Below are 55,917 nucleotides of genomic sequence, written 5' to 3' on the forward strand. Positions count from 1 at the left end.
TGTGAGCCATGTGTAAGCGGGTGTAACCAATCGTAATATCGTCAACGCGCAGACTCTTCGCTGGCCGCTACCGGCGGAATCAGCGTCACCAGCAATTGGTCGATGCGGTAATTGTCGATGTCCACCACCTCGAACTTGTAGCCTTCGAACTCCACGCTGTCGGTGCGCTTGGGAATGCGGCGCAGCATATACATCATGAAGCCGGCCACCGTTTCATAGTTCTCGTCGTCGGGGAAGGCGTCGATATCCAGCGCCCGCAGCACGTCCTCCACCGGCGTCGCGCCGTCCACCAGCCAGGAGTGGTCGTCGCGGCGGACGATCTGCTCTTCCTGAAACTGGCTGACCAAGTCGCCCATCACGGTGCTCATCAGGTCATTGAGCGTGATCACGCCCACCACCAGCGCGTATTCGTTCATCACCACCGCGAAATCCTCGCGCGAGGCCTTGAAGCGCTCCAGCAGCTCGGACAGCGTCAGCGAGTCCGGCACGATCAGCACATTGCGTATCGTCAGCTCATGCTTGATCGACAGGCTTTGCTGATTCACCAATCGCATCAGGATGTCCTTGGAATCGACATAGCCGACCACCGCGTCCACCACGCCGTCGCAGACCAGAAACTTGGTATGCGGATGGCCGGCGATCTTCTGCTTGATGCTGGTCTCGTCTTCCTGCAGCGTGAAATAGATGATGCTGTCGCGGCCGGTCATCGACGACGGCACGGTGCGGCTTTCCAGCTCGAACACGTTCTCGATCAGATGGTGCTCTCTCTGCTGCAGCACGCCGGCCTCGGCGCCGGCGTCCATCATTGCCAGCAGATCGGCCGGGGTCAGGTCTTCCGGCCGTGCGGTGGGCACGCCGAACATGCGGAAAAACACATTGGCGAGGCCGTTGAACAGCCACACCAGCGGGCGGAACAAGGCCACGCAGAACATCATCGGCCGCACCACCAGCAAGGCGACGCGCTCCGGCGCCACCATGCCCAGCCGCTTGGGCATCAGGTCGGCGAACAATACGAACAAGGCCGTGACGCTGGCGAAGGACAGGATGAAGCTCAAATGCTCCACCCAGTCACCCGGCGTGATCAGATGCAGCAGCGTGGCGAAGTAAGGCGTGAACGCCGCCTCGCCCAGAATGCCGGCGAGGATGGCGACGGCGTTGAGGCCGATCTGCACCACGGTGAAGAAATGGCCGGGCTGCTCTTGCAGCTCCAGCACCCGCTCGGCGTTGGTATTGCCTTCCTCCACCAGCTGCCGGAGCTTGATCTTGCGCGCGGCGGCCAGCGAAATTTCGGATACCGAGAAGAAGGCGCTGGTGGCGATCAAGATGGCGATGACGAGGAGACTGTTGACGAAACTCACGATGTTTCCCGAGCGGATTATGTTTTCGGAATGCGCGCCGGCATGCCCGCATGCAGCCGGCGGCTTTTGTCAGTATAACAGACGCGCCGCGCGGCCCCCGGAGCGGCTACCGGCGTAGAATCGGCAGATAGTATCGAGAAGGCGACAAACATGACTTGCGAATTGTGTCAGAGCCCCAAGGGCGACACGCTGTACCAGGATGACAAGCTTCAAGTGCTGCTGGTGGACGAGGCCGGCTATCCCGGCTTTTGCCGCGTGATCTGGAAAACGCACGTGGCCGAAATGACCGACCTCGCGCCCGCCGACCGCGCCCACTTGATGGACTGGGTCTACCGCACCGAAAGCGCCCTGCGCGCCGTGATGCGGCCGGCCAAGATCAATCTGGCCAGCCTCGGCAATATGGTGCCGCACCTGCATTGGCACGTGATTCCGCGCTTCGCCGACGACGCGCACTTCCCCAGCCCGATCTGGGCCGCGCCGCGCCGCGAAGGCGCCGATCACGGCCGGGCGGATCTGGCCGCGCAATTGCGCGCCGCACTAGCCGTCTGAATCAAGCGGTGCGGAAGCGGCTGATGGCCTGATCCAGCCCATGCGCCAGCTGCGACAGCTGCTGCGCCATGCCGGACGAGGCCTCCACCGATTGGCCGTTTTCCACGCCCATGCTGGCGATGCGCTCCACGCTGCGCGCCGCCTCGTTGCTGGCCGTGCCCTGCTCGCGCATGGCCGAGGCGATCTCGCTGGTCTTGTCCAGCAAGCTGGCCGACAAGGTCTGGATCTGCTCCAGCCGGGCGGTGACCTGGCTGCTGAGCTTCACGCCGCTGTCCACCCTTTCCGCCGCCTCGCGCATGCTGGCCACCGCCGTTGCGGTATCGCCCTGCACGGCTTGGATCTTGCCGGAAATCTCGCCGGTGGCCTGTGCCGTGCGTTCGGCCAGTTTTCTGACCTCGTCCGCCACCACGGCAAAACCGCGACCCATTTCGCCGGCGCGCGCCGCCTCGATGGCCGCGTTCAAGGCCAATAAATTGGTCTGCTCGGCGATGTCGTGAATCACTTCGACGATATTGCCGATTTCATCAGAGCGTTGGTTCAGGCTGTCGATGATGGTTTCCGACTCACCTATCACCCGCGCGATTTCGCTCATCTCGCGCGCCGCCTCGCCGGCCACCTGGCTGCCGCCGACCGCTTCCTGCATGCTGCTCTTGGCTTCGCTGGCCATTTCCGCGGCGTGCTCGGCCACCAGATTGATGCTGACCGTCATCTCTTCCACCGCCGCGGCTGTGGAGGACGAGGCGTCGGTCTGCTGGCGCGAAGCTTCGGCGATGCGCTGCGACACGCCGGACAAGGACGCCGCCGTATCATTGACCTGCGCGGAGTCCTGGCGGGTGCGTTCGATGAAGCCGCGCAGATTGCCCAGCAATTGCGCCAGCGCGCGGCCGGTTTCGCTGACTTCGTCGCGGCCGTTCTGCTCTATCGTCACCGTCAGGTCGTTGTTCTCCGCCGCATGGCGCATCCGCTCCTGCATGGAGTCCAGCGGCTTGGTGATGGAACGGGAGATCACCCAGGCGAGCCCCGCGCCGACGCCCAGCGACAACACCAATACCGTCGCCAAGAGCTGGATCGTCCGCTGCATCGACGCCATCATGGTGTCCTCGGCGTCTTTCGCCGTATTGTCGGCCAGCTCGGTCATTTTTTTCAGCGCGTCTCTGGCCGCGTACAGCTTGGGTTTGAACGGAATGATGCCGGCGTCGCCGACATTGGCCGCGGTGATCTGGCCTTTCTCGATCTTGCCGTATAGATCGGCCATGCCCTGAGCGTAGCCGTCCAGACCGGTCAGCACGCCGTCGAACTCGGCCTGATGATCCGCCGCCATCGCCATCCCTTTGGCCTGGGTAGTCTGCTGGCGCAGCTTGGCGATGCTCTGATCCAGCGCCTGTTTGTTGGTCTGGATGCTTTGATCGGTATTGGCCGGATTGCCGATGCTGATGAAGATGTTCTTCTCATCCTGGCGGATCTGCATCATCGTCCGCTGCATGCTGTCCAGCTGGTGGCGGAAAGCGATCTTGTCGGCGAACAAGGTTTTCAGCTCATGCTGAACGCCATCCATGACCCACCAGGCGCCGCCGCCCACCAAGAACAAAGCCAACAGCAGGCTTCCCGCCAGCAATAAGATCCGCTGGCTGATATTAAACGCATTTAACATAAACTTCCCCGATTCACAGTCTGTTTTAGATTTATTCATCCATGCTTCACAGCATGGATACTGGACAGCATACTCTTATATAGTCTCTATTCGAATGATCAATGTTAACGTTCTAGCATACTTGCCAGACGACACGCGCAGCCGTTAGGCTGGGGCTTTGCCTCGCCCGGATTCACACATCATGTACAACACGCTGATTTCCGCCGCGCAGCTCGCCGCACTGGGCCGCGCCGATTGCATCGTGCTGGATTGCCGTTTCCAGCTGGACAACGCCGACTACGGCCACGCCGCCCATGCCGCCGGACACATTCCCGGCGCGCACTACCTGCATCTGGATTACCACTTGTCGTCGAGCAAGAATGGCCGCAACGGCCGCCACCCGCTGCCGGATGGCCAACGGTTGGCCGTGGATCTGGGCGCGCTGGGCGTGGATGAAAACACGCAAGTCGTCGCTTACGACGACGGCGCCGGCCAATACGCCGCGCGCGCCTGGTGGCTGCTGCGCTGGCTGGGGCACGACAAGGTGGCGGTCTTGGACGGCGGTCTGAAGGCCTGGCAGGAAGCCGGTTTGCCTATCGACGCGGAAACGCCGACGCGACGTTCGCGCCGCTTTCCCATTCGCGCCTCATTGGCCGGCTCGGTAGACGCCGACGCGGTGCTGGCCAATCTGGACGCCAAGGCGTTCACGGTGGTGGACGCGCGCAGCAATGAGCGCTTTCACGGCATAGGCGAAACCATAGATCCGGTCGGCGGCCACATTCCCGGCGCGGTCAACCGCTTCTTCATGAACAATCTGGACGCCGGCCAGCGCTACAAGCCGGCCGAGCAGCTGCGCGCGGAGTGGCTGGCCTTGCTGGGCGAAGATTTCGATCCCGCCGCCATCGTCCATCAATGCGGCTCCGGCGTCACCGCCTGCCAGAACCTGCTGGCGATGGAAATCGCGGGATTCCCAGGCAGCCGGCTGTATCCCGGCTCCTGGAGCGAATGGTGCAGCGACCCGGCGCGGCCGCTAGAGCGCTGAAGGCATTGCAAGCCCTTCGCCTATTGCGGGAGAGGGGTGGTTTGTCAACAATCTGAGGCGGAACGCCCACGAGCGGGCTTAGGTCCTACCGGGCCGTTTCCGCGGCGCGACCGCCGCCGCGGACCCGCTGTCGGTCAGCGACCCGCCATTGTGCTCAAATCGCTCGTAGGGCGGATGCCCCGCCTGCGGGGCCATCCTCCATCATGTGCTATCCCGCTCCGTGCCCAGCCATGGCGGAACGCCCGGTAAAACCGGGCTTCCGCCCTACCCTAGAATCAATCGCTGCAGCAGGCTTTGTCCCGTCGGCCAACTGCCCAGTCCCGCCAGGCTGCCCATATGGCCGCAGCGGCCGGCGTCGCAAAACTGCGCGCCCCAGGCTTCGGCCATCCGTTTCGCCTCGGCCAAGCCGCAATAGGGATCGTCCTGGCTGGCGGCGACGATGGCAGGCACTGGCAGCGTATGCGGATAAGCCGCCTCGAAACCGGCGAAATCCGGCAAGGGCGCGCCCTCGGGCAGCTCGCCGCCGGCGCGGGCGGTTTCCGGCAAGATAGGCAAAGCCGGCGGCGCGACCAGCAACACGCCCTTCACCCGGCGCTGCTCCGCCAGAGACGCCTGCAGCAGCCAGGCCACCGTCGCATGGCAGCCCAGGCTGTGCGCGGCGATGACCAGCCGGCCGGGAATATCGGCTATAGCGGCGGACAAGCCCGCCACCCACGCCTCTCGCGCCGGATACAGCCAATCCTGCTGCACAACCCGACGCGCCAAAGGGTAGGTCAGCTCCCAGCGGCTCTGCCAATGCGCGTCGCCGGAATTGCCCCAGCCCGGCGCCGTCAGCAATACGACATCATCGTCGTCCCACATCACAGGGGCCGGCGGTAATCGACGATCAGCGGCGCGTGGTCGGAGAACTTTTCATCCTTGTAGACGCTGGACGATTCGGCCAACTCCATCAACGACGGCGTGACGATGTGGTAATCGATGCGCCAGCCCACATCCTTGGCGTATGCTTGGCCGCGGTTGCTCCACCAGGTGTAGCCGGGCGCCTCCGGGTACAGATTGCGCCAGACGTCGCGCCAGCCGACGCGGCCCAGCAAGTCGGTCATCCAGGCGCGCTCTTCCGGCAGGAAGCCGGAATTCTTCAGATTGCCCTTCCAGTTTTTCAGGTCGATCTCGTTGTGAGCGATGTTCCAGTCGCCGCAGATAACGATGTCGCGGCCTTCCGCTTTCAGCTTTTCCAGGTGCGGCATGAACACGTCCAGAAAGTCGAACTTCACCTGCTGGCGCTCGTCGCTGCTGGAGCCGGACGGCAGATACAGCGAGATCACCGACAGCTTGCCGAAATCCAGCTGCAGGAAACGGCCCTCGGCGTCGATCCAGTCCACGCCCAGCCCTTCCACCACCGCATCCGGCTGATGGCGGGTATAGACGCCGACGCCGCTATAGCCTTTTTTCTCCGCATAATGGAAATAGCCGGCCAGGCCGTCCGGATTGCGCATCCGGTCCGACAGGTCGCCGGCCTGCGCTTTCAGCTCCTGCACGCAGACAAAATCGGCCTGGATGGTGGCCAGCCAATCGAAGAAACCCTTTTTATCGGCCGAGCGGATGCCGTTCAGGTTGGCGGAAACGATACGAAGCATGGTGTCTCCCGTGCTATGCTTGCGGCGATTTTTTCAGCCGTTCAAACAGTTAACGATTCAAGAAGGAGGAATGATGAGCGATTTCCGTCAGGATTTCATTCGTTTTGCGCTGGACATGCAAGTTTTGAAGTTTGGCGAGTTCATCACCAAGGCCGGCCGCAAGTCGCCGTACTTCTTCAATGCCGGTCTGTTCAACGACGGCCTGTCCACGCTGAAGCTGTCGCGCTTCTACGCCCAATCCATCCAGGCGAGCGGCGTCGAGTTCGACATGCTGTTCGGCCCCGCCTATAAAGGCATCATCCTGGCCGCCGCCGCCGGCATGGCGCTGGCCGAACAAGGCCGCAACGTGCCCTTCGCCTACAACCGCAAAGAAGCCAAGGACCACGGCGAAGGCGGCACCCTGGTCGGCGCGCCGCTGAAGGGCAAGGTGCTGATCATAGACGATGTGATCTCCGCCGGCACCTCGGTGCGCGAATCGGTGCAGCTGATCCGCGCCGCCGGCGCCGAACCGGCCGGCGTGGCCATCGCGCTGGACCGCATGGAGCGCGGCCAGGGCGAACTGTCCGCCGTGCAGGAAGTGGCGCAGCAACATGGCCTGCCGGTGGTAGCCATCGCCACGCTGAAAGACCTGCTGGGCTTCCTGGAGCACAGCCCGGAACTGGCCGCCCACCTGGACGCGGTGCGCGCCTATCGCGCCGAATACGGCGTCAACGACTGACCAGCTGGATGGCCGGACAAGTCCCGCCGCCACGGCGCGAGGACGACACCGGCCTGTCCGTTCCGGCGTGGCGGAAACCCTCCGCCGCCGCTGGGCCGCCCCTGGACTACTGGCCGCTGTCCTTGCGCTGCCACGCCTGATTCAGGCTGTCCGTCGCCTGCTTCAGCGTTTGCTGGGCCGCATCGCGCGCCGCGTTGGCTGCGGCAAGATCGGCAGTAGCCTTGTCCAGCGCGGCCTGCGCGCCCGCCAGGCGCTGCTCCGCCAATTGCTTGGCGCTCTCCGCCTCCTTGACCTTGGCCTCAGTCGACCGATCCTGACCTTGCGCCTGCTGGAATGCCATTTGCGCGGACAGCAATTGCTCATCCGCGGTTTGCGCCCACGCCGAAGCGCCCGCCAGCGCCGCCAACAGCGCGGCCCCTCTCAATGCGATCTTCATCGCGAGTCCCCTTTGCTATGCAAGATAGCGCGATTATGCGGCATCCCGCCTATTGATGACATTCTTACATCGCCTCGCCACATTCTTAGCGGACTTTGATATCGGCTTGCCTACAGTGAGGGCCGAAAAGGGGAAGGCCTAGCCCCTCCCCGCCCAAACTTCCGTGAATGCGAGAGAAGACATGCTGATACACGCACTTTGGCAATATCTGCCCTTCCTGCTGGTATTGCTGGCGCTGATCAAACCGGCCGGCATCTATATGCAGCGGGCGATGGAGGGCCAACCGCCGCTGTTGGGCCGTCCCGGCCGTTGGCTGGAGCGGCGCTTATACCGTTTGGCGGCGGTGGACCCGGGAGAGGAGATGGACTGGAAACGCTATGCCATCCATCTGCTATTGTTCCAACTCATCGGCGCGCTCTTCCTCTATTTTCTGCAACGCTGGCAAGCCTGGCTGCCTTTCAATCCCCAAGCCTTCGGCGCCGTCGGCCCCGACACCGCCTTCAACACCACCGTCAGCTTCGTCAGCAACACCAGCTGGCAGGGTTATGCCGGCGAAACCACCCTCAGCCATCTGTCGCAGATGATGGGCATCAATGTGCAAAGCTTCCTGTCCGCAGCCAGCGGCATCGCCGTGATGATGGCGCTGGTGCGCGGCCTCACCCGCCAGAGCGGCAAAACGCTGGGCAATGTCTGGGTGGACCTGACCCGCGCCACGCTTTACATTTTGCTGCCGCTGTCTTTCGCGCTGGCGATGATCTTCGTCCAGCAAGGCATGCCGCAAACCTTGAGCGCGGGCATTAACGCCCACACGCTGGATACTACCCATTACAGCGTGCCGCTATTGGACAAGGCCGGCAATCCGGTGAAGGATGCACATGGCCAGCCGCAGATGCAGCAACTGAGCAGCAAGCAGCAGTTCCTCGCCTTGGGACCGGTCGCCTCGCAAGAGCCGATCAAGATCATGAGCGGCGACGGCGGCGGCTTCTTCAACGCCAACTCCGCCCACCCTTATGAAAACCCGACGCCGCTGAGCAATTTCCTGGAAATGCTGACGCTGCTGATCCTGCCCGCTGGCCTGTGCTACACCTTCGGCCGCATGGTCGGCGACACGCGCCAGGGCTGGACCATCGTCGCAGCGATGAGCTTGATGATGACGCTGGGCGTGGCGGTGTGCATGAACCAGGAACAGATGGGCAATCCGCTGCTGCCTGCCCACATGGTGGATCAGGCCTTCGGCCCGCATCAGACCGGCGGCAATATGGAAGGCAAGGAGGTCCGTTTCGGCGCCGCCGGCTCTGGCCTGTTCGCGGCGGTGACCACCAGTTCCGGCGACGGCGCGGTCAACGCCATGCACGATTCCTTCATGCCGATAGGCGGCATGGTGCCGATGGTGTTGATGCAGACCGGCGAAGTGGTGTTCGGCGGCCCCGGCGCCGGCATCTACAGCATCGTGATCCACGCCATTCTGGTGGTGTTCATCGTCGGCCTGATGATAGGCCGCGCGCCGGAGTATCTGGGCAAGAAGATAGAGGCGTTCGAAACCAAGATGATGGCCATCGTGCTGCTCTTGGTGCCGATTCTGATTCTGGTGCAGTCGGCGATCAGCGTCAGCACCGCCGCCGGCTTGGCCGGACTCGGCAATCCCGGCGCCCATGGCCTGAGCGAAGTGCTGTATGCCTACACCTCCGGTGCCAACAATAATGGCAGCGGCTTCGGCGGATTGTCGGCCAACACGCCGTTCTACAACATCATGCTGGCCATCGCCATGTGGTTTGGCCGTTACGGCGTGATCGTGCCGGTGCTGGCGCTGGCCGGCTCGCTGGCCGGCAAACCGCGCCGCGCCCCCGGCGCCGGCACCCTGCCCAGCCACGGCCCGATGTTTGTGCTGCTGCTGATCGCCACCATCGTGCTGGTGACGGCGCTGACCTATCTGCCGGCGCTGGCGCTGGGGCCGATCGCCGAACACATGACGCTGGTCGTCCGCTAAGGCTAGGCCGGCCGCGAAGGCCGGCTCAGCAAATACACCAGCACAGACAGCTCGATCGCGGCCACCAGCCACGGCACCCAGTGCGGCGGCCGGGACAGCAGCAAGGCGACAAAGCCTATCCCCATGCCGAAAGCGGCGAAGCACTTGGCCTTGACCGGCACCACGCGCTGCTCGCGCCAGCGCCTGAGGCCCGGACCGTACTTGGGATGCGCCAGCAGCTTGGCTTCCAGCCGCGGCGACGACTTGCTGAAACAAGCCAGCGCCAGAATCAGGAAGATGGTGGTGGGCATCACCGGCAACACGGCGCCGATCACGCCCAAGGCCACCATCAGGCAGCCGCCCGCCAGATACAGCCAGCGCACGGCGGGATGACGGGCTTCGTTCAAGCGTACACCTGATCCAGATGCGCGTTCATGCAGGCGAAGGCGGATACGGCCCCGGCAGTGACGCGGGCTTCCGATTCCTCGTCCAGCATCAGGCCATCCAGCGCCGAAGTGAAGGCGCGCCAATGGCGGGCGCGGCCATCCGGATGGCCGGCCAAGTGGCGGGCGCCGAACTTCTCATCCAGACCCAGCTTGTTGGCCAGCTTGTACAGGATGGCTGCGCCGAGCTTGGAGCCCTCCACCACGTAGAGCCAGCCCATGGCGGTGGCCACGTCCAGCTGGCTGCTGATCGGCGCCTCGGCCAGTTGCGGCAGCGCGCGGCCCAGATCGCCCATGTCGGCGGCGATGCTGACATAGCGGCGGCGCTCGGCCAGGTCCGGGAACAGCTTGGCCAGTTCCGGGTTGTCGTACAGCGCGTCGGCATCGCGCAGAAAGCGGTATTGCGCATCCAGGAAGCGCGCGTAGTTATCGCGGCTGGCGAAGGGCTGGTTGGCCATGATGCGCTGATCCAGCTGGTCGTGGGTGGCGTGGGTGCGGGCTTTCAGATCCTGGGTGCGGGTAGTTTCGGCAACAGCGCTCATATTCTTTTCCTGTCTTGCAAGCATCGCGCAGCGATGCAAATGATTATGATAACGATTTCTATTTGCAATGAACAGGTCAAATGGCCAATGAAAACGGTCGCGGAGGCCATTTCATGCCAAAAGGAAGCGCGTTTCGGAGAGGGAAAAGCAAAAGGCCCGGCGTAAAGCCAGGCCTGATGCAAAATTCTGGTGGGTCGTGCGGGACTCGAACCTGCGACCAACGGATTAAAAGTCCGCTGCTCTACCAACTGAGCTAACGACCCGAGGGTTCTGCGCATTTGAGGGATGGTGGGTCGTGAAAGATTCGAACTTTCGACCTACGGATTAAGAGTCCGCTGCTCTACCAGCTGAGCTAACGACCCATCGTAACGCAATGCGGAGTGTGTGCAGGAGGGCTGGTGGGTCGTGAGTGACTCGAACACTCGACCTACGGATTAAGAGTCCGCTGCTCTACCAACTGAGCTAACGACCCATCCCGAAACTGCACGGAACTGCGAGGCAAACTTGACTGGTGGGTCGTGCGGGACTCGAACCTGCGACCAACGGATTAAAAGTCCGCTGCTCTACCAACTGAGCTAACGACCCGCACAAGGTACGGCGCGCATGTCTTGAGGATGGTGGGTCGTGAGTGACTCGAACACTCGACCTACGGATTAAGAGTCCGCTGCTCTACCAACTGAGCTAACGACCCGTCCGGGACATGCTGCTATTCTATCAAGTTTTCTCTGGTGGGTCGTGCGGGACTCGAACCTGCGACCAACGGATTAAAAGTCCGCTGCTCTACCAACTGAGCTAACGACCCAACGAGAGCTCGCAACTATAATGAAACCCTTCAGTCCAGTCAAGCTGTTACGCAAAAAAATTATCGTATGCTGTTACAGCCGGGAACGCGCGCCCGGAGGCCTTGTCCTACCCGCTGGCGAATTTATCCGCCATCGGCGCTTGAAAGCGTCTGCTCCGATACCCATCTCAAGTAAGCGGGCAAACCGCGCGATAGCGGCAGGGCGACGATTTCCGGCACATCATAAGGATGCAGCGCCGTCAGCCGCGCCTCTAGCGCCGGATAAACGCCCTCGGTGGTTTTGATCAGCAGCGGCACCTCCTCCGCCTGTTCCACCCGGCCCTGCCAGCGGTACACTGAGCGGCACGGCGCCAGGATGTTGACGCAGGCGGCCAGGCGCTCGGCCACCAAGGCCTCGGCCAGCCGGGCGGCGCTATCCGCGTCCGGCGCGTTGCTGATCACCAGTAAACATTGTTCAGATGGAAAAGAATTCAAGATGCGCGCACTCCCTTTGCTGTTGCTGCTCTACCCTTTCGCCGAAATCGCCACCCTGGTGGCGCTGGCCGGCCGCATCGGCGGTTTCGCCGTCTTCCTGCTGGTGATGCTATCGTCCTTGCTGGGCCTGTGGATGCTGCGCAACCAGAAGCTCGGCGCCTTGCTGACGCTGGGCAGCGTGATGCGCCAGGGCGACAAGGTCTCGCTGTACTCTCTGCTGTGGCCGCTGCGCTATGCGCTGGCGGGCTTGCTGTTCCTGCTGCCCGGCTTGTTGAGCGACGTGTTCGCCATCTTGCTGCTATTGCCCTTCAAGGGACCGGACATCTCGCTGGGCGGCCGCGCCGCCGGCCCGATGGGCCCCATGGGTCCGGCCGGCCAGAATGGCGGCAGCGACATCATCGAAGGCGAGTATAGCCGGGTGGACGAAACGCAGCCGACCGACCGCCGGCTTCACTGAAGCTGAAACAAGCCCAGCACCGCGGCTTCATCCAGCGCGCAGGCGATTTCCACCACCTTGTGGCGGTTCTTGTCGCCGCTGAGCAAAACGACATCGCGCTTGGCCACATCAAAGCGGTCCGCCAGCCAAGCCAGCAAAGCGGCGTTGGCCTTGCCGTCCACCGGCGGGGCCGCTAGCCTGATCTTCAGGCAATCGCCATGCTCGCCGGCCGGCTCGGTTTTCTTCGCGCCGGGCTGGACATGCAGGGTCAGCCGCACCGCGCCGTCGCGGCAGGTCAACCAGGGTTTCATCGCCATTTTCCGTCAAAAACGGAGAGTGTAGTTCAAAACGCGGCCAGGCAGCACCGCCGCAAACTGGAGCTTAGATATGGATATCGGCATCAATGAGCAAGACCGCCAGGAAATCGCCCATGGCCTGTCTCGCCTGCTGGCGGACAGCTATACCCTGTACCTGAAGACCCACAACTTCCACTGGAACGTGACCGGGCCGATGTTCAACACCCTGCACCTGATGTTCGAAACCCAGTACAACGAGCTGTCGCTGGCGGTGGACGCCGTCGCCGAGCGCATCCGCGCGCTGGGCCACTACGCGCCAGGCAGCTATGCCGACTACGCCCGCCTGACCGCCATTCCGGAAGCCTCCGGCGTGCCCAAGGCCGACGACATGATCCGCCAGCTGGTGGAAGGCCACGAAACCCTGTGCCGCACTGCCCGCAGCGTGTTTCCGGTGGTGGAGCGCGCCGGCGACGAGCCGACAGCCGACCTCTTGACCCAGCGCCTGCAAGTGCACGAAAAAACCGCCTGGATGCTGCGCAGCCTGCTGGAAAAGTAAGCCGCGAAACCGAGCCGAACGCCGCGCCCCGCCGCGGCGTTTTCGCGCCGGGAACATGCTACACTCCGGCAAAGTCCGGAATACGCCATGGCAGACCTTCAGCACCGACCCCGCCCCTCTCCATCCAGCAACGCCACCCTGTGGCTGATGGCCGGCGTGTCGCTATTGCTGCACCTCTCCCTGCTCAGCCTTGCCGGCATCCGCTTTTCCGCCCCGCCGATAGCGCCGGCCAACGATGACCAGATCAGCATCCGATTGCAGCGCCAGCCCGCGCCCGCCCCGCCCAAAGTGGAAAGGCTGGCGGATAGCGACAACCAAGGCTCCGGCAATACCGCCGCCCCCAAACAGCTGCTCAGCCGCAGCGCGCCGCAACGCCAGGAAAAAACCGAATCCGTCGAACCCGGACGCGAGCCGCAGCCGGCGCGGCCCATTACCCGTTCCGAACCCGCGCCCGCCGTCGCCGCGCCGACGCCATCCAATATCAACACCGGCTCGCTGCTGGCGCAGGTCGGCGCGCTGTCCAGGGCCGGCGACAATGCCGCCATCGACAGCAACCAGGAAACCGGCCGCGACGGCAACCGCCTGGGCGACACCGCGCGCGGCTATGTCTGGGCCCGCTATCAGGCCGACTGGCGCCTGAAGGTCGAAAAGATAGGCAATTTGAACTATCCGGCCGAAGCCAAACGCCAGGGCCTGCACGGTTCGGTCACCCTGGAGGTGACGCTGAGCGCCGACGGCAATCTGCAAGGCATGCGGGTGTCGCGCTCCTCCGGCAGCCAAGTGCTGGACGAGGCCGCGCAGCGCGTGGTCGAACTCTCCTCGCCTTTCGCGCCTTTCCCGCCGGGCTTGTCGGGACGCTACCCCTCGCTGCGCCTGAGCCAGAAATTCGTCTTCACCCGAGACAATCTCTTGTCGAGTCACTGACCTTGGCCGACGGACATGTGAAATACGCGCCGGCGATGGGCCGGGCACCGCCGGCTCCTGTAGAATCAAGCCCATTCACTTTGTCCGCCGCCCGAAAGGAAGCATCATGTTTGAAGTCAACCGCAGCCTGGCGCTGCTGCGCCCGCAGGGCCCGTTTCTCGCCTGGCTCAAAAGCCTGCCCGGCGGCATCGACCCGCAGCTGACGCTGGAGATGCTGGGCGCGGACTGCAATGCGATGCTGATTCCGGCAGCCGACGACTACGACAGCGCGCGCGATTTCGTGTTGTCGCGCTACCGTCAGCTGTTCGAAGCCGAGCTGGCCGACTGGTGCGAAGACGCCAGCCTGTGGCCGCAGAAGCTCACGCCCAATTTGTTCCAGCAATGGTTCAAGCTGGAAATCCATCCGGTGCTGACCGATCTGGCCGAAGAGCCGCTCGAGCGCGAGGCCTTCTCGCCGCTCGACCTCGACGGCGGCGCCGACTAACGCTGTCTACCACCAAGAGGGGAAACACATGGCGCATCACACTCGCATCAAGGTTCGCGGCTACCATCTGGACCTGTTTGGCCACGTCAACAACGCGCGTTATCTGGAATTCCTGGAAGAAGCCCGCTGGAGCCTGTTCGAGGCGCAAGGCAACCTGGACAACTTTCTGAAATCCGGTCTGGCGCTGGCGGTTGTCAACATCAATATCGACTATCGCCAACCGGCGCTGATGGGCGACGAGCTGCTGATCGAAACCGGCGTCAAGTCCATAGGCAACCGCAGCGCGGTGATCCATCAGCGCGTGCTGCAAGAGGCCAACGGCAAGGTCGTGGCCGAGGCCGATGTCACCTTCGTGATTTTCGACGCCAAGCAGAACAAGGCCCTCGCGCTGGAAGGCGCTTTGAAGGAACAGCTGGAACAGATGGCCGCCTACGCGGTCTGATCTCTGCACCGCATCACGGGATAGGAATATGAAGAAGGGTTTGATCATCGCGCTGGCGCTGCTGGCCGTGGCCGGCATCGCCTACGCGCTGCTGTTCTCGAGAAATCCCGCGCCGGAGGTGAAGCTCACCTCGCTGAGCGGCGTCACCACCACCACCTCGGCACTGAAAGGCAAGGTGGTGCTGGTGAATTTCTGGGCCACCAGTTGCCCGGGCTGCGTCGAGGAAATGCCGGAAATCAAAAAGCTGCACCAAGAATACGCCGGCAAGGGGCTTAACGTGGTGGCGGTGGCGATGAGCTACGATCCGCCCAACTACGTGCAAAGCTTCGTCGCCAAGAACCAGCTGCCCTTCTTCGTCGCGCTGGACACCCAGGGCGAAACGGCCAAGGCCTTCGGCGACATCCAGCTGGCGCCCACCACCTTCCTGATCGACAAGCAAGGCAACATCATCAAGCGCTACGTCGGGGTGATGAACTTTGCCGAAGTGCGCAAGCTGATCGAGCAGCAGCTGTAATCCATGCCGTAGGGCGGAAGCCCCTGACCGAGCGCGGCAAGCGTAGCGGCGCGAGGGAATCAGGGGCGTTCCGCCTCTAAGCCCCCTCTCGTAGCGCGGGTTGGCCTGCAGGCCATACCCGCGATGCGCTTACCTCCTGATAAAATTACCCAAACCGCTTAGAGTGAATCTCGGGGATGGCGAAGCCAAGCCGCGCTGACCAAGTTGAGTTAGGAAGCCTCTGGACAAACACCATCTCATCCACGTGTTCTATATTCCACTTGATATCTAACATGCGGGAGGCCGACATGGATCGAGAAGAGTTCGAACGCAGCTTTCCCAACTATTGCAGAAACTGTAATGGCCTCGGCAGTTTCTCCGTAGCTGGCCCACAAGTTCAATTCCTGACATGTTCACAATGTCGAGCAAAAAACCTATGCCCACGATGCTTGACCCCAATGCAATCAGACTCGGCGGTAGCATGTGATGCTTGCGGCTGGAACGCCGATGATCAGGCACGAGGCCTGCCAAATAGAATAAACCCTACTAGGCGGAACGCCCGGCAAGCCGGGCTTCCGCCCTACAATCCCCCGCACACCGGACAAGCTGGATCCCGCGGCACGCGGATCTGCTTGAAGCTGCCGCCCAGCGCGTCATACAAGGTCAGCTTGCCCAAAGCCGGCGCGATGCCGGCAAGCAGCTTGACCGCCTCCGCCGCCTGCAGGCTGCCTATCACCCCCACCAGCGGCGACAGCACGCCGAAAGTCGAGCACGGGCCGTCATTGGCCTCGCCCTCGTCCGGAAACAGACAGTGGTAACACGGCGAAGCGGCATCGCGGCTGTCGAACACCGCCAGCTGGCCGGAGAAGCGCACCGCCGCGCCGGACACCAGCGGCACCCGCGCCGCCACGCAGGCGCGGTTGACCGCGTGGCGGGTGGCGAAATTATCGCTGCAATCGAGCACCAGATCATGCGCCGCCGCCTCTTCCAGCAAGCGGTCGCCGGACAGACGCTCGGCCAAGGGCCGGACCTCGATGGACGGATTCAAGGCCAGCATGCGCCGCGAGGCGGAAGCGGCCTTGCCCTGCTTCAGGCTGGCGGTATCGTGGGCGATCTGCCGCTGCAAATTGGACAGTTCCACCGTGTCGTCATCGACGATGCTGATGCGGCCTACCCCGGCGCTGGCCAGATACAAGGCCACCGGCGAACCCAGGCCGCCGGCCCCGACAATCAGCGCCCGCGACGCCTGCAGCCTGCGCTGGCCGGCGATGTCGATTTCCGGCAGCAGAATATGGCGGCTGTAACGCAGCAGCGCCTCGTCGTCGAGATCGCGCTCGAATTCCATGTGATGCTCCAAATGCGAAACGCCAGCCTTGAGGCTGGCGTCGATAAGCGATGGCGTCCGTACCAAACACCCGGGACAAGGCGCGCCTCGTAGCTTGGGCTGAGCAAAGCGAAACCCAACATTACCGCAACGCGGCATCAGGCGTATTGCCTTACTCCTCCGCCACCTTGCGGGCGAACTTGATGCCCAGCTGCTTGAGCTTGCGGTACAAGTGCGTGCGTTCCAGGCCCACCTTCTGCGCCACCCGGCTCATATTGCCGTTTTCCAGCGAGATGTGGTACTCGAAATAGCGCCGCTCCAGCTGCTCGCGCAATTCGCGCAGCGGGATGTTGAAGTCGAAGCCCGACTCCTCCACCGGTTTTTCATGGCGGAACTGGGCCAACACCTTGTTGACTTCGGCGGCGTCCACTTCATCCGACTCGGCCGTCAGCGCCAGGCTCTTGATGATGCTGCGCAGCTGTTCCAGATTGCCCGGCCAGTCGTACTGGCGCATGGCGTTCAGCGCGGCGGTGGTCAGCTTGCGCGTCGGCACCTGCTTGGATTCCACCAGCTCCACCAGAATCTGCTCGGCGATGAAGGTGATGTCTTCCGAATGCTCGCGCAGCGGCGGAATCGGCACGATCACGCTGGACAGCGCGGTCAGCAGCCGGTTGTCGCACTCCGGGTCCACCAGCAGCTCCTGCAGCGGCCGGCTGCAGGAACAGAGCAGGCGCACATTGAAGCGATCCAGCTTGGACAGCAGGAACAGCAGGCCCTGCTGCACCCGGCGGCTGTATTGGCCGATTTCCGGCAGGTAGAGCACGCCGTTATTGGCTTTCTGCAGCAGCTCCAAGGGCGCGTCGGCCAGTTGCTCCAGCTTGGCCGGCGTCACCCACGGGGTATTGCCCTGGTGGAAAAAGCGCGCCACCAGTTCGAAGCCGGAGCCGGACTCGCCGGTCAGCAGCACCGGCGACTTGACCTTGGCCACCCGTTCCAGCTGGCGCTTCAGTTCCTGAATAGGCTCGCTGCGGCCCAGTTTGTCCAGGTTCAGCGAGGTATTGGCTTGCATATCGCCGTATTTCAGCGCGCGCTGAACGGTGGTGAGCAACTTCTGCAGCGCGATCGGCTTCTCCAGGAAGTCGAATGCGCCGATGCGGGTGGCTTCCACCGCAGTGTCGATGCTGGCGTGGCCGGACATCATCACCACCGGCATATTGAGCAAGCCGGACTTGGCCCACTCCTTCAGCAGGGTCACGCCGTCGCAATCCGGCATCCAGATGTCGAGCAGCACCAGCGCGGGACGCGTCTGGTTGCGCAATTGCCTGGCCACCTCGGCGTTTTCCGCCAAGGCTACGGTATAACCTTCGTCCTGCAAGATTTCAGAGAGCAGTTCTCGGATACCGATCTCGTCGTCCACAATCAAAATATCGCTGCTACGCATTAGGCCTCCAGCAATGGCAGGGTAAGAAGGACGCGCGCGCCTTGCTGTTCGGCGTTGCCCAGTATTACCTGACCATGGTGCTCTTCCATAATCTTCTTGACCACGGCCAGACCCAGACCGGTCCCCTTGGCTTTACTGGTCACATAGGGCTCGAACGCGCGCCGGAGGATGTCCGGGCCGAAGCCCGCGCCATTGTCCTCGACGCTAACGAGCGCGTTTCCTTCTTCTTGTCGGCTGCTAATTTGAATCATCGGGATGCCAACGTCAAGGACTGCATCCTGCGCGTTCTGCAGCAGGTTGTGCAACACCTGGCGCAGCAGAGCGGCATCGCCCATGATCATCAGCGGTTCCTCTTCCAGCGCAATCTTAACAGCAGGATTGGATTCGTAAAGAGTCATGACCTCGCGAATCACCTGATTGAGGTCAAGTTTCACCAGTTTGATCCGCGGCGCGCGGGCATAATCGCGGAAAGCCTCTACCATGCCCTTGAGCGCGCCCACCTGTTTGATGATGGTGTCGGTGGCCCGTTTCAGCATGTCGGCATCCGGGCCTTCCAGCTTGTCGGCGAGTTTCATCGCCAGCCTTTCGGCTGACAGCTGGATGGGGGTGAGCGGATTGCGGATCTCATGCGCCAGCCGCTTGGCCACCTCGCCCCAGGCCGCGTCGCGCTGGGCGCGGGCCAGTTCGGTGATATCGTCGAACACCAGCACATAGCCGTCGCTGGAGTGCTCCGGCAGCTTCGCGCCGCGCACCAGCAGCGTGCGTTCCCCCTGCGCGGTCTGATAGCTCAGTTGCGACTGCCAGTCGCTGTCCACATCGCTGTCGGTATGCTCCAGCGTGGCTTCCACCAGCGGCGCCACCGCCGGCATCACCTGGGGCCAATCCGGAAAGCGATGTTCGGCCAAATGTCCGAATTCCACGCCCAAAATCCGCGAGGCGCTGGTATTGGCGGCGCGGATCTGCCAGTCGCGGCCAAAGGCGAGCACCCCGGCCGACAAGTTGGCCAAAATGCTTTCCAGATACAGCTTGCCGCCCTCCAGCTCGCCGCGGCTGCGGTCCGCCACCTGCCGCGCCTCATCCAGTTGCTGGGTCATGCGGTTGAACAAGGTGGTCAGCATGCCCAATTCGTCGCGGCGATACACCGGATGGCGCTTGGAAAAGTCGCCCTGCGCCACCGCGCGGGTGCCGGCGGCCAGCTCGGACAGCGGCGCGGACAGCCGCTCGGACAGGAACAAGGCCACCGCCAGCGCGGCGGTCAGCGCCAACAGCACCGCCAGGGCCAGCGTCAGCATGTAGAAGGTGCGCAAGCCTTGCCGCGCCAGCAGCAATTGCCGGTATTTGGAGCGCGCGCTTTCAATCTGCTCGGCATCGCGGCTAATGTCGCCCGGCGCGGCCTGGATCAGCTGCAATACCCGGCTGGAATCGTTCGCCACGCTATAGGCCAGCAGCACGCGCAATTGCAGATCGCTGCTGACGTCGTTTTCTATGCTTTTCACCGGCTGCTGGCTCTTGACCGTCTTCAAGGCCTCGCGCGGCAAGGCCATGGGCAAGGGCCGGCCCGGACTGCTGGCGAAAGCCAGCAACTGGCCGCTGCCGCGGCTGAATACGGCGATCTCCTTCAGCCCCAGCTGCTCGCGCAAGCGCTCCAGGCGCACCGGCAAGCGGCTGTCTGACAAGGTTTCCGCCTCGTCCTTCACCAACTGGCCCTTGCGCGCCACATCCTCCAGCACGTAATTGAGCGAATTGCGGCCCAATACCAGGCCGCGGTCCAACGCGGCCTCCACCGGCACGTCGAACCAGCTCTCGATGCTGCGGGTGAGAAACTGCGCCGACACGGTGAACACCAGCAAGCCTGGCACCAGCGCCACGCCGGCGAACATCAGCGCCAGACGCTGCGTCAGCTTGGCGCCGAACACCCGGTTTTTCACCCGCTGGCGCAAGCGCCACAGCTGCCGCCCCACCACGGTGAGCAGGGAGAACAGCAGCAGGCTGTTCAGGCCGAACACCCACCAGTAGTAATCGTTAAGCTTGGACGCGTTGCCGGTGGCGATGGCCAGCAGATACAGCAGGATGGTGCCGACCGTGGCCAGGGCGATGGTGGCGTAGCGCATCAATTGGCGTCCTTGACTTCCAGCCGCGTCCAATCGGACTGCAAGCTCCAGTCATCGGAGCCGAGCGCGTTCATCTGGAACGGTTTGGGCAGTTCGCTGATATCCAGCAGCAGCCGCACTTGCCCCGCCACCTGGCCGGGCTTTTTCGGGTCCAGCGTGCCGTTGTTCAGCACGCGCCAGCCCTGGATCGCGCCGATGGCGGCCAAAGCTTCGCGCAGCGTGGAATAGTAATTGGACAGGCTGCCGATGCTGACGCGGTAGCGGCTGGTCAGCGGCTGATAGCTGAGCTTGAAGCTCAGCTGGGCATGCGGATCAAACCATTCCTTCAGCGACAAGTAATAGGCGGTGGTTCTGGGTTTGGTCAGCTGGAATTCCAGCCGGAAACTCAACACCACCCCCTGCTGCAGCGCGTCGCTGAGGCTGGGGGTGAGCCGGGTCTGAAAGCGCGTGCTGACCGACAGCGTGCCGTCGGCCATCACTTCCGCCTCGGCGCGGCGCGAGGCGATGGTGTCGGCCTGCGCCGCCGTGAACAGGCAGCACAGCAAGGCCAACGCCAGGCTAATGTTTTTCAAGCAACGCGTAATAGAAGCCGTCATGTCGCTCACAGGGCAGCAGTTGCTCCTCTTTCAGGCAGGCCGCATCGGGATGGCGCCTGAGGAAGCTCTCCAATTGCTGGCGGTTTTCTTCCGGAAAAATCGAGCAGGTAGCGTATAGCATTTTGCCCCCGCTGGCGAGCAGCGGCCACAACGCGTCCGCCATCGCCGCCTGCTGCCGGCCCAGGGCGGCGAAATCGCCCGGCCGGCGCAGCCATTTGATATCCGGATGGCGGCGCGCCACGCCGGAGGCCGAGCATGGCACGTCGGCCAGAATGCGGTCGAAGGGCTTGCCGTCCCACCACGCGTCCGGCTTGGCGGCGTCGGCTTCGCGCAGCTCGGCGGTCAGGCCCAGCCGCTCCAGATTATCCGCCACCCGCGACAGGCGGGCCGCGTCGATGTCCAGCGCCGTCAGCTCGATATTGGCCAGCTCCAGCATGTGGCCAGACTTGCCGCCCGGCGCGGCGCAGGCGTCCAGCACCCGCATGCCGGGCTTGAGATCCAGCCAATGCGCGGCGCGCTGCGCGCCTTCGTCCTGCACCGAGACTTCGCCGTCTTCGAAGCCCGGCAGCTCGCGCACCGCCACCGGCTTCACCAGTTGCACGGCGTCGCCGCCCAGCGCCAAGGCCGGATGGCCCGCCGCTTCCAGCTTGGCCAGATAGCCGTCTACGGAGCCCATGCGGCGGTTGACGCGCAAGGTCAGCGGCGGATGGCTGTTGCTGGCCGCCAGCGCCTGCTCCCATTGCTCGGGATAGGCCAGCTTCAGCTTGGCCACCCACCAGTCGGGATGGTTGGCCGAGGCGATCGCGTCTTTCGCGGCCGCGGCCAGGATTTCCTCGCGGCGGCGCTGGAAGTTGCGCAGCACGCCGTTGACCAGGCCCTTGAACTTGCCGCGGGCAATGCCGGCGGCCGAGGTGACCGCCTCATTCACCACCGCGTAGGGCGCGGCACGGGTATGTTGCAGCTGGTACAAGGCCACCAGCAGCAGGCGTTCCAGTTGCGGCTCCGGCAGCGGCTTGGGCACCAGTTGGCGCAGGCAATGGTTCAACACGCCCAGATGGCGCAAGCTGCCGTAGCTGAGGTCTTGCAAGGCGCCCTTTTCCTGCGGCGTGAGCTTGCCGTGGCTGCGCTGCGCTTCGGCGAGCGAGTCGGTCAACGTGGCGCCGGCTTCGACGCGTCCCAGAATGTCGGCGGCCAGTTGCTGGATCTGATGCATGGAATGTCTTTCGATAAAGCAAAGCCAGTCCGCGCGGGACTGGCCGGGGTTTGATACCAATATAATCGTTTCAGTACACGCCGCGCGCCATGTCGTTCAAGCGGGCGATGCGTTCTTCAGTGTGCGGGTGGGTGCGGAACAGGTCGCCGACGCCGCCTCCGCCGGACAGCGGGTTGATGATCATCATCTGCGCCGTTTCCGGATGCGCCTCGGCGGTGGGCATCGTGATGCCCTGGGCGTAATACTCGATCTTCTGCAGCGCGGCCGCCAAGGCCAAGGGATCGCCGGAAATCTCGGCGCCGCCGCGGTCGGCCTCGAATTCGCGCGCGCGCGAAATCGCCATCTGGATCAAGCTGGCCGCCACCGGGGCGAGAAAAGCCACCGCCAGGCGCGGCAGCAGGCCCACCGGCTGGCCGTTTTCATCGCGGCCGCCGAAGAACATGGCGAAGTTGGCCAAGGCGGAAATGGCGCCGGCCATAGTGGCGGAAACGGTGGAGATCAGCGTGTCGCGGTGCTTCACATGCGCCAGCTCATGCGCCATCACGCCGCGCAGCTCGCGGTAGTCGAGCATGCGCATGATGCCGCTGGTGGCCGCCACCGCGGCGTTTTCCGGATTGCGGCCGGTGGCGAAGGCGTTGGGCTGCTCCTCATGGATCACGTACACGCGCGGCATCGGCAGGCCGGCGCGCTGCGCCAGCTCCGCCACCATGCCGTAGAATTCGGGCGCGCTATTGGCGTCCACCTCTTGCGCGTTGTACATAGCCAGCACCATGCGGTCGGAATTCCACCAGGCGAACACATTCATGCCGCCGCCGAACAGCAGCGCCAGCAACATGCCGCCCTTGCCGCCCAGCATGCCGCCGATCAAGGCGAACAAGGCCATGATGGCCGCCATCAGCACCGTGGTTTTCAGCCAGTTGTCGTTCATGCTCCCCTCTCGCAATCTTCGCTTAATCAAATGCTTGGAGGGTCAAACGCCCAGCCGGGTTCCCGCCGCCAGGCTCTTGCCGGCGACGAAGTCGCGCGCGGCCAAGCGTTTGCCGCCCGCCGCCTGCAATTGGGCGATGCGCACCAAGCCCGACGCCGCGCCCACCAGCACGCCGTCGGCATCGGCGGACACGACCACGCCCGGCTCGGCGGCGCCGGCCTCGGCGCTGGCCAGCCACAGCTTCAGCGGCTCACCGTTAAGCGTGGTGAAGGCGCCCGGCGCCGGATTGTAAGCGCGGATGGCGCGCGCCACCTCTTCCGCCGGCAGGTTCCAGTTCACCTCCGCCTCGGCCTTGCTCAGCTTGTGGGCGTAAGTCACGCCTTCTTCCGGCTGCTTTTGCGGCGCGATGGCGTCCAGCCGGCCCAGCGTCTCGACGATGGCGGCCGCGCCGCAGGCGGCCAGCTTGTCATGCAGCGTGGCGGCGGTTTCGTCGCTGGCGATGGCCACTGGATGGATGCTCAGCATATCGCCGGTATCCAGGCCCACATCCATCTGCATAATGGTGATGCCGGTTTCCGTGTCGCCCGCCAGGATGGCGCGCTGGATGGGCGCCGCGCCGCGCCAGCGCGGCAGCAGCGAGGCATGGATATTCAGGCAGCCGCGCGCGGGAATCTCCAGCACGTCTTGCGGCAGGATCAGGCCATAGGCGGCCACCACCATCACCTCGGCGCCGATGTCGCGCAGCATCTGCTGCGCCTCTGCGTTGCCGCGCAGCTTTTCCGGCTGCTCCACGCGCAGGCCATGCGCCAGCGCCACTTCCTTCACCGGGCTGGGCTTGAGCTTCATGCCGCGGCCGGCCGGACGGTCCGGCTGGGTCAGCACCAGCGGAATCTCATGCCCGGCGGCGATCAGCTCGCGCAAGGCGGCGGCGGCGAATTCCGGCGTGCCGGCAAATATCAGTTTCATGCGTGCTCCCCACAACGACAGCGGCGCCGTCGCGCGGCGCCGCTTGATCCTGGCCCTGCGGCCGGATGATTACATATTCTGCTTTTCGCGCTTTTTCAGCTTGGTCTTGATGCGGGCCTGCTTCATCTGCGACAGGCGCTCGACGAAGACCACGCCGTTCAGGTGGTCCAGCTCGTGCTGAATGCAGATCGCCAGCAGGCCATCCGCCTCCAGTTCGAACGGCTTGCCGTCGCGGTCCTGCGCCTTCACCTTGACATGCTCGGCGCGAGTGACCTTGTCGTAGATGCCGGGCACCGACAGACAGCCTTCTTCGTAAACGGTTTCGCCGTCTTTCTCGACGATTTCCGGATTGATGAACACGCGGCGCTCGTCGCGCTCTTCCGAGATGTCCATCACCACCAGGCGGCGGTGGTAATCGACCTGCGTGGCCGCCAGGCCGATGCCCTTGGCTTCGTACATGGTTTCGAACATATCGTCGATCTGCTGCTGCAATGCGGCGTCGAAAGCCTCAACCGGCTTCGCCACCGTGTGCAGCCGCTCATCCGGATAATGCAAAATGTTCAACAGCGCCATCTTATTTACCTGCTCCATTTGTCGTAATGCCGTCAGCCTGCCAATAATATACTCGGCTGACGCGGTCGCGTTCTAGGCGCGGGCCTCATGCCCGCGCGGGCTGCTACCTATATGGGGACACTTTCCATGCGTAAAAGCATTATATCGCTTGCGCTGGCGCTGGGGCTGGCCTTTCCCGCCTTTTCCGATGAATTGACGATCAAGCCGGACGCGCCGTCCCGCTATACCGTGGTCAGCGGCGACACCTTATGGGGCATCTCCGGCCGCTATCTGCAAAGTCCGTGGCGCTGGCCGGAACTGTGGCGGATGAACCAAAACCAAGTCCGCAACCCGCACTGGATCTACCCCGGCGACGCGCTGCAGCTGGACTATGTCAACGGCCAGCCGCGCCTGTCGCTGGCGTCAGACGCGATGCGCGAGGTGAAGCTGTCGCCGCAGGCCCGGCCGGAAGACCTGGATCAGGCCATCTCCAGCATTCCCGCCGACGCCATCGAACCCTTTCTCGCCCGCCCGCTTATCGTCGATCCGCAACAGTTCGCCGCCGCGCCGCGCCTGATCGCCGGCCCGGACGAGAGAATCAGCATCAGCCAGGGCGACCGCGTCTACGCCAGCGGCATCGGCGAGACCGGCAGCTGGCAAGCCTACCGGCTGGGCCAACAGCTGCAGGACCCGGACAGCAAGGAGCCGCTGGGGGTTGAGGCGGTCTACGGCGGCGACCTGGTGGTGGACAAACTGAAGCCGGACATCCAGACCTTGCAAGTTCGCAATGTCGCCGGCGAGGTACTGGTGGGCGACTACCTGGTGCGCGCGCCCAAGTCCTCCTTCATCAACTATGCGCCCCATCCCGCCCCCGACCACCTGCAGGGCAAGATCATTTCGATTTACCAAGGCATAGGCGCCGCCGCGCAATATTCCACCGTGGCCTTGAACCTGGGCGCCCGCAACGGCGTGGAGCCGGGCCTGGTGTTCGGCATCTTCAAAAAAGGCGGCGCCATCGAGGTGACCGACGCGCACGGCAAAAAGAAGCAAGCCCAATTGCCGACCGAGCAAGCGGGACAGCTATTCGTCTACCGGGTCTTCGACAAGGTATCCTACGCGCTGGTGCTGAACAGTCTCGGCGCCATTTACGTAAACGACCTGATCGCCACGCCGCAAAACGAATGACCGCATCCTCCTCCTGGCTCCAACTGACGCTGACGCCCGGCATCGGGCCGGTCGGCTTTCTCAAGCTGATCCAGGCCTTCGGCTCGGCCGAAGCCGCCGCCGGCGCGCGCGCCGCGCAAACCGAAAAACTGATAGGCCGCGAAGCCGCCGAAGCCCTGCAGAACCAAGCGGCGGCCGAAGCCGTCTCCGCCGCCGAGGCTTGGGCCCAAGGCGAAGGCTGCCACCTGATCACGCTCTTGGACGACGACTACCCGCCGCAACTGGCCGAATCCGACACGCCGCCGCCGCTGCTGTTCGGCCGCGGCCGCCGCGAGCTGCTCAGCCAGCCCATGCTGGCCGTGGTGGGCAGCCGCGCCGCCACGCCGCAGGGCAAACGCAATGCCGAGGACTTCGCCTCCGCCCTGGCCGCGCACGGCTACACCATCGTCAGCGGCCTGGCCAGCGGCATCGATGCCGCCGCGCATCAGGGCGCGCTGGCGCATCCGGCCTCCACCATCGCGGTGATAGGCACTGGCATAGACCGCGTCTATCCGGCGTCCAATCGCCAGCTGGCGCACCGCATCGCGGCGGAAGGCCTGATCCTGTCGGAGTTTCCGCTGGGCATGGGTCCCTTGGCCGGCCATTTTCCGCGCCGCAACCGCATCATCGCCGGCCTGGCGCGCGGCTGCCTGGTGGTGGAAGCCAGCACGGCGTCCGGCTCCCTGATCACCGCGCGGCTGGCGATGGAAAGCAACCGCGACGTGATGGCGATACCCGGCAGCATCCACAACGCCCAGGCGCGAGGCTGCCACCGGCTGATCAAAGACGGCGCCCGGCTGGCGGAAACCGTTGACGATGTGCTGGACGAGATCGGCCGGCTGCCCTCAGGCATAGCCCCCGAGCCGTCCGCCGTCGCTGAAACCGCCTCGCCGCTGCTGGCCGGCATGGGCTGGGAACCGGTGTTGGCCGAGTCGCTTGCCGGCACGCTTGGGTTGACTCCTGGGGAGGTTTACGCGATGCTGCTCGAACTTGAGCTATCCGGCCAGGTGGCCAGCCTGCCGGGCGGCCGTTTCCAGCGGCTGGCACAACCGTGAACGCTAGGCGTTCCAGATGAAAAAGACCGATGTTTGACGTACTCACCTATTTATTCGAGCAATACAGCGACCCGGCCGCCTTTGGCGACCGCAGCGCCCTGACGCGCCAGCTGAACGCCGTCGGTTTCGAGGAAGACGAAATCGGCGAAGCTTTGGACTGGCTGGACAGCGTCAGCGAAACCAGCGTCGAGCCTTATCTCGGCGCCGACGACGGCGAAGGCCTGCGCTTTTACGCCGACAGCGAACTGGAGCATCTGCCGACCGATGTGCGCGGCCTGATCCAGTTTCTGGAAGACAACGGCGCGCTCAGCCCGGCGCAGCGTGAAATGGTGATCGACCGTCTGCTGGAGCTGGACCCGGAAGACTTGGACGTGGACAACGCCAAGCTGCTGGTGCTGATGGTGTTGTGGGCGCAACAGGCCGAACTGCCCATACTGCTGGGCGAGGCGCTGTTGGAAGCGGTGCATGGCGAGCCTACCATGCAATAGCTTGTCAGGCCCGACCGCTCGGCTTAACATGCCGCCGATTGGTCAATTGCCTATTTGCATCAAGAGCGCCCTTGCGCTCTTGTTTCGTTTGACGGATATAACAAGAAGTGTCGGCCGGGCGCGTCCGGCCCCGAATTTCGCTGAAAAGATAATATGCCCACCAGCCTCTTGATCGTCGAATCGCCGTCGAAGGCGAAGACACTGAAAAAATACCTGGGTCCGGACTTCGAAGTCCTGGCCTCCTACGGCCACGTGCGCGATCTGGTGCCGAAGAACGGCGCCGTCGATCCGGAAAAAGACTTCGCCATGAAGTACCAGCTGATCGCGCGCAACAGCAAGCACGTTGACGCCATCGTCAGCGCGGTGCGCGAAGCCGACCACGTCTATCTGGCGACTGACCCGGACCGCGAAGGCGAAGCCATCTCCTGGCACCTGGTGCAGATCCTCAACAGCAAGAAGCTGCTGAAGGACAAGACCGCCCAGCGCGTGGTGTTCCACGAAATCACCAAGAACGCGGTGCTGGACGCCATCCAGAATCCGCGCGACATCGCCCAGGACCTGGTGGACGCCCAGCAGGCGCGCCGCGCCCTGGACTATCTGGTGGGTTTCAACCTGTCGCCGCTGCTGTGGAAGAAAATCCGCCGCGGCTTGTCCGCCGGCCGCGTGCAGAGCCCGGCGCTGCGCCTGATCTGCGAACGCGAGAACGAGATCAAGGCCTTCGTGCAGCAGGAATACTGGTCGGTCCACCTGGACAGCCACAAGAGCCGCACCAAGTTCAGCGCCAAGCTGACGCAACTGGCCGGCAAGAAACTGGACCAGTTCGACATTCCCAACGAAGCCGAACAGGCTGCGGTGCTGTCCCGCCTGCAAAACCTGCCGGCGACGGTCAGCAGCATCGAGAAGAAAAAGAAATCGCGCAGCCCGGCCGCGCCGTTCACCACCTCGACGCTGCAGCAGGAGGCCGTGCGCAAACTGGGCATGACCACCGACCGCGCCATGCGCACCGCCCAGCAGCTGTACGAGGGCATGGACATCGGCCAGGGCACGGTCGGCCTGATCACCTATATGCGTACCGACTCGGTGGCGCTGGCCAATGAGGCGGTGGAAGAGATCCGCGGCTACATCGGCCTGAAATGGGATGCCGACTACCTGCCGAAAAACCCGGCCGTCTACAAGAGCAAGGCCAAGAACGCCCAGGAAGCGCACGAGGCCATCCGTCCGACCTCCATCCTGCGCACGCCGGAAATGGTGAAGCCCTTCCTGACCACCGACCAGTTCAAGCTCTACGACATGATCTGGAAACGGACGCTGGCCTGTCAGATGGCGCCGGCCAAGTTCGACACCACCAGCGTGGACATCGCGATGGGTGAAGGCGTGTTCCGCGCCAGCGGCCAGGTGCAGACCTTCGCCGGCTTCCTCGCCGTGTACGAGGAGGACGTGGACGACGCCGAGGATGAAGACAACGCCAAGCTGCCGCTGCTGACCGAAGGCGAAGAGCTGCCGGTGGACAAGCTGTACGGCGAGCAGCACTTCACCCAGCCGCCGCCGCGCTTCTCCGAAGCCAGCTTGGTGAAGGCGCTGGAAGAGTTCGGCATCGGCCGGCCGTCCACCTACGCCAGCATCATCTCGACGTTGAAGGACCGCGAATACGTGATCCTGGACAAGAAGCGCTTCCTGCCCACGGATACCGGCGACATCGTCAACAAGTTCCTGACCGAGCACTTCGCCCAGTACGTCGACTACAACTTCACCGCCAAGCTGGAAAACCAGCTGGACGAGATCGCCAACGGCGGCCGCCAGTGGGTGCCGGTGATGGACACCTTCTGGAAGGGCTTCAAGAAGCAGATCGACGAGAAGGAAAGCATTTCCCGCGCCGAGGTCACCACCGAGAGCCTGGACGAGGACTGCCCTAAGTGCGGCAAGCCGCTATCGATCAAGTTCGGCAAGCGCGGCCGCTTCATCGCCTGCACCGGCTACCCGGATTGCGATTACACCCGCAATATGGGCGAGACCGCGGAGCAGGCGGCGGAGGAAGCCGAAGCGCCGACGGTGATAGAAGGCCGCTCCTGCCCCGATTGCGGCGGCGAGCTGCACATCAAGAAAGGCCGTTACGGCAAGTTCATCGGATGCGCCAACTACCCCAAGTGCAAGCACATCGAGCCCCTGGAAAAGCCGCGCGAAACCGGCGTCACCTGCCCGGAATGCAAGACCGGCCAGCTGATCGAGCGCAAGAGCCGCTACGGCAAGCTGTTCTACAGCTGCAACACCTATCCGAAGTGCAAATACGCGACCTGGAACCCGCCGATCGCCGAACCGTGCCCTAAGTGCAACTGGCCGATCCTGACGATCAAGACCACCAAGCGCCGCGGCACCGAGAAGGTGTGCCCGCAGAAGGAATGCGGCTACGCCGAGCAGATCGCGCCGCCGGAAGGCAAGGAAACGGCGCCTGCCGACGAGGCATAAAGCCCGCAAATGAAACCGCTCCACGGAGCGGTTTTTTTGCGCCCATCGTTGCGTTTTTGGCCTGCGTTCGCCCAGCCCCGCCTTGCAAGCCCCCACGCCGACAGCATGATCAAGCCATTGATTTTATTGCGTTAAGACAAGCCGCCTGCGCTATCATCGCAAGGCATTCGCCGCCGGGCATGATCGGCGGCCCCGCCGCCCCAGCATGCCGGACGCGCAGCCCTGTCCGGCCGGCGGCGTTTTGTTTTTGAGATCGTCGCGCATGAAAATCAACAGCCACTTCCTGTTTACCGGAGCCGCCATCCTGACGTTGCTCAGTCTGGCCGATCAGCAATACCTGATCCTCCCCATCGCCTTCCTGATCGCCTTCATCGGCCTGTCCGCCGCCGACAGAGAGCAAATCGCCGACATGGCCTCGCACACCACCGCCATGCTGATTCCCGCCAGCCAGCGCCCGCTGCTGCCGCTGGACGCCTTCCGCGGCCAGGGGCTGATGTTCTACCGCGCCGGCAGCCCGGTCTACCGCACGCTGATCGCGCGCGACGCCTGCTGGCAATTTCTGGGCGAACAAGGCGAAGTGGCCGAGGAGCCTGGCTGCATCCGCGTCTATCCGGGCTACATTTACCGCAAAGACAATCAATCGCACTAATTAACTTATAAAACCAAGCAACCAACCACATATCAAAAAAACAACATATCAATGCCAATTAATTGACATAAAATATCAATAATTATACTTTAAAAATGCCATTGGCATTGAGCGGACAAAATGAACGGTTCAACACCTCAAAACCTGCGTTCGATATTCAAATCGATACACATATATGGTTATTGGATCTTTCTTTTCCTCCTCCTCCTGTTCACATGGCAAGGCGTAGAGCTGAATCTGCGGAAGATACTGTCAACGTTCCTTCTAAGCTTTTTTCTGGGTTCTCTCTATGCTCTTTTCCACTGCTGGAGCCAGCGATTCAGCGCGATAAGCGACAAAGTTCGATTGCAAAGACAATCTCGAAACAATAAGGAGTGATTGACATGCGCCAAATGACGTTCAGTGAAATTAGCCTTGCGAGTGGAGGAGCAAACCTGCCCGGTGAATGTTCGAAAGGCACCCTGGTTGGCGCCGTTGCGGGAGGCGCCGTATCAGGAGCGCTAGGCGGCGCTGCGGCAGGAATCGCTGGCGGTCCTTTGACTGCCGGATTAGGGGCACTTGGAGGTGCGGTTTTGGGCGGCGCCATTGGCGGCTTTGGCGCAGCAGTCGGGTGCGCAGCAGCCATCAACGAACAGCATGGCGGCGGCAGCAGTTTCTCTTCCAGACTGAAAAACAATGCCATGTAATCGAAGCTATCCAAGCCGGAAAGCCAGTGGCGCATCCCTACGCGGAAATACTCTGCGTTTGGGGCTATAGCCCGGACTCGCCCCTGGAATGAACAAGGCCCTGTCCATCGACAGGGCCTTGTGGTCTCGATGGAAGCTGATTAGCTCAACCAAACAACACGATGCCCCACACCGAGGCCAGATTGATCAGGCCCAACAGTTGCGCCGCGCTGCCCATATCCTTGGCGCGCTTGGCCAAGGGATGGCGCTCCAGCGAGGTATGGTCCACCGCTGCCTCGATGGCGGAATTGAGCAGCTCGATAATCAGCGTGGCCAGGCTGCTGGCCACCAGCAGCGCGCGCGCCAACGGCGTCGTATGCACGATGAAAGCCAGCGGAATCAGCACCACCGCCAGCAATACCAGCTGGCGGAAGGCGTCCTCATGGCGGAACGCCGCCTTCAAACCATCCAGCGAATAGCCGAAGGCGTTGATCAAGCGAGTCAGCCCGGTCTTGCCCTTGTATGGGCTTTCTTCCATATTTCCCATCATCGCTCCATAAGCCGGCCGACAAGGACGACTGCGCAAAAGACCGGCATGGTAGCGCACCGCAAGCGCTCAGGCCAGGCGCTCAATGCTGGCAGTGCCGCTCCAGCGCGTCGATGTACAGGCCCGCGACATTGATGTCGGTCTGGTCCATGATCTCGCGGAAGCAGGTCGGGCTGGTGACATTGACCTCGGTGAGGTAATTGCCGATCACATCCAGCCCCGCCAGCAGAATGCCGCGCTTCTTCAGCTCCGGCCCCACCGTCTCGGCGATCTCGCGGTCGCGCGCGCTCAAGGGCCGCGCCTCGCCGCGGCCGCCGGCCGCCAGGTTGCCGCGCGTCTCGCCCGCCGCCGGGATGCGCGCCAGGCAGTAATCGACCGGCACGCCGTCTATCACCAGGATGCGCTTGTCGCCGTCGCGGATTTCCGGAATATAGCGTTGCGCCATCACCGTGCGCTTGCCGCGCAGAGTGATGGTTTCGATGATCACCGACAAATTGGGATCATCCGGCTTCACCCGGAAAATGCTGTCGCCGCCCATGCTGTCCAGCGGTTTGAAGATCACGTCCAGATGCTGTTTGACGAAGGCGCGCAGGCGGTGCGCTTCGCCGGTGATCAGCGTCGGCGCGGTCAGCTCCGGGAAGTTCAGAATGGCCAGCTTTTCGTTGAAATCGCGCAAGGCCTGGCCGCTGGTGAACACTTTGACGCCCTGCGCCTCGGCCAGCGTGAACAGCTGCGAGGCGTAGAGGTATTCCATGTCGAAGGGCGGATCCTTGCGCATCACCACCGCGCTGAACGACGTCAGCGGCAGCTGCTGCTTCTGCCCCAGGCGATACCACTGAGGGCGCTCGTCGGTGACCGCCAGGTCATAGGCGTCCACCAGCAGGCGGCCGCCCTCCACCGACAGCTGATGCGCCTCGGCGAAGCTGACGGCGTGGCCGCGGCGATGCGCCTCCTCCATCATCGCGAAGGTGGTGTCTTTGTAAATCTTGAAATGTTCCAGCGGGTCGGCAATGAACAGGATGCGCATCATCAGGCTCCAGGGTTATTCGGCGTCCGGATCGGTGGCTTCCAGCTCCAGCGAAGCCGCCAGCAGCGCCAGGCGCGAGATCACGCCATAAGCGTAGAAACGGTTGGGCGCGCAGTCCGGCAAGCCTTTGCGGTCCGGCAGACATGGGGTTTCGAACGACAGCGGCACAAAGTGCATGCCCGGCGCGTTGAGGTTTTCATCGATGCCGCGGCCGGTATGCACGCGATAGAAGCCGCCGATGACATAGCGGTCCATCATGTAGACCACCGGCTCGGCCACCGCCTCGTTGACCGTTTCGAAGGTGTATACGCCTTCTTGCACGATCACCTCGGACACTTCCAGGCCTTCCTTGACCACAGACATCTTGTTGCGCGCCTTGCGGTTGAGGCCGATGACTTCGTCCGGGCTCTTCACGCTCATCACGCCCATGCCGTAGGTGCCGGCGTCCGCCTTGACGATGACGAAGGGGTCGTTGTCGATGCCGTATTCGCGATACTTGCGGCGGATCTTGTCCAGCATCTGCGACACCGTCTCTGCCAATTGCTCTTCGCCGGTGCGGGCATGGAAGTCCAGGCCATTGCAGCTGGCGAAATAAGGATTGATGGTCCACGGATCGATGGAGATCAGCCGCGCGAAGTCGTCGCACACCTTGTTGTAGGCTTCGAAGTGATGCGTCTTGCGGCGCACGGCCCAGCCGGCGTGCAGCGGCGGCAACAGCTGCTGCTCCAGATTCTGGAGGATATCCGGAATGCCGCCGGACAAATCATTGTTGAGCAGCACCACGCAAGGGTTGAAACCATCGGCCAGCACCAGGCGGTTGCCGCGGCGCTCCAGTGGTTCCAGCGTCAGCTTGTCCCCATTGGCGGCGGCGAGTTCGGTTGGCTCGGTGATTTCCGGGTTCAGCGAACCCAGACGCACTTTCAGGCCGGCCTGTTCGAAGATGTGCACCAGCGTGGCCACATTTTGCAGGTAGAAGGTGTTGCGGGTATGGTTTTCCGGAATCAGCAGGATGCTGCGCGCTTCCGGGCAGACCTTGTCCACCGCGCTTTGCGCCGCTTGCACCGCCAGCGGCAGGAATTCCGGGTTCAGATTGTTATGGCCGCCGGGAAACAGATTCATGTCCACCGGCGCGAGCTTGAAGCCGCTGTTGCGCAGATCCACCGAACCGTAAAACGGCGTGGCGTGGGCGTGCCATTGGCTGCGGAACCAGTGCTCGATCTGCGGCTGGGCGGCCAGGATGCGGCTTTCCAGTTCATAGAGCGGCGCGGTGAGAGCGGTGGCCAGATGCGGGACGGGTGACATGGATTCCCCTAGAGGCTTACAGTGAATTGGTTAATGGTGGGGGTGGCGGCTGGCATATTCAAGAGCCGAACCAAGCGAAAACCGCCTGCCGATGCGAGTTCGGCAGCAAAACGCCCTGCGTCCGCGAAATCCCGATGCCGCTATCCCGCCCCGATTCCCACGCGATCCGGACTCTCATCATAGCGAGCGCTTTTGACAAACAAAAAGCGCCGCGAAAAGCGGCGCTTTGAAATGGATGAGCGATGGCTTACAGCGGCCACTCCTCGCCATAGGCTTGCAGATAGATGTCCTTCAGCGAATCCCAGTCGAAGTAATGGTTCTGGCAGCCATGCGAAGTCACCTTGATGGCGCCGATCACATTGGCCAGACGGCCGGTCACTTTCCAGTCAACGCCGCGGCTGATGCCCCACAGCAGGCCGGCACGGAAGGCGTCGCCGCAACCCATCGGGTCTACCGGCTTGATGGGCATCTGCACGCGCGGAATCAGGTGGATGGTGTCGTCGACATAGATTTCCGCGCCCTTGGAGCCGCGGGTGACGATCAGCGCCTTCACTTTCTTGCGCAGGTCGTCCACGGTCAGGCCGGCGCGTTCGCGCATCAGCTCGCTCTCGTAATCGTTGATCGCCACATAGCTGGCCAGTTCGACGATCTCGTGGATCTCGTCTTTCGACAGCAGCGGCAGCTCCTGGCCCGGATCGAAAATGAACGGGATACCCGCCGCGGCCAACTCGCGCGAATGCTGGATGAAAGCGGTATACCCGCCCGGCGACAGGATGGCCAGGTCGATCGGGTCCTGGATGTCCGACACATGGTTCTCGGTGGCGAAATCCATCGCGCCCGGGTGGAAGGCCATCAGCTGATTGCCGTCCTTGTCGGCAATGCCGAAGCATTGCGGGGTATACTGCTTGCGGATCAGGCGGATGAAGCGGTCATCCACGCCCACCCGTTTCAGGTGCTGGCGATACGGCTCGAAATCCTCGCCGACCACGCCCATCACGATGGGCTTCTCGCCCAGCAAACACAGGCTGTAGGCGATGTTGCCCGCCATGCCGCCGAATTCGCGGCGCATCGTCGGAGCGAGGAAGGTGGTCGAAATCTTGTGCAGCTGATCCGGCAGGATCTGGCTGTCGAATCGGCCATGAAACGAGAACAGGGTATCGTATGCGAGCGCCCCGCAGACGAGGATAGACATGCCCACTCCGCAAAGTAATCAATCGAACATTTTAACATAAAGTTTATTTTTCGCAGCACCTCCGTTTAGCGCAAGTGACGGAAATACAAGACAATTCCAATGACATCACAGGATATGCAGATGAACACCAAACGCTTCCTCGTTTCCTTGCTGCTGGCCGCCCTGCCTTTGGCCTCGCAAGCCGCGCCCACATTGGAGCAAAGCCGCTTCGCCGACCTGTCGGCCAAACCGGTCGCGCTGTCCGCCTACAAGGGCAAAGTGACCGTGCTGAACTTCTGGGCCACCTGGTGCGGCCCCTGCCGCGAAGAAATGCCCATGCTGAACGGCCTGCGCAAAAAACTGGCGCCCAAGGGCGTGGAAGTGGTCGGCGTGGCGCTGGACAGTAAGGAACAGGTGGAGCCCTTCGTCAAGCAGCTGAAGATCGCTTACCCCATCCTGCTGGGCAACGACGATACGCTGGAGCTGATGCGCAGCCTGGGCAACAAGACCGGCGGCCTGCCCTACACGCTGGTGCTGGATCGCAACGGCAAGATCGCGACGACGCTGACCGGCAAGCTGGACGAGAAGAAGCTGGAAGCGGCGGTGAAGCCGTATTTGTAATCCCCCCTCTCCCCCGGCCCCTCTCCCACAAGGGGAGAGGGGAGACGTGCCGCTTACGTTTCAATCACCGAGTCAGCCCGTCGCGTGGGTTGACCCCAGGCCATCCCCATAAACCCAGCCCTAGCAGTCCTAGCCCGGATCAGCCCTCAAGCCCACCCGCGAATCCAGCCCTAGCAGCCCTGTCGCGGGCCAGTCCTCAAGCCCTATCCGCGAATCCCGACGCACCTCCAAGCCACGCAATCCCTCGCTCGCCGACATGGCGAAGCCAACCCGCTATGGCGCCAGCCTCGCGTAAATCTCCGCGCGGCGGCTAGCCCCTCTCCCCTCGCGGGAGAGGGGTTGGGGAGAGGGGGCGGCGCAGACTCACTTGCTCGATCAGCTCCGCCATTTCCTCCGGCGCCTCAGGCTCCAGCAGCCAATAGCGCCGGCAATCGTCGGTGCGGCTTATCCAGCCGCCTTCCACCAGCTCGCGCCGGATCAACACATGATCGCCAAACGCTTCTTGCGCGCGGATGGCCAGGTTGACGGCGGGCTCGTCCCACTCTTCGCCGCGCGGCAAACCGGACCATAAAGCCCATAAGCAGGCGCGCTGCTCGCTGAACTTCTTCGGCCAGCGCATCAGTCGGCCTGCGGCGTCGAAATGGCGCAGCAAGCGCAAGGTCGCGGCGGAAACCGGCTGGGGCTCGGCAGGCGCAGGCCTGTTGTGCTCGGCGCGCAGATGCTGAAAATTCTGGAAACCGGCGGAACGGGCCAGCATATTGAGGATTTGCAGATGGCCGGGGGCCTCGGTCTGCTCCGCCCATTGCTGTTTCAAGGAGCGGGCCAGCGCGGAGATGTCGCTGCTGTAAAAAGGATAAAGCGTGCGAGACATGGTTCGAATCCTGTCTGCGTGCCAAGGTCGGGGGAGACAGCCGCGGTCGCCGTTGCGGCCTGGCACGGAGTTCGAGCCAAGCTTAGAGAGGGTATTGCTGCCAAGACAGGTTTAGCGTGGCGAAATCGCCGGCGACGCCTGGGTGAACTGTTGACCCAAGGCCATGCTATCACCACGTCATGGCCTTGCCAAGCCCATCTCCCGGCATGCCTTCGCGGGCATGGCCAAAAGCCAAGCCGCGCCACGCTGCGGCGCCTTGCAGCTCAACGCCGCGCGCAACGCCCGCGATTCATTCATCGCTCCCGCGCGGCGGCAAAAGAAAGGCTATGTCCCAATAATGTGTTGCAAGGGACGACCCACTGCCTCCTGCAAGCAGTGGCAAGGCTGCATGGTTTGCTGATAGCGCTCCAGCATCCGTCGCCACCCCAGATAGTTTTCAAGGTATTTGGTGGCAACCCCGTGGAATCGAGCCATCCAAAGCTTCAAGCGGCTATGGTAGGCATTCACATGCTGGATATGGAACGCCCCCTCGCGTACCCGCTGTCCCGTCTTGGCATGCACGACTCGATGGGTAATGCCATGCTGCCTGGCAAAGGTCGAGTACACCGCTGCGCCGTCCGAACACAGGATGGCGTCGCTATCCACCAACGGGGCTAAAGCCGCTTCCACATGAGCGCCATTGAGCTTCTTCAACTTGAAGTCCGCTATATGTCCCTCTCGGTCCTGCACCACCATGATGGGAATCTGATCCGGCCCGGTTCCCCGTGTTTGGCTGACGCCACCCCGCTGGCGCGGCGCGCGGGGGAGGCACCGCTGCCCTTTGAATGATTCCAGAATGAAGGTTTCATCTACTTCGACGATGCCTCGGGCTTGCGCCGCCAGATGGTCTGATGCGCGATGCAAGAAGCGATGCCGCCATAGGAAAGCCGTGTTCTTGCTGATGCCGCATGCACGAGCGGCTGCTCGCACGGTCAAGCCATCCTGCAGTGCTTGGGCGTAGCTCAGCCAGCGATCGGCCTTGCGCAATTTGGCTAATGGACTGCCCGACAAGGCATTGCAGGTCCGGTGGCACTGTTTGCAGCGATAACGCCGCAGGCCTCGGCTCCAGCCCCATAACGCCAACTGGTTGGCCTCGGCCTGGCAGTGTGGGCAAGCCGTCAGGTCAGGCAAGGCGTCCTGAATGGCGTCATGGTGAGTGGGATGTTTAAGCGCAGAAGACAGCAAGCTCCTCTGTTTGAGCGTGAGCTGATCCAGTTGGGCAAGAAAACGCTGAAAACTCTGGGCATCCATGGCGCGACTCCCGGTCTGCTACTGTATTCAGCATAGCTCCCAACACGGAATTGGGACATAGCCAAAAGAAAAGCCGACGCAAGCGTCGGCTTTTTTTCGAACAAACTCAATCAGCGCATCAAGCCAGACGGCCGTGGCACTGCTTGTACTTCATGCCGCTGCCGCAGGGGCAGGGATCGTTGCGGTTGACGCGCAGTCCTTGCGAGGCCAGCGCTTCCGGCGACAGCGGATTGTCGCTGTCGTCGCCCAGCGCGGAGCCCGGCTCGGCATGCTGCATTTCGAATTCCGGCAGTTCGTGCTGCTCCACCGCGTCGATATCCTCTTGGCCGCGGATCTGCACCGTCATCAGCACTTGCACCACGCTGCGCTTGATGCGCTCCAGCATGTCGGCGAACAGTTCGAAAGCCTCGCGTTTGTACTCCTGCTTCGGGTTCTTCTGCGCGTAGCCGCGCAGATGGATGCCCTGACGCAGGTGATCCATGGCGGCGAGGTGCTCGCGCCAGTGATTGTCCAGCATCTGCAGCACCAGGCTGCGCTCGAACTGGCGCATCACGCCGTCGCCGGCTTGCTCCACCTTGGCTTGGTACGCCGCGGCGGCCAGTTCGACGATGCGGATGCGCACTTGTTCGATGTCGAGGTTGGGCTCGGCCTTGACCCACTCGGCCACCGGCGCCTCCAGCAGGAAGTCGGACGCCAGCGTCTTTTCCAGACCGGCCAGGTCCCACTGCTCTTCCATCGATTCCGGCGGCAGGTGCAGGTCGATCAGGTCGGAGATCACGCCTTCGCGCATGTTCACCACCACGTCGGACACGTCCTCTTCCACCAGGATTTCATTGCGCTGCTGGTAGATCACCTTGCGCTGGTCGTTGGCGACGTCGTCGTATTCCAGCAATTGCTTGCGGATGTCGAAGTTGCGGCCTTCCACCTTGCGCTGGGCGTTTTCGATGGAGCGGGTCACCCACGGATGCTCAATGGCCTCGCCTTCCGGCATCTTCAGGCGGTCCATGATGGCGGCGACGCGGTCGGAGGCGAAAATGCGCAGCAGCGGATCTTCCAGGCACAGGTAGAAGCGGGAGGAGCCCGGGTCGCCCTGGCGGCCGGAACGGCCGCGCAGCTGGTTGTCGATGCGGCGCGATTCATGGCGCTCGGTGCCGACGATGTGCAGGCCGCCGGCTTCCAGCACCGCGGCGTGCAGTTGTTTCCAATCGGCGCGGATCGCTTCGATCTTGGCCTGCTTGTCGGCGTCGGACAGGCTCTCATCCGTTTCCACCGCCTTGATTTCCGGCGCCGGGTTGCCGCCCAGCACGATGTCTGTGCCGCGGCCGGCCATATTGGTGGCCACGGTGATCATGCCCGGACGGCCGGCTTGCACCACGATGTCCGCTTCGCGGGCATGTTCCTTGGCGTTCAGCACATTGTGCGGCAGCTTGGCTTCGGTCAACAGATGGGACACCAGCTCGGAGTTTTCGATGCTGGTGGTGCCCACCAGCACCGGCTGGCCGCGCTCCTGGCAATCCTGGATATCGGCCAGGATGGCGGCGTACTTTTCCTTGGCGGAGCGGTAGACCTTGTCCTGGGCGTCCCTGCGGATCATCGGCTTGTTGGTCGGGATCACCACGGTTTCCAGATTGTAGATGCTCTGGAATTCGTAGGCTTCGGTGTCGGCGGTGCCGGTCATGCCGGACAGCTTGCCGTACAGGCGGAAGTAATTCTGGAAGGTGATGGAGGCCAGCGTCTGGTTCTCGCGGTTGATCTCCACGCCTTCCTTGGCTTCCACAGCCTGGTGCAGGCCGTCGGACCAGCGGCGGCCGGACATCAAGCGGCCGGTGAATTCGTCGACGATAATCACCTCGCCGTCCTGCACCACGTAATGCTGGTCCTTGTGGAACAGCGCGTGGCCGCGCAGCGCGGCCATCAGGTGGTGCATCAGCGTGATGTTGGTGGCCGAGTACAGGCTGTCGCCGTCCTTCAGCAGGCCCAGCTGGGTGAGGATGTCCTCGCTGTGCTCGTGGCCGGCTTCGGACAACAGCACGGTGTGGGCCTTTTCGTCCACCCAGTAGTCGCCTTCGCCTTCTTCGGTTTCCTGGCGCTTCAGCAGCGGCGGCACCGCGTTCATGCGCTGGTACAGATCGATATTGTCTTCGGCCGGGCCGGAGATGATCAGCGGGGTGCGGGCCTCGTCGATCAGGATGGAGTCCACTTCGTCGACCACGGCGTAAGCGAGCTTGCGCTGCACCTTCTCGCCGACGCTGAACACCATATTGTCGCGCAGGTAGTCGAAGCCGAATTCGTTGTTGGTGCCGTAGGTGATGTCGCAGGCGTAAGCGGCTTGCTTCTCATCGTGCGGCATCTGGCTGAGGTTGGTGCCCACGCTCAGGCCGAGGAAGTTGTACAGCGGCGCCATGATGCTGGCGTCGCGGCTGACCAGGTAGTCGTTGACGGTCACCACATGCACGCCGTCGCCGGACAGCGCGTTCAGGTAAACGGCCAGCGTGGCGACCAGGGTCTTGCCCTCGCCCGTTTTCATTTCGGGAATCTTGCCCTGATGCAGCACCATGCCGCCGATCAGCTGCACGTCGAAGTGGCGCATGCCCATCACGCGGCGCGAGGCCTCGCGGCAGACGGCGAACGCTTCCGGCAACAGGTCGTCCATCGATTCGCCCTTGCTGAGGCGATCGCGGAATTCTTGGGTCTTGGCGGCCAGCGCCTCATCGGACAGAGCCTGCATCGCCGGCTCCAGCGCGTTGATGCTCAGCACCGTTTGGCGATATTGCTTCAGCAGACGGTCGTTGCGGCTGCCGAACACTTTCTTGAGTAGCGAAGAAATCATGTAGTCGAATCCAGAAACCAGCGGGCAGGAACGGTGTCCGCAAAAAATGCTGAAAAGTGTAGCACATTCCCAGCAAAGGTTATGGGGGCATGCATGCCACAGATCAAGGGCAGGCTAACAAAGCTTTGTTGGATTTTGACTACGCCGGCGGCGATAACCATAGAGTAAACGCTCGATTCAATTGACCGACCCATTCATGTTAATTAAATATTCATTGGTAATAATCATTGGTTTTATCACGCAATAGTCAAAAAATCCTGGAGAAACGATGGATAGGCGGCATTTTCTGAAGTGGGGCAGTTTCCTGACGGTTTCTGTCGCGACCGGCGGTTTGAGCGCCTGCGGGGGCGGCGGCGCGGGCGGCATCGCCTCGACCAGCACTGCGGGGCAGTCGCAACTGGAGGCCGGCAAAGTCTTCAATCTGGGCGTGGCGTCGGGCGACCCGCGTCCGGACAGCATCGTCCTGTGGACCCGCGTCGCCGGCGGCGACGGCGCCAATCCGCTGTCGGTCACCGTGCAGCTATCCGACAAGCCGGACTTCTCCAACCTGCTGGTCAACCAGACGCTCAGCGCCGATCCTAGCTGGGACTACACCGTGCGCCACAAGGTCACCGGCCTGAACAGCGCCAGCACTTACTACTATCGCTTCCTCAGCGGCGCAGGCAGCGCCAGCGGCCGCACCAAGACCGCGCCGGCCGCCGGCGCCCCGCTGTCGCAGCTGAAATTCGCCTACATCACCTGCCAGGACTGGAGCGTCAACCACTGGGGCGCTTTCGACGAAATCGCCCAGCTGGATCTGGACTTCGTGATGCATGTCGGCGATTACATCTATGAAACCGTCGGCGCCGGCTTCCAGACCGGCGGCAATGAAACCCGCCATCCGCCGCTGACCTTGCCCAACGGCACCAAGCGCGCCGACGGCGCCATCTACGCCACCACGCTGGCCGACTACCGCTACCTGTACAAGAGCTATCGCGCCGATCCGCGCATCCAGGCGGTGCACGCCAACTTCCCGGTCATTTCGATCTGGGACGACCACGAATTCTCCGACGACTGCTGGCAGGACCGCCAGGTGTACTACCCCGGCGAGGACGACACCCCCAATACGCCGCGCCGCCGCAGCGCCAGCCAGGCCTGGTTCGAATACACGCCGGCCGATGTCCAGCTAGACCTGTCCAACCCCTCATTCCAGAACATCCAGATCTACCGCAGCTTCAGCTTCGGCAATCTGGCCACGCTGGTGATGACCGACCAACGGCTGTACCGCGCCGACCACATCATCTCCGAAGACTCCGTGCCCAATACCGGCCTGGCCAATCTGGGCAGCCGCTATTTCGTGCCCAAGAACGCCCTGGCCACGGTGGAAGCCGCCAAGATCGCGGCCATGAGCGGCGATCTGCAAAATGTTTCCATTCTGGGCGACACCCAGCGCAACTGGTGGCAACAGCAGATGCAAAGCGCCAACACTACCTGGAAGCTGTGGGGCAATGAGGTGTCGCTGCTGCGCATGGGCGTGGACGGCACCATGGCGGTGGCCAGCCTGTTGGCGCAAGGTTTGATCGCCGCCCTGGCGCAACAAGGCAGCAATCTGAGCGCCGCCCAGCAGCAACTGACCGGCACTTTCTACCAGGATCTGAAAGCGGCCGATGTCAGCGGCGCGACGCCGGTGCTGACTTACGCCAATACCCAAGGCCTGTTGTCCGTTCTGACCGGCGGAGCCATCAGCGCGCCGGTATTCAACGCCGCCCTGAAACCGACGCTGGACGCCAGCCTGCCGCCGTCCATGCTGCTGAACCAGTACATACTCAACGCCGACCAGTGGGATGGCTACAACGCCGAGCGCAAGGCGCTGATGGGCTTCCTGAAGAGCAAGCAGATCGGCAATGTGGTGGGCATCACCGGCGACATTCACGCCTTCTTCGCCGGCCCGGTCATGGACGACTTCGACGCCGCCAGCCCGACGCCGGTGATGGTGGATCTGGTGACCGCCGGCATCTCCAGCAATTCCTTCTTCAGCTACTTCAAGAACGTGGTGGACACCGTGCCGGCCTTCGCCAAGGCCGCGCCCTTGATCTACCAGACGGTGAATGGCCAGACGGTCAACACCTTCACCTCCACGCTGCAAACCTTCAACCCCTGGCTGCAATACGCCGATACCGACGCGCAAGGCTATGCGGTGGTGACGCTGACGCCGGGCAAACTCAGCTGCGTCTTCCACAAGGTCGGCAAGCTGGTGAACGGGGTGGCGCCGTCGCCGGCCACCGCCAGCACGCAGACGGTGGAAGTCGTCTCCGGCGCGCCGGCGGTCAACGTGCTGTAAGCCAAACGCCCGCGCGCATTCATCGGGATGGGCGCGGGCGGTTTCCCCGAAAACGGGATTGCGCGCAACGTCCATTGCGGGCCAAGACTCAACCAGTCTCGTTGCGACATTTAATTCCAAGAATAAACCGATATTCCGCAGCAAACGCCAATGGTTCCGATTTCATTCCCAATAGTACATTTCGTCACAAAATACCCTTGTTTCCACTGCGTTTTTAATAATCGTTTTATGCCTTCTCTGGTAGCATCCATCCCCTAAATCGGGGCTCTGCGCCTATGCGCCGGCCTCCAGTTTTAAGCCGCTCGACGCCTCGCGCAGATAGCCTTTATCGTCTACGCGTCGACCCCGCTGCGGCAGCCTCGGCCTTCCGCGCCATTGTTGTCATAATACAAGCGGGCCCACCCCAGCCCGCATAATCGAATAGAACACGGAGAGGCCCGATGAACACCGCCGTCCGCCACTTCATGCCCGCCACCGCCCGGCGGCTGATACCCAACCGCTGGGACATGATCGCGTTTCCGCTGATACTCGGCTTTTTGCTGATGGCCACCACCGGCATCCGCGACACCTGGGCGCCCATCACCGCGCTGCAAACCGCGCCGATCACGCTGGACCCCGGCAATCTGCCCGAATACGCCTTGCGCACCACGCTGCGCATGCTGGCCGCCATGATTGCCGCGCTGGTTTTCACGCTGATTTACGGCACGCTGGCGGCCAAGAGCCGCCGCGCCGGCCTGCTGCTGGTGCCGATACTGGACATCCTGCAATCGGTGCCGGTGCTGGGCTACATCTCCTTCACCGTCACCTTCTTCCTGGCGCTGTTTCCCGGCCGGGTGCTGGGCGCGGAATGCGCGGCCATCTTCGCCATCTTCACCAGCCAGGCCTGGAACATGACCTTCAGCTTCTACCAAAGCCTGCGCACCGTGCCGCGCGACTTGCAGGAAGTGTCGGTCAACCTCAGGCTCAGCGGCTGGCAAAAGTTCTGGAAGCTGGAAGTGCCCTACGCCATGCCCGGCATGATCTGGAACATGATGATGAGCATGTCCGGCGGCTGGTTCTTCGTGGTGGCGTCGGAAGCCATCACCGTCGGCGACAAGACCGTCACCCTGCCCGGCGTGGGCTCCTATCTGGCGCTGGCGATCCAGGACAAGAATCTGGCCGCGGTCGGCTGGGTGATCCTGACCATGTCCATCGTCATCCTGATCTACGATCAATTCCTGTTCCGCCCGCTGGTGGCCTGGGCCGACAAGTTCCGCCTGGAAGACACCATGAGCCAGGCCGCGCCGGAATCGTGGGTGCTGAATTTGATCCAGCGCACCCGCTTCATCCAGCAGCTGCTCAAGCCTTTCGGCAAGCTGCTGAAAAAAACCGCCCGCCTGAAACTCAATTATTTCAGCCTGCCCAAGGGCATACACTCCGAAGAGCACACGCCGATGTCGCGCGGCATCGACGTGCTGTGGTGGGCGCTGGTGACGCTGATCGCCATCGCCGCCGCCAGCAAGCTGGTGCACTTCATCGCCACCGAGGTCGGCGTGTGGGAAGTATTGCGCGTGTTAGGCCTGGGCCTGATCACGCTGGTGCGCGTCAGCCTGTTGATCGCCGTCGCCTCGGTGATCTGGGTGCCGCTGGGCGTGCTGATCGGCCTGCGCCCGGCGCTGGCTGAAAAAGTGCAGCCGCTGGCGCAGTTCCTGGCCGCCTTTCCGGCCAATCTGCTGTTTCCGGTATTCGTGATCTTCATCGTCCACTACAAATTGAACCCGGACATCTGGCTGTCGCCGCTGATCGTCTTGGGCACGCAGTGGTACATCCTGTTCAACGTCATCGCCGGCGCCACCGCCTTCCCCAACGACTTCAAGGAAGCCGCCGCCAACTTCCGCATCCGCGGCTGGCAATGGTGGCGCAAGGTGATGCTGCCGGGCATCTTCCCCTACTACGTCACCGGCGCCATCACGGCATCGGGCGGCGCCTGGAACGCCAGCATCGTCTCCGAGTTCGTCTCCTGGGGCAATGACAAGCTGGCCGCCCACGGCCTGGGCGCCTACATCGCCCAAACCACCGCCGCCGGCGACTATCCCAAGATCCTGCTCGGCATCGCCGTGATGTCGCTGTTCGTCGTCCTGTTCAACCGCTTGCTGTGGCGCCCGATGTACGCCATCGCCGAAAACAAACTCCGTCTCAACTAAGGGGGCACCAAGCATGACTACAGAAACCACCACCCTGGGACAAGAAATCTTCAAGCTGAAAAACGTCTGCCGCGGCTTTTCCAAGGGCAGCGACGAAATCCAGGTGCTGGACGACGTCAATCTGACGCTGCGCGAAGGCGAAATCGTCGGCCTCTTGGGCCGCTCCGGCTCCGGCAAGTCCACGCTGCTGCGCATCATCGCCGGCTTGATCCAGCAAAGCAGCGGCGAAGTGAATTATCAGGGCAAGCCCTTGAAAGGCCCGGCCGACGGCGTGGCCATGGTGTTCCAGACCTTCGCGCTGTTTCCGTGGCTGACCGTGCTGCAAAACGTGGAAGCCGGCCTGGAAGCGCTGGGCGTGGAAACCAAGGAGCGCCGCAGACGCGCGCTGGCCGCCATCGACCTGATCGGCCTGGACGGCTTTGAAAACGCCTACCCGCGCGAGCTGTCCGGCGGCATGCGCCAACGCGTCGGCTTCGCCCGCGGCCTGGTGGTCAATCCCACGCTGCTGTTGATGGACGAGCCGTTCTCGGCGCTGGACGTGCTGACCGCCGAAACGCTGCGCACCGACATGCTGGACCTGTGGAACGACAAGCAGCTGCCGATCAAGTCGGTGCTGATCGTCACCCACAATATCGAAGAAGCGGTGTTCATGTGCGACCGCATCCTGGTGCTGTCGTCCAACCCCGGCCGCGTGGTGGCCGAGATCAAGGTGCCGTTCCCGCACCGCCGCAACCGGCTGGACCCGGCGTTCCGCAAGATGGTGGACGATATCTACGCGCTGATGACCGCGCGCCGCAGCGCCCACACCATGCACAAGCTGCCGCTGGAAATCGGCAGCCACCTGATCGAAGTATCCACCAACCTGATGGCCGGCCTGATCGAGGAAGTGGCGCAAGAGCCTTACTTCGGCAAAGCCGACATGCCGGAAATCGCGGAAAAGCTGCGCCTGGAAGTGGACGATCTGTTCCCGGTGGCGGAAATCCTCGAGCACCTGGGCTTCGTCGAGCTGAAGGACGGCGACATCCTGCTGACCACCGCCGGCAAGCTGTTCGCCGACTACGGCACCCAGGAGCGCAAGGTGCTGTTCGCCGAACACCTGCTGCGCAATGTGCCGATGGCCGCCCACATCCGCAAGGTGCTGCAGGAGCGCCCGGGCCAGCGCGCGCCGCGCTTGCGCTTCGCCCAGGAACTGGAAGACTCTCTGTCCGACCAGTCCGCCGAAGAGACGCTGGACACCGTGATCAGTTGGGGCCGTTACGCCGAAATTTTCTCCTACAACGACCACACCGAAACCTTCAGCCTGGAAGATGTGGAAGGCGGCCAGTAAGCCTGCCCCCAGGTTTTGCCCCGCAGGCGCGTCGCCAGACGCGCCTGTTTTATTTCCCCCGGCCGAAAGGCCAGATGCCTCCTGTCCTGTCGTCTGCTTGGTGCGTTCGCCGCCAATCGTTACAATGCGGGCTTAGTTGCAATGGAAACCACCGCCATGTCCGGACGCCCGCTCAACGACATCACCCGCCAGGATCAGACCTTGGCCCGCCTGACCGCCGCCGCGCGCGAGCTGATGGCGCTGGACCGCGCCTTCAAGAAACTGATCCCCGCCGCCATGGCCGAGGCCTGCCGCGCCGTGCGCATCCGCGACGACGAGCTGGTGCTGCATGCCGACAACGGCATCGTCGCAGCCCGGCTGCGCATGACCGCGCCCGGCCTGCTGCCGCAATTGGCCAAGCAGGGCTATATCGCCTCCAAGGTGCGGGTCAAGGTGGCGCTGCAAGTCGTCCGCCCCAAGAAGCCCAAGTCTTTGGCCATCAGCGAAGCCGCGCTGGACGGCATGGAACAGGCTGCCGCCAGCATAGACAACGCCGAAGTCCGCGCCGCGGTGGCGCGGCTGATCGCGCACCAACGACGCGGCTGAGCGACATGCCATACGCCTCTCCGCCTTCATATCTTCACTGAAGGGGAGTAAAGTGGCGGCACTTTCCCATCCCGCTCCCATTGGATAGAGGACGCCGCCATGTCAGAACAAGATAAGCAACACCCCGCTCCCGAAACCGCCCCGCAAGATCCGTCGCGCCGCCGCCTGTTCGAAGGCCTGGCCGCCATCGGCGCCGCCAGCGTGCTGCCGGTCGTCGCCAGCGAAAGCGCCGAAGCCGCGCCGGCCATCCACGGCTCGCTGGACGCCAAGCTGCGCCACAGTGTGAAAAACGTGGTGGTGATCTACCTGGAAAACCGCAGCTTCAACAATCTGTACGGCAACTTCCCCGGCGTGAAGCACCCGCTGTCGCAAGCGCCGGCCGAAGCCTGTATCCAGCTGGACCGCGACGGCTCCAGGCTGAAAAACCTGCCCAAGATCTGGGGCGGCATGGTGCAGCGCGGCCAGACCATCGCCGGCAAGTACTACCTGATTGATGAAAACGCCATCCAGAACCTGCCCAACGGCCCCTTCCCGCTGAAAGACGCCGAAGGCCAGCTGCTGCCGGAAGCGGTGATCACCCGCGACCTGTGGCATTTGTTCTACCAGAACCAGATGCAGATCAACGGCGGCAAGAACGACCAGTTCGTCGCCTGGGCCGACTCCGGCGCGCTGGTGATGGGCCATTACAGCGAAACCGCCAAGAATCTCAACCAATGGAAGATCGCCCAGCACTACACGCTGTGCGACAACTTCTTCATGGCGGCCTTCGGCGGCTCCTACCTCAACCACCAGTTCCTGATCTCGGCCCGCACCCCGGAATACTTCAACGCCAAGGACACCGCGGCGGCCAAGAAGATCGCCGTGCTGGACGACGGCCCGCAAGGCTACAAGCTGAAGGTGAAGCAGGCCACCTCGGCGATGGACGGCCCGCCGCAGTTCGTCAACAACGGCGCCATCACGCCGGACGGCTACGCGGTCAATACCATGGCCCCGCCGTTCCAACCGAGCTATATCAAGCCGGCAGAAGGCGGCGACCCGCGCTACGCCGATCCGGCCGACGCGGGCACCCTGCCGCCGCAAACCTATGACACCATCGGCGATCTGCTGTCGCGCAAGGGCGTCAGTTGGGCCTGGTACGGCGGCAGCTGGCAGGCGGCGCTGGAAGGCAAGGGCGGCCCGGACACGCCCAACTTCCAGTACCACCACCAGCCGTTCAACTACTTCAAGAGCTTCGCGCCCGGCACCAAGGCCCGCGAAGAGCACCTGCGCGACGGCGGCCTCGGCGACAGCCCGATCAGCAACCGCTTCATCGCCGACGCGGTGGCCGGCAAGCTGCCGGCGGTGGCCTTCTACAAGCCGCAGGGCAACCTGAACATGCACGCCGGCTACTCGGACGTGGAAAGCGGCGACCGCCACGTCGCCAACGTGCTGCAGCACCTGATGAGCGGTCCGCAGTGGAAGAATATGGTGGTGGTCATCACCCATGACGAAAACGGCGGCTGGTGGGACCACGTGGCGCCGCCCAAGGGCGACCGCTGGGGCCCGGGCAGCCGCATTCCGGCCATCGTGGTATCGCCTTTCGCCAAAAAGGGCCATGTCGACCACACCTTCTACGACACCACCTCCATCATCCGCTTCATCAGCCGCCTGCACGGCCTACCGGAGCTGGAGGGCGTCAAGGTGCGCAACCAGGCCTTCCATCAGCGCGGCGCGCAGCCGCCGGGCGACCTGACCGGCGCGCTGGCGCTGTAATTCAGGCTGGGCCGCGCGACACGCCGCCCCAGCGCTCTGCTATAGTGCAACCGCCTCCATCCTTGGAGGCGGTTTTCTTTTCACAGGCCCCAGCCATGATCAATCGCACTTCTTTCGCCGGCGCGCTGCTGCTCGGCCTCTTGTCCGCGCCCGCCTTTTCCTGCGGCGATGAAGCCATGCTCTACAGCGCCGATTACGACCAATGCATGAACCAGGCCGCCTCCACCGCCGCCATGCTGGACTGCATCCACACCGAGCATGGCAAGCAGGACAAGCTGCTGAACGACAACTACAAGAAGCTGATGGCGCAGTTCTCCAGCAAGCGCCAGCCGCGCCTGCTGGCCGCGCAAAGGCTGTGGCTGCAATACCGCGAGGCCAATTGCCAGGCTTATGTCGATCCGGACGGCGGCACCGCCGAGGCGCTGACCGGCGCCGACTGCATGCTGCGCGCCACTGCCGAACGCGCCGCCGAATTGGCCAAAATGCAGCCTGAGCAACACTAAAACTATCTTCCAAGGAAATAACTTCCATGGAAGATAAATATGTGCCATGATGAATTCATGGACAAGCTAGATAGCATTCTCGAGCAATGGCGGCAGGCCCGCCCGGATGTCGACTGCACCGCCATGGCGGTGGTCGGCCGCCTGGGCCGCCTCGTCATCCATCTGCAAAACCAGCTGGCCGGCAACTTCGCCGCCTTCGGCCTGAAAGACGGCGAGTTCGACGTGCTGGCCACGCTGCGCCGCGCCGGCGGCGCCGATGGCCTCTGCCCCACCGATCTCTACACCAGCCTGATGCTCACCTCCGGCGCCGTCAGCAAGCGGCTGGACCGGCTGGAGGCCGCCGGCTGGGTGTCGCGCCAGCCCAATCCCGACGACCGCCGCGCCTTGCGCATCCATCTGACTCCGGCAGGGCTAGCACTGATAGACCGCGCGCTGGAAGGGCATGTGGCCGCCATGGAAGACGCGCTGGCTCCATTAGCCCCCGAGCAGCGCGCTCAATTGGCCAGCCTGCTCAAACACTGGCTGCAAGGCTTCCCCGGCGAATCGCAGGGCTAAGCGCCTCTCTTTTCCCGCTTTCCCACCCCTGACGCCGCTGGCGCCAGCCGCCCCCGGCTTGCCCGACGCCAGGCAATATTGGAGACCGCGATGGCTTATCACACCCACCAGAATCGACGGCTTTACTACCTGGATCATGGCAGCGGCCCCGCCGCGCTGCTGCTGCACGGCATCTGCAATAGCGGCCGCGCCTGGCTGCCGCAGCTGCAAGCGCTGAGCTCGGCCGGCTACCGCGTGATCGCCCCCGACTTCGCCGGCCACGGCGCTTCGTCGCGGCTGGACGCGCCCTACAGCGTGGCCGATCTCGCCGCCGACTGCGTCGCGCTGCTGGACCACCTGGATCTGCCCCAGGCCCATATCGTCGGCCTGTCCCTGGGCGGCATGGCGGCGCAACAACTGGCGCTGGACGCGCCGTCGCGGGTGCGCAGCCTGACCGTGGCCTGCAGCTTCCCCTCCACCGCCTCAGACGAAGCCAGGCAGATGCTGGCCACGTGGAAGCAGACCTTGCGCGAACCGGATGGTCCTCTTAAGCGGCTGGAGCAAAGCTGGCCGCGCAATCTCAATGCCGCCTTCCGCGCCAGCCCCGCCGGGCAGGCGCTGTACTGGCAATGGCATGCCCAGGCGGCGCAGGCGGACGGCGAATCGCAAGCCCGCATCTGCGAAGGACTGGCCGACTACCACCTCGCCGACCGTTTGGCCTCCATCGCCGCGCCCGCGCAGTATCTGGCGGGGGAGTGCGACGAGGTGTCGCCGCCGGCGCTGGGCCAATGGATGGCCTCCCAAGTGCCCGGCGCGCGCTTCGCGATTCTGCCCGGCGCGGCTCACGTGGCCAATGTGGACAGCGCCGCGGCCTTCAACGACGCCCTGCTCGCCTTTTTGCGCCAACACTGACGCGGAGAACACCATGAATCCCAGCACCTCCCGCTCCTCTCTCGGCCTGGCCTGCGCCATCATCCTGGCGGGCCTCAACCTGCGCCCCTGCTTGGCCGCCATCGGCCCCTTGCTGGAACCGATACGCCACGCCACCGGCATCCGCTTCAGCGACGCCGCCCTGCTCACTACCCTGCCTATCGCCGCCATGGGCGCGGGCGCGTTCGCCGGCAGCCGGCTGGAAGCCTGGCTGGGCGCGCGCGGCGGCGTGCTGCTGGCGCTGGCGCTGATCCTGCTTTCCTGCGCGCTGCGCCTGTCTCCTCCCGGCTACCCCGCGCTGCTCGCCACCGCCTTGCTGGCCGGCTGCGGCATCGCGCTGGCCCAGGCCTTGCTGCCCGGTTTGATCAAGCATCACTTCCCCGACAAGGTCTCGCTGCTGATGGGCCTGTACGTGACCGCCATCATGGGTGGCGCCTCGCTGGCCGCGGCCGGCGCGCCGTGGCTGGCCCAGGCCAGCGGCCAATGGCAGCTGGGCCTGGCGGTGTGGGCCTTGCCCGCCGCGCTGGGCTGCTGCTTATGGTGGCGGAATGCGCCCGCTGCGACAGGCGGCTCCGCCCCGGCAAGCGCTGCCGCCTCGCCCTCCCGCCTGCCGCGCGCCTGGCTGCTGGCCGGCTACTTCGGCCTCGGCACCGCCGTCTATACCTGCTCGCTGGCCTGGCTGCCGCCGTTTTTCGTGCAACTGGGCTGGAGCGGCCAGCAAGGCGGGCTGATGCTCAGTTATATGACCGGCATGGAAGTGCTGGCCGGACTGACCCTGCCGGCGCTATCGGCGCGCGGCCCTGATCTGCGCGGCTGGCTGGCGCTGGCCCTGTGCTTCACGCTGGCGGGTTTGCTGGGCATGGTGGCGCTGCCGCAGGATCAACTGATGCTGCTGTGGGTGGGCCTGCTGGGACTGGGCGTGGGCGGCCTGTTTCCCCTCAGCATGATTCTGACCTTGTCGCATCTGGACGACAGCCGCGCCGCCGGCCAGCTGACGGCCTTCGTGCAGGGGATAGGCTATCTGATCGCCGCCTGCGCGCCCTTCTTCGCCGGCTGGCTGCGCGACGTCACCGCCAGCTTCTCCTTGGCCTGGCTGGCCTTGGCCGGCGCGGTGGCCTTGCTGTTGCTGCTGACCGCGCGCTTCGCGCCGCAGCGCTACCGGCTGGCGATGCGGCTGGCCTGACGAGGTGCGCGCGGACGGGCGGCTGTGCGATGATGCAAAAAAGCCGCCCGTCATGGAGACCCTATGGCCCTGCTCCGCCTCTTGCTGCTGCTCTCGCTATGCCTGCCCGCCTGGGCCGCCGAGCCGCGCGCCAACCCTTCCGCCGCCGACCGCGCCCGCACGCTGGAGCTGGACAACCGCCCCATCTTCCTGTTTCTGGCCAAGCAGGCCAGCCTGAGCCCGGAGCAACGGCTGCAGCGCACGGTGGAGCGCATCCAGGAACTGGACGCCAACGACTTGAAGCAGCCGGTCAAGACCGCGCCGCTGGCCGATCCCCGCCTGCGCGGCATCGCGCTGAGCATCAACGGCAAGCCGCTGTTCACGCTGCTGGCGGACGATCTCGATCCCGGCGACCAATTGACGCTGGAACAGGCCGCCGCCCGCGCGCAAGACCGGCTCAACGATTTGCGCCAGGCCGCGCTGGAACAGCGTTCGCCCGAGCAGATGGTCAAGGCCGGCTTGCTGGCCCTGCTCGCCACCGCCGTTTTCATCGCCCTGCTGTCCTTGATCATGCGCTTGCGCGGCGCCTCGCGCCTCCGCTTGCAGCAACAGCCGCTCGGCAAGCTGCCCTGGCTGGGCGGCCGCTTCGATTTTCACCATTTCCTGCGCGCCGCCGAGTGCCAGCTGGTGGACATCACCGCCTTGCTGTCGGCGCTGGCCGCCGGCTATGTCTGGCTCAGCTACGCGCTGGGCCTGTTCCCCTACACCCGGCCGCTGGGCCGCAAGCTGGGCGATTCCTTCTGGCAGCTGGTCGCCACCATCGTCGACGACATCCTGTCGGCGCTGCCCGGCCTCGCCACCGTGGCGGTGATTTTCCTGCTCACCCGGCTGCTGCACCGGGCGCTGGCCTTGCTGTTCGGCGCGGTGGAACGCGGCCAGCTGGACTTGCCCGGCCTGCACGCTGAGACGGTAGGAGCGACCCGCCGCCTGGCCGGCGTGGCGCTGTGGCTGTTCGCGCTGATCGTGGCCTACCCTTATCTGCCCGGCGCCGGCAGCGATGCCTTCAAGGGCGTCAGCGTGTTCTTCGGCCTGATGGTGACGCTAGGCTCGGCCGGCTTGATGAACCACGCCATGAGCGGCCTGGTGCTGATCTATTCCCGCGCGCTGCGGGCGGGAGACTATGTGCGCGTCGGCGAAGTGGAGGGCACCGTCAGCGAGCTGTCGGCGCTGTCCACCAAGATCGCCACCTGCCAAGGATTTGAAATCACCATCCCCAACGCTGTGGCGGTGGGCGGACGCATCCACAACTTCAGCCGCCACGACGGCGAAGACGGCGCCTTGATCGCCACCCGCCTCACCATAGGCTACGACACGCCCTGGCGGCAGGTGGCCGGGCTGCTGGAATTGGCCGCGCGCCGCTGCGAAGGCGTGGACCCGCAATGGACGCCGCGCGTGCGCAAGCTGGCGCTGCAGGATTTCTACATAGAATACGAGCTGCAAGTCAAAGTGGCGCAGGGCGCCAACCCGCCGGATGTGCTGGACGCGCTGCTGGGCCATGCGCTCGATGCTTTCAACGAATTCGGCGTGCAGATTCTGTCGCCACACTTCACCGAACAACCCGCCGCGCCCGCCATCGTCCCGCAGCCGCGCTGGCGCGAACCGCCTGCCCGACAATAGCCAATACCCAGTCCCATCCTGTCTGGCCCCAGGCTGCGCTTTGGTTTAAGCTGAAGCCAATCCGTGAAAACAAGATGCCAGGGGCCGCACATGAACGTACAGGAATACATGCAACAGCTGGGCAAAGCCGCGCGCAAGGCGTCGCGCTTTCTCGCCCGCGCCGACACCAGCCAGAAAAACGCCGCCCTGCAGGCCATCGCCGACGCCATCGTCCGCGACCAAGCCAAACTGCTGGCGGCCAATCAGGCCGATCTGGACGCCGCGCGCAAATCCGGCCTGGAAGAAGCCATGCTGGATAGGCTGACGCTGTCGGCCAAGGGCGTGCAAGCGATGGCCGACGGCCTGCGCCAGATCGCCTCGCTGCCGGACCCGGTGGGCGAGGTCAGCGAGATGAGCTACCGCCCGTCCGGCATCCAGCTGGGCAAGATGCGGGTGCCGCTGGGCGTGGTGGGCATCATCTATGAAGCCCGTCCCAACGTCACCGCCGACGCCGCCGGCTTGTGCCTGAAATCGGGCAACGCCACCATTTTGCGCGGCGGCTCGGAAGCCTTCCACAGCAACCAGGCCATCGCCGCCTGCGTGCATGAAGGCCTGCGCCTGGCCGGCCTGCCGCCGGAAGCGGTGCAGGTGCTGGAAACCACCGACCGCGCGGCGGTGGGCGAATTGATCAAGATGCAGGAATACGTGGACGTGATCGTGCCGCGCGGCGGCAAGGGCCTGATCGCCCGCATCAGCGCCGAAGCGCGGGTGCCGGTGATCAAGCATCTGGACGGCAACTGCCACGTCTACATCGACGACACCGCCAATCCGGACAAGGCCTTCCAGATCGCGGTCAATGCCAAGACCCACCGCTACGGCACCTGCAACACCATGGAAACGCTGCTGGTGCACCAAGCCTTCGCCGAATTCATCCTGCCGCGGCTGGCGGAAGCCTATTGGGAAAAAGGCGTGGAGCTGCGCGGCTGCGAGCGCACCCGCGTGATCTTGGGCGACAAGGTCTGGCCGGCCACCGAGGAAGATTGGGCCACGGAATACCTGGCCCCCATCCTGGCCATCCGCGTGGTGAAGGACATGGATGAGGCCATTGAGCACATCAATCAGTGGGGCAGCCACCACACCGACGCCATCGTCACCGAAGACTACGGCCGCGCCCGCCGCTTCCTGCGCGAAGTGGATTCGTCCAGCGTGATGGTCAACGCCTCCACCCGCTTCGCCGACGGCTTCGAGTATGGCTTAGGCGCGGAAATCGGCATCTCCACCGACAAAATCCACGCCCGCGGCCCAGTCGGACTGACCGGCCTCACCAGCCAGAAGTGGATCGTGTTGGGGGATGGGCAGATCAGGCAGTAAAATTTTGGACGCCCCTCTCCGAAACAGGTGAGGGGCGCTATATCCGGCCAATGACTGTGCTGAGTATCCCGGTTTCCAGCTTGTCTCGCACCCCGCTCCAGCCATGCAGGGCGGGTGCATCATAAACAATGGGCAAATCCGCTTTTTTCTGCTGGTATAGCCGATTAAAAGCCCGGGCCAATCCCCAATCCTGTTCGCCCTCCAGCCCCTTCCAACCATCCGCCTCCAGCTGCGCGCGGGAGGGAATAAGCATCAAATATACCTTGCCATCATTGCGTCCCTTGTCTGGACGGTTACTCACTTTCAGTATTCCCATGCTTATTCCCCGGTTTCGAAAAAAACTGCCTTCCGATAGCTGGAATTTTTTGAACTCTAATATACGGTGCTCAATCAGCGCAGCCGACAGAGGCGCGTCTTTGGAGTGAGCGACTACAAGATTTGCATCGACATCAAAACAGCTCAGGCATCCATGATAGCCAACCAGACCATGAATAACCTTACGTTGCCCTGCCAACAGCAAGTAATTCGCACATGAAGAGAAGCATAAACCTCTTACTTCCACATCCACTTTATGCGCAGCCATGACTCGAGCTATTTTCAAAGCCGAGTCGACATCTCCGCCCATCGAATTAAGACGAACAAGCTTGACTTGATCATCAAAATGGGAAACGAAATCAGCATAGGTGTTCTTCGCGGCAATCACTCCATTGAATGCCAAAACTTCAGCACTGACTCTGACCCATCCACAGCCTGCCTGCTTCCAGCAATCCGCCTGACGGGAAGTATCCAACAATTGCTTTTCCTCTTGCCCTTGCCGCCACCTTAGGCAAAACAAACAACACACCAGCACGCTTAAAGCAAACACGACCCATGCTGCAATATGGTGATATTTTCTCATTTCAAGTACCAAAGGGGCATATCGCCCCTTCGTAAAGTCAAATACAAAAGCTATTGAGCCTTGATTCGTCCAGTGGCTGTTCCACTAGCATCTATCTTCCCACCACCATTTCCCCAGCTGATGCTGAATCCACCACTCACGCTACCGCTGGCATC

Annotated in this window: 53 protein-coding genes and 6 tRNA genes; 28 read left to right on the forward strand and 31 right to left on the reverse strand. The window is 63.3% G+C overall.

Annotation, left to right across the window (positions count from 1 at the left end; genetic code table 11):
- Positions 1-41 precede the first annotated feature (41 nt).
- Complete coding sequence (gene paeA, locus NKT35_RS05015) at positions 42-1,358, reverse strand: polyamine export protein PaeA (RefSeq protein ID WP_254299423.1); 1,317 nt, start codon at positions 1,356-1,358, stop codon at positions 42-44.
- A 150-nt stretch (positions 1,359-1,508) separates the two neighbouring features.
- Here paeA and NKT35_RS05020 point away from each other — a divergent pair, with 150 nt between their 5' ends.
- Positions 1,509-1,907, forward strand: coding sequence for an HIT family protein (locus NKT35_RS05020; RefSeq protein WP_254299425.1), 399 nt, complete (start codon positions 1,509-1,511; stop codon positions 1,905-1,907).
- A 1-nt stretch (position 1,908) separates the two neighbouring features.
- Here the strand turns inward: NKT35_RS05020 and NKT35_RS05025 are convergent, their stop codons facing one another.
- On the reverse strand, positions 1,909-3,558 hold the full coding sequence (locus NKT35_RS05025; protein WP_254299427.1) for a methyl-accepting chemotaxis protein: 1,650 nt from the start codon (positions 3,556-3,558) through the stop codon (positions 1,909-1,911).
- A gap of 181 nt (positions 3,559-3,739) precedes the next feature.
- Here NKT35_RS05025 and NKT35_RS05030 point away from each other — a divergent pair, with 181 nt between their 5' ends.
- On the forward strand, positions 3,740-4,579 hold the full coding sequence (locus NKT35_RS05030) for a sulfurtransferase (RefSeq protein ID WP_254299429.1): 840 nt from the start codon (positions 3,740-3,742) through the stop codon (positions 4,577-4,579).
- A 264-nt stretch (positions 4,580-4,843) separates the two neighbouring features.
- Here the strand turns inward: NKT35_RS05030 and NKT35_RS05035 are convergent, their stop codons facing one another.
- Both NKT35_RS05035 and NKT35_RS05040 read right to left on the reverse strand, forming a co-directional pair.
- Complete coding sequence (locus tag NKT35_RS05035; RefSeq protein WP_254299431.1) at positions 4,844-5,440, reverse strand: alpha/beta hydrolase; 597 nt, start codon at positions 5,438-5,440, stop codon at positions 4,844-4,846.
- A complete protein-coding gene (locus tag NKT35_RS05040; protein ID WP_254299432.1) occupies positions 5,440-6,216 on the reverse strand; it encodes an exodeoxyribonuclease III in 777 nt (258 codons plus the stop codon). Before NKT35_RS05040 ends, NKT35_RS05035 begins: the two co-directional genes overlap by 1 nt.
- 73 nt (positions 6,217-6,289) lie before the next feature.
- Here NKT35_RS05040 and pyrE point away from each other — a divergent pair, with 73 nt between their 5' ends.
- Positions 6,290-6,934 carry an orotate phosphoribosyltransferase gene (pyrE, locus tag NKT35_RS05045; RefSeq protein ID WP_254301347.1) on the forward strand — a complete coding sequence of 215 codons (645 nt, stop codon included), beginning with the start codon at positions 6,290-6,292 and terminating at the stop codon, positions 6,932-6,934.
- Between the two features lie 106 nt (positions 6,935-7,040).
- Here the strand turns inward: pyrE and NKT35_RS05050 are convergent, their stop codons facing one another.
- Complete coding sequence (locus tag NKT35_RS05050) at positions 7,041-7,370, reverse strand: hypothetical protein (protein WP_254299434.1); 330 nt, start codon at positions 7,368-7,370, stop codon at positions 7,041-7,043.
- Between the two features lie 181 nt (positions 7,371-7,551).
- Between NKT35_RS05050 and kdpA the strand changes: the two genes are divergently transcribed.
- Positions 7,552-9,357: a potassium-transporting ATPase subunit KdpA gene (kdpA, locus tag NKT35_RS05055; RefSeq protein ID WP_254299435.1), complete on the forward strand. Its 1,806-nt coding sequence runs from the start codon at positions 7,552-7,554 to the stop codon at positions 9,355-9,357.
- Positions 9,358-9,359: 2 nt separating this feature from the next.
- On the opposite strand, the gene NKT35_RS05060 is transcribed toward kdpA, so the two are convergent.
- The 9 genes from NKT35_RS05060 to cutA form a co-directional block, all read right to left on the reverse strand.
- The gene (locus NKT35_RS05060) at positions 9,360-9,743 is read right to left on the reverse strand and encodes a YbaN family protein (RefSeq protein ID WP_254299436.1); all 384 of its coding nucleotides are present in this window, start codon (positions 9,741-9,743) and stop codon (positions 9,360-9,362) included.
- Positions 9,740-10,321: a biliverdin-producing heme oxygenase gene (locus NKT35_RS05065; protein WP_254299438.1), complete on the reverse strand. Its 582-nt coding sequence runs from the start codon at positions 10,319-10,321 to the stop codon at positions 9,740-9,742. Before NKT35_RS05065 ends, NKT35_RS05060 begins: the two co-directional genes overlap by 4 nt.
- A 187-nt stretch (positions 10,322-10,508) precedes the next feature.
- Positions 10,509-10,584 (reverse strand) — tRNA-Lys (locus NKT35_RS05070).
- 23 nt (positions 10,585-10,607) lie between these two features.
- Positions 10,608-10,683, reverse strand: a tRNA-Lys gene (locus NKT35_RS05075).
- 34 nt (positions 10,684-10,717) lie between these two features.
- Positions 10,718-10,793: transfer RNA gene (locus NKT35_RS05080), tRNA-Lys, on the reverse strand.
- Positions 10,794-10,830: 37 nt separating this feature from the next.
- Positions 10,831-10,906: transfer RNA gene (locus tag NKT35_RS05085), tRNA-Lys, on the reverse strand.
- A gap of 30 nt (positions 10,907-10,936) precedes the next feature.
- A tRNA-Lys gene (locus NKT35_RS05090) sits at positions 10,937-11,012 on the reverse strand.
- 35 nt (positions 11,013-11,047) lie between these two features.
- Positions 11,048-11,123, reverse strand: a tRNA-Lys gene (locus NKT35_RS05095).
- Between the two features lie 123 nt (positions 11,124-11,246).
- Entirely contained in the window at positions 11,247-11,597 is a 351-nt protein-coding gene (gene cutA / locus NKT35_RS05100) for a divalent-cation tolerance protein CutA (protein WP_254299439.1), read from the reverse strand.
- Position 11,598: 1 nt separating this feature from the next.
- Here cutA and NKT35_RS05105 point away from each other — a divergent pair, with 1 nt between their 5' ends.
- Positions 11,599-12,054: an FxsA family protein gene (locus tag NKT35_RS05105; protein ID WP_254299441.1), complete on the forward strand. Its 456-nt coding sequence runs from the start codon at positions 11,599-11,601 to the stop codon at positions 12,052-12,054.
- Here NKT35_RS05105 and NKT35_RS05110 read toward each other — a convergent pair.
- The gene (locus NKT35_RS05110; protein WP_254299443.1) at positions 12,048-12,344 is read right to left on the reverse strand and encodes a DUF167 domain-containing protein; all 297 of its coding nucleotides are present in this window, start codon (positions 12,342-12,344) and stop codon (positions 12,048-12,050) included. The genes NKT35_RS05105 and NKT35_RS05110 overlap by 7 nt on opposite strands.
- Before the next feature lie 76 nt (positions 12,345-12,420).
- Here NKT35_RS05110 and NKT35_RS05115 point away from each other — a divergent pair, with 76 nt between their 5' ends.
- The 5 genes from NKT35_RS05115 (at position 12,421) to NKT35_RS05135 (ending at position 15,249) form a co-directional block, all read left to right on the forward strand.
- Entirely contained in the window at positions 12,421-12,885 is a 465-nt protein-coding gene (locus NKT35_RS05115) for a Dps family protein (protein WP_254299450.1), read from the forward strand.
- 87 nt (positions 12,886-12,972) lie between these two features.
- The gene (locus NKT35_RS05120; RefSeq protein WP_254299451.1) at positions 12,973-13,809 is read left to right on the forward strand and encodes an energy transducer TonB; all 837 of its coding nucleotides are present in this window, start codon (positions 12,973-12,975) and stop codon (positions 13,807-13,809) included.
- A 106-nt stretch (positions 13,810-13,915) separates the two neighbouring features.
- Positions 13,916-14,293: a VacJ gene (locus NKT35_RS05125; protein ID WP_254299453.1), complete on the forward strand. Its 378-nt coding sequence runs from the start codon at positions 13,916-13,918 to the stop codon at positions 14,291-14,293.
- Positions 14,294-14,321: 28 nt separating this feature from the next.
- Positions 14,322-14,735: an acyl-CoA thioesterase gene (locus NKT35_RS05130; RefSeq protein WP_254299455.1), complete on the forward strand. Its 414-nt coding sequence runs from the start codon at positions 14,322-14,324 to the stop codon at positions 14,733-14,735.
- Positions 14,736-14,763: 28 nt separating this feature from the next.
- Complete coding sequence (locus NKT35_RS05135; RefSeq protein WP_254299457.1) at positions 14,764-15,249, forward strand: TlpA disulfide reductase family protein; 486 nt, start codon at positions 14,764-14,766, stop codon at positions 15,247-15,249.
- A gap of 559 nt (positions 15,250-15,808) precedes the next feature.
- On the opposite strand, the gene NKT35_RS05140 is transcribed toward NKT35_RS05135, so the two are convergent.
- The 8 genes from NKT35_RS05140 to def form a co-directional block, all read right to left on the reverse strand.
- Entirely contained in the window at positions 15,809-16,573 is a 765-nt protein-coding gene (locus NKT35_RS05140) for a HesA/MoeB/ThiF family protein (RefSeq protein ID WP_254299459.1), read from the reverse strand.
- 151 nt (positions 16,574-16,724) lie between these two features.
- Positions 16,725-17,993: a sigma-54-dependent transcriptional regulator gene (locus NKT35_RS05145; protein ID WP_254299461.1), complete on the reverse strand. Its 1,269-nt coding sequence runs from the start codon at positions 17,991-17,993 to the stop codon at positions 16,725-16,727.
- On the reverse strand, positions 17,993-20,104 hold the full coding sequence (locus NKT35_RS05150; RefSeq protein ID WP_254299464.1) for a sensor histidine kinase: 2,112 nt from the start codon (positions 20,102-20,104) through the stop codon (positions 17,993-17,995). The genes NKT35_RS05145 and NKT35_RS05150 overlap by 1 nt, the downstream gene beginning before the upstream one ends.
- Positions 20,104-20,676: a DUF4390 domain-containing protein gene (locus NKT35_RS05155; protein ID WP_254299466.1), complete on the reverse strand. Its 573-nt coding sequence runs from the start codon at positions 20,674-20,676 to the stop codon at positions 20,104-20,106. The genes NKT35_RS05150 and NKT35_RS05155 overlap by 1 nt, the downstream gene beginning before the upstream one ends.
- Entirely contained in the window at positions 20,663-21,913 is a 1,251-nt protein-coding gene (rsmB, locus tag NKT35_RS05160; RefSeq protein ID WP_254299468.1) for a 16S rRNA (cytosine(967)-C(5))-methyltransferase RsmB, read from the reverse strand. Before rsmB ends, NKT35_RS05155 begins: the two co-directional genes overlap by 14 nt.
- Before the next feature lie 70 nt (positions 21,914-21,983).
- On the reverse strand, positions 21,984-22,841 hold the full coding sequence (gene htpX, locus NKT35_RS05165; RefSeq protein ID WP_254299470.1) for a zinc metalloprotease HtpX: 858 nt from the start codon (positions 22,839-22,841) through the stop codon (positions 21,984-21,986).
- A gap of 42 nt (positions 22,842-22,883) precedes the next feature.
- Complete coding sequence (fmt, locus tag NKT35_RS05170) at positions 22,884-23,807, reverse strand: methionyl-tRNA formyltransferase (RefSeq protein WP_254299472.1); 924 nt, start codon at positions 23,805-23,807, stop codon at positions 22,884-22,886.
- A gap of 69 nt (positions 23,808-23,876) precedes the next feature.
- Entirely contained in the window at positions 23,877-24,380 is a 504-nt protein-coding gene (gene def / locus NKT35_RS05175) for a peptide deformylase (protein ID WP_254299474.1), read from the reverse strand.
- Positions 24,381-24,506: 126 nt separating this feature from the next.
- On the opposite strand from def, the gene NKT35_RS05180 reads away from it, so the two are divergent.
- From NKT35_RS05180 to NKT35_RS05205, 6 genes are all read left to right on the forward strand, one after another.
- On the forward strand, positions 24,507-25,544 hold the full coding sequence (locus NKT35_RS05180; protein WP_254299476.1) for a LysM peptidoglycan-binding domain-containing protein: 1,038 nt from the start codon (positions 24,507-24,509) through the stop codon (positions 25,542-25,544).
- A complete protein-coding gene (gene dprA, locus NKT35_RS05185; RefSeq protein ID WP_254299478.1) occupies positions 25,541-26,617 on the forward strand; it encodes a DNA-processing protein DprA in 1,077 nt (358 codons plus the stop codon). The genes NKT35_RS05180 and dprA overlap by 4 nt, the downstream gene beginning before the upstream one ends.
- Before the next feature lie 29 nt (positions 26,618-26,646).
- Positions 26,647-27,105: a Smg family protein gene (locus NKT35_RS05190; RefSeq protein ID WP_254299480.1), complete on the forward strand. Its 459-nt coding sequence runs from the start codon at positions 26,647-26,649 to the stop codon at positions 27,103-27,105.
- Between the two features lie 153 nt (positions 27,106-27,258).
- The gene (gene topA, locus NKT35_RS05195) at positions 27,259-29,568 is read left to right on the forward strand and encodes a type I DNA topoisomerase (RefSeq protein ID WP_254299482.1); all 2,310 of its coding nucleotides are present in this window, start codon (positions 27,259-27,261) and stop codon (positions 29,566-29,568) included.
- A 262-nt stretch (positions 29,569-29,830) separates the two neighbouring features.
- Positions 29,831-30,217: a hypothetical protein gene (locus NKT35_RS05200; protein ID WP_254299484.1), complete on the forward strand. Its 387-nt coding sequence runs from the start codon at positions 29,831-29,833 to the stop codon at positions 30,215-30,217.
- A gap of 383 nt (positions 30,218-30,600) precedes the next feature.
- Positions 30,601-30,903: a hypothetical protein gene (locus tag NKT35_RS05205; RefSeq protein ID WP_254299485.1), complete on the forward strand. Its 303-nt coding sequence runs from the start codon at positions 30,601-30,603 to the stop codon at positions 30,901-30,903.
- A gap of 145 nt (positions 30,904-31,048) precedes the next feature.
- Here the strand turns inward: NKT35_RS05205 and NKT35_RS05210 are convergent, their stop codons facing one another.
- From NKT35_RS05210 to NKT35_RS05225, 4 genes are all read right to left on the reverse strand, one after another.
- Positions 31,049-31,429 (reverse strand): diacylglycerol kinase, encoded by a 381-nt coding sequence (locus NKT35_RS05210; protein WP_371926491.1) that lies wholly within the window; start codon positions 31,427-31,429, stop codon positions 31,049-31,051.
- 82 nt (positions 31,430-31,511) lie between these two features.
- Positions 31,512-32,456, reverse strand: a complete 945-nt coding sequence (gshB, locus tag NKT35_RS05215; protein WP_254301348.1) for a glutathione synthase — start codon at positions 32,454-32,456, stop codon at positions 31,512-31,514.
- A 15-nt stretch (positions 32,457-32,471) separates the two neighbouring features.
- A complete protein-coding gene (gene gshA / locus NKT35_RS05220) occupies positions 32,472-33,758 on the reverse strand; it encodes a glutamate--cysteine ligase (protein ID WP_254299487.1) in 1,287 nt (428 codons plus the stop codon).
- Between the two features lie 247 nt (positions 33,759-34,005).
- Complete coding sequence (locus tag NKT35_RS05225; protein WP_254299488.1) at positions 34,006-34,950, reverse strand: carbohydrate kinase family protein; 945 nt, start codon at positions 34,948-34,950, stop codon at positions 34,006-34,008.
- Between the two features lie 120 nt (positions 34,951-35,070).
- On the opposite strand from NKT35_RS05225, the gene NKT35_RS05230 reads away from it, so the two are divergent.
- Complete coding sequence (locus NKT35_RS05230; protein ID WP_254299489.1) at positions 35,071-35,550, forward strand: TlpA family protein disulfide reductase; 480 nt, start codon at positions 35,071-35,073, stop codon at positions 35,548-35,550.
- A 310-nt stretch (positions 35,551-35,860) separates the two neighbouring features.
- Here NKT35_RS05230 and NKT35_RS05235 read toward each other — a convergent pair whose 3' ends face one another.
- The 3 genes from NKT35_RS05235 to secA all read right to left on the reverse strand — a co-directional run bounded on the left by NKT35_RS05235 (position 35,861) and on the right by secA (position 40,541).
- Positions 35,861-36,421, reverse strand: a complete 561-nt coding sequence (locus tag NKT35_RS05235) for a DUF2087 domain-containing protein (protein WP_254299490.1) — start codon at positions 36,419-36,421, stop codon at positions 35,861-35,863.
- A 324-nt stretch (positions 36,422-36,745) separates the two neighbouring features.
- Positions 36,746-37,711, reverse strand: a complete 966-nt coding sequence (locus NKT35_RS05240) for an IS1595 family transposase (protein WP_254293992.1) — start codon at positions 37,709-37,711, stop codon at positions 36,746-36,748.
- Positions 37,712-37,829: 118 nt separating this feature from the next.
- Positions 37,830-40,541, reverse strand: a complete 2,712-nt coding sequence (secA, locus tag NKT35_RS05245) for a preprotein translocase subunit SecA (protein ID WP_254299491.1) — start codon at positions 40,539-40,541, stop codon at positions 37,830-37,832.
- Between the two features lie 268 nt (positions 40,542-40,809).
- Here secA and NKT35_RS05250 point away from each other — a divergent pair, with 268 nt between their 5' ends.
- The 11 genes from NKT35_RS05250 (at position 40,810) to NKT35_RS05300 (ending at position 54,864) form a co-directional block, all read left to right on the forward strand.
- Positions 40,810-42,861, forward strand: a complete 2,052-nt coding sequence (locus tag NKT35_RS05250; RefSeq protein WP_254299493.1) for an alkaline phosphatase D family protein — start codon at positions 40,810-40,812, stop codon at positions 42,859-42,861.
- A gap of 440 nt (positions 42,862-43,301) precedes the next feature.
- The gene (locus NKT35_RS05255) at positions 43,302-45,044 is read left to right on the forward strand and encodes an ABC transporter permease (protein ID WP_254299495.1); all 1,743 of its coding nucleotides are present in this window, start codon (positions 43,302-43,304) and stop codon (positions 45,042-45,044) included.
- A 13-nt stretch (positions 45,045-45,057) separates the two neighbouring features.
- On the forward strand, positions 45,058-46,371 hold the full coding sequence (locus NKT35_RS05260) for an ABC transporter ATP-binding protein (protein ID WP_254299497.1): 1,314 nt from the start codon (positions 45,058-45,060) through the stop codon (positions 46,369-46,371).
- A gap of 156 nt (positions 46,372-46,527) precedes the next feature.
- Complete coding sequence (locus NKT35_RS05265) at positions 46,528-46,956, forward strand: DUF721 domain-containing protein (protein WP_254299498.1); 429 nt, start codon at positions 46,528-46,530, stop codon at positions 46,954-46,956.
- Positions 46,957-47,055: 99 nt separating this feature from the next.
- On the forward strand, positions 47,056-48,708 hold the full coding sequence (locus tag NKT35_RS05270; protein ID WP_254299500.1) for an acid phosphatase: 1,653 nt from the start codon (positions 47,056-47,058) through the stop codon (positions 48,706-48,708).
- 95 nt (positions 48,709-48,803) lie between these two features.
- Entirely contained in the window at positions 48,804-49,211 is a 408-nt protein-coding gene (locus tag NKT35_RS05275) for a lysozyme inhibitor LprI family protein (protein WP_254299502.1), read from the forward strand.
- Positions 49,212-49,268: 57 nt separating this feature from the next.
- Positions 49,269-49,766: a MarR family winged helix-turn-helix transcriptional regulator gene (locus NKT35_RS05280; RefSeq protein WP_254299503.1), complete on the forward strand. Its 498-nt coding sequence runs from the start codon at positions 49,269-49,271 to the stop codon at positions 49,764-49,766.
- 90 nt (positions 49,767-49,856) lie between these two features.
- On the forward strand, positions 49,857-50,657 hold the full coding sequence (locus tag NKT35_RS05285; RefSeq protein ID WP_254299504.1) for an alpha/beta fold hydrolase: 801 nt from the start codon (positions 49,857-49,859) through the stop codon (positions 50,655-50,657).
- A 13-nt stretch (positions 50,658-50,670) separates the two neighbouring features.
- A complete protein-coding gene (locus tag NKT35_RS05290; protein ID WP_254299505.1) occupies positions 50,671-51,858 on the forward strand; it encodes a cyanate transporter in 1,188 nt (395 codons plus the stop codon).
- 63 nt (positions 51,859-51,921) lie between these two features.
- Complete coding sequence (locus NKT35_RS05295) at positions 51,922-53,514, forward strand: mechanosensitive ion channel family protein (protein ID WP_254299506.1); 1,593 nt, start codon at positions 51,922-51,924, stop codon at positions 53,512-53,514.
- A gap of 90 nt (positions 53,515-53,604) precedes the next feature.
- Entirely contained in the window at positions 53,605-54,864 is a 1,260-nt protein-coding gene (locus NKT35_RS05300; protein WP_254299507.1) for a glutamate-5-semialdehyde dehydrogenase, read from the forward strand.
- A 37-nt stretch (positions 54,865-54,901) separates the two neighbouring features.
- Here the strand turns inward: NKT35_RS05300 and NKT35_RS05305 are convergent, their stop codons facing one another.
- Positions 54,902-55,762, reverse strand: coding sequence for a hypothetical protein (locus tag NKT35_RS05305; RefSeq protein ID WP_254299508.1), 861 nt, complete (start codon positions 55,760-55,762; stop codon positions 54,902-54,904).
- Positions 55,763-55,917: the final 155 nt, after the last annotated feature.

This window comes from Chromobacterium sp. IIBBL 290-4, assembly GCF_024207115.1.
Classification (GTDB): domain Bacteria; phylum Pseudomonadota; class Gammaproteobacteria; order Burkholderiales; family Chromobacteriaceae; genus Chromobacterium.

Excerpts from the sequence above, each read along its gene's own strand:
- NKT35_RS05020 (WP_254299425.1), top strand. The coding sequence starts at position 1,509 with ATGACTTGCGAATTGTGTCAGAGCCCCAAGGGCGACACGCTGTACCAG.
- NKT35_RS05025 (WP_254299427.1), bottom strand. The coding sequence starts at position 3,558 with ATGTTAAATGCGTTTAATATCAGCCAGCGGATCTTATTGCTGGCGGGA.
- NKT35_RS05030 (WP_254299429.1), top strand. The coding sequence starts at position 3,740 with ATGTACAACACGCTGATTTCCGCCGCGCAGCTCGCCGCACTGGGCCGC.
- NKT35_RS05035 (WP_254299431.1), bottom strand. The coding sequence starts at position 5,440 with ATGTGGGACGACGATGATGTCGTATTGCTGACGGCGCCGGGCTGGGGC.
- NKT35_RS05040 (WP_254299432.1), bottom strand. The coding sequence starts at position 6,216 with ATGCTTCGTATCGTTTCCGCCAACCTGAACGGCATCCGCTCGGCCGAT.
- pyrE (WP_254301347.1), top strand. The coding sequence starts at position 6,290 with ATGAGCGATTTCCGTCAGGATTTCATTCGTTTTGCGCTGGACATGCAA.
- NKT35_RS05050 (WP_254299434.1), bottom strand. The coding sequence starts at position 7,370 with ATGAAGATCGCATTGAGAGGGGCCGCGCTGTTGGCGGCGCTGGCGGGC.
- kdpA (WP_254299435.1), top strand. The coding sequence starts at position 7,552 with ATGCTGATACACGCACTTTGGCAATATCTGCCCTTCCTGCTGGTATTG.
- NKT35_RS05065 (WP_254299438.1), bottom strand. The coding sequence starts at position 10,321 with ATGAGCGCTGTTGCCGAAACTACCCGCACCCAGGATCTGAAAGCCCGC.
- NKT35_RS05105 (WP_254299441.1), top strand. The coding sequence starts at position 11,599 with ATGCGCGCACTCCCTTTGCTGTTGCTGCTCTACCCTTTCGCCGAAATC.
- NKT35_RS05110 (WP_254299443.1), bottom strand. The coding sequence starts at position 12,344 with ATGAAACCCTGGTTGACCTGCCGCGACGGCGCGGTGCGGCTGACCCTG.
- NKT35_RS05115 (WP_254299450.1), top strand. The coding sequence starts at position 12,421 with ATGGATATCGGCATCAATGAGCAAGACCGCCAGGAAATCGCCCATGGC.
- NKT35_RS05120 (WP_254299451.1), top strand. The coding sequence starts at position 12,973 with ATGGCAGACCTTCAGCACCGACCCCGCCCCTCTCCATCCAGCAACGCC.
- NKT35_RS05125 (WP_254299453.1), top strand. The coding sequence starts at position 13,916 with ATGTTTGAAGTCAACCGCAGCCTGGCGCTGCTGCGCCCGCAGGGCCCG.
- NKT35_RS05130 (WP_254299455.1), top strand. The coding sequence starts at position 14,322 with ATGGCGCATCACACTCGCATCAAGGTTCGCGGCTACCATCTGGACCTG.
- NKT35_RS05135 (WP_254299457.1), top strand. The coding sequence starts at position 14,764 with ATGAAGAAGGGTTTGATCATCGCGCTGGCGCTGCTGGCCGTGGCCGGC.
- NKT35_RS05140 (WP_254299459.1), bottom strand. The coding sequence starts at position 16,573 with ATGGAATTCGAGCGCGATCTCGACGACGAGGCGCTGCTGCGTTACAGC.
- NKT35_RS05145 (WP_254299461.1), bottom strand. The coding sequence starts at position 17,993 with ATGCGTAGCAGCGATATTTTGATTGTGGACGACGAGATCGGTATCCGA.
- NKT35_RS05150 (WP_254299464.1), bottom strand. The coding sequence starts at position 20,104 with ATGCGCTACGCCACCATCGCCCTGGCCACGGTCGGCACCATCCTGCTG.
- rsmB (WP_254299468.1), bottom strand. The coding sequence starts at position 21,913 with ATGCATCAGATCCAGCAACTGGCCGCCGACATTCTGGGACGCGTCGAA.
- htpX (WP_254299470.1), bottom strand. The coding sequence starts at position 22,841 with ATGAACGACAACTGGCTGAAAACCACGGTGCTGATGGCGGCCATCATG.
- fmt (WP_254299472.1), bottom strand. The coding sequence starts at position 23,807 with ATGAAACTGATATTTGCCGGCACGCCGGAATTCGCCGCCGCCGCCTTG.
- def (WP_254299474.1), bottom strand. The coding sequence starts at position 24,380 with ATGGCGCTGTTGAACATTTTGCATTATCCGGATGAGCGGCTGCACACG.
- NKT35_RS05180 (WP_254299476.1), top strand. The coding sequence starts at position 24,507 with ATGCGTAAAAGCATTATATCGCTTGCGCTGGCGCTGGGGCTGGCCTTT.
- dprA (WP_254299478.1), top strand. The coding sequence starts at position 25,541 with ATGACCGCATCCTCCTCCTGGCTCCAACTGACGCTGACGCCCGGCATC.
- NKT35_RS05190 (WP_254299480.1), top strand. The coding sequence starts at position 26,647 with ATGTTTGACGTACTCACCTATTTATTCGAGCAATACAGCGACCCGGCC.
- topA (WP_254299482.1), top strand. The coding sequence starts at position 27,259 with ATGCCCACCAGCCTCTTGATCGTCGAATCGCCGTCGAAGGCGAAGACA.
- NKT35_RS05200 (WP_254299484.1), top strand. The coding sequence starts at position 29,831 with ATGAAAATCAACAGCCACTTCCTGTTTACCGGAGCCGCCATCCTGACG.
- NKT35_RS05205 (WP_254299485.1), top strand. The coding sequence starts at position 30,601 with ATGCGCCAAATGACGTTCAGTGAAATTAGCCTTGCGAGTGGAGGAGCA.
- NKT35_RS05210 (WP_371926491.1), bottom strand. The coding sequence starts at position 31,429 with ATGGGAAATATGGAAGAAAGCCCATACAAGGGCAAGACCGGGCTGACT.
- gshB (WP_254301348.1), bottom strand. The coding sequence starts at position 32,456 with ATGCGCATCCTGTTCATTGCCGACCCGCTGGAACATTTCAAGATTTAC.
- gshA (WP_254299487.1), bottom strand. The coding sequence starts at position 33,758 with ATGTCACCCGTCCCGCATCTGGCCACCGCTCTCACCGCGCCGCTCTAT.
- NKT35_RS05225 (WP_254299488.1), bottom strand. The coding sequence starts at position 34,950 with ATGTCTATCCTCGTCTGCGGGGCGCTCGCATACGATACCCTGTTCTCG.
- NKT35_RS05230 (WP_254299489.1), top strand. The coding sequence starts at position 35,071 with ATGAACACCAAACGCTTCCTCGTTTCCTTGCTGCTGGCCGCCCTGCCT.
- NKT35_RS05235 (WP_254299490.1), bottom strand. The coding sequence starts at position 36,421 with ATGTCTCGCACGCTTTATCCTTTTTACAGCAGCGACATCTCCGCGCTG.
- NKT35_RS05240 (WP_254293992.1), bottom strand. The coding sequence starts at position 37,711 with ATGGATGCCCAGAGTTTTCAGCGTTTTCTTGCCCAACTGGATCAGCTC.
- secA (WP_254299491.1), bottom strand. The coding sequence starts at position 40,541 with ATGATTTCTTCGCTACTCAAGAAAGTGTTCGGCAGCCGCAACGACCGT.
- NKT35_RS05250 (WP_254299493.1), top strand. The coding sequence starts at position 40,810 with ATGGATAGGCGGCATTTTCTGAAGTGGGGCAGTTTCCTGACGGTTTCT.
- NKT35_RS05255 (WP_254299495.1), top strand. The coding sequence starts at position 43,302 with ATGAACACCGCCGTCCGCCACTTCATGCCCGCCACCGCCCGGCGGCTG.
- NKT35_RS05260 (WP_254299497.1), top strand. The coding sequence starts at position 45,058 with ATGACTACAGAAACCACCACCCTGGGACAAGAAATCTTCAAGCTGAAA.
- NKT35_RS05265 (WP_254299498.1), top strand. The coding sequence starts at position 46,528 with ATGTCCGGACGCCCGCTCAACGACATCACCCGCCAGGATCAGACCTTG.
- NKT35_RS05270 (WP_254299500.1), top strand. The coding sequence starts at position 47,056 with ATGTCAGAACAAGATAAGCAACACCCCGCTCCCGAAACCGCCCCGCAA.
- NKT35_RS05275 (WP_254299502.1), top strand. The coding sequence starts at position 48,804 with ATGATCAATCGCACTTCTTTCGCCGGCGCGCTGCTGCTCGGCCTCTTG.
- NKT35_RS05280 (WP_254299503.1), top strand. The coding sequence starts at position 49,269 with ATGGACAAGCTAGATAGCATTCTCGAGCAATGGCGGCAGGCCCGCCCG.
- NKT35_RS05285 (WP_254299504.1), top strand. The coding sequence starts at position 49,857 with ATGGCTTATCACACCCACCAGAATCGACGGCTTTACTACCTGGATCAT.
- NKT35_RS05290 (WP_254299505.1), top strand. The coding sequence starts at position 50,671 with ATGAATCCCAGCACCTCCCGCTCCTCTCTCGGCCTGGCCTGCGCCATC.
- NKT35_RS05295 (WP_254299506.1), top strand. The coding sequence starts at position 51,922 with ATGGCCCTGCTCCGCCTCTTGCTGCTGCTCTCGCTATGCCTGCCCGCC.
- NKT35_RS05300 (WP_254299507.1), top strand. The coding sequence starts at position 53,605 with ATGAACGTACAGGAATACATGCAACAGCTGGGCAAAGCCGCGCGCAAG.
- NKT35_RS05305 (WP_254299508.1), bottom strand. The coding sequence starts at position 55,762 with ATGAGAAAATATCACCATATTGCAGCATGGGTCGTGTTTGCTTTAAGC.